This is a genomic window from Paractinoplanes tereljensis (genome assembly GCF_016862435.1).
Classification (GTDB): domain Bacteria; phylum Actinomycetota; class Actinomycetes; order Mycobacteriales; family Micromonosporaceae; genus Actinoplanes; species Actinoplanes tereljensis.
The window spans coordinates 219,421-276,959 of the sequence record NZ_BOMY01000002.1 but is presented as its reverse complement, the minus strand read 5'-3'; the positions used below and the strand labels follow the sequence as shown (position 1 = coordinate 276,959).

46 protein-coding genes (2 of these 46 only partly in view) are annotated in these 57,539 nt (G+C 70.5%); 21 read left to right on the top strand and 25 right to left on the bottom strand.

The window, feature by feature from the left end; all coding sequences use genetic code 11:
• On the top strand, window positions 1-448 hold the final stretch of the coding sequence (locus Ate02nite_RS02560) for a multicopper oxidase family protein (RefSeq protein WP_203798217.1). It extends 1,337 nt beyond the left edge of the window; the window shows 448 of its 1,785 coding nt (coding positions 1,338-1,785); the start codon falls outside the window, past its left edge; its stop codon occupies window positions 446-448.
• A 1-nt stretch (window position 449) separates the two neighbouring features.
• Here Ate02nite_RS02560 and Ate02nite_RS02555 read toward each other — a convergent pair whose 3' ends face one another.
• Window positions 450-1,334 (bottom strand): NmrA/HSCARG family protein, encoded by an 885-nt coding sequence (locus Ate02nite_RS02555; protein WP_203798215.1) that lies wholly within the window; start codon window positions 1,332-1,334, stop codon window positions 450-452.
• A gap of 150 nt (window positions 1,335-1,484) precedes the next feature.
• A complete protein-coding gene (locus Ate02nite_RS02550; RefSeq protein WP_203798213.1) occupies window positions 1,485-3,266 on the bottom strand; it encodes an MFS transporter in 1,782 nt (593 codons plus the stop codon).
• Window positions 3,267-3,759: 493 nt separating this feature from the next.
• Between Ate02nite_RS02550 and Ate02nite_RS02545 the strand changes: the two genes are divergently transcribed.
• Window positions 3,760-4,518, top strand: coding sequence for an AfsR/SARP family transcriptional regulator (locus tag Ate02nite_RS02545; RefSeq protein ID WP_203798211.1), 759 nt, complete (start codon window positions 3,760-3,762; stop codon window positions 4,516-4,518).
• 73 nt (window positions 4,519-4,591) lie between these two features.
• Here the strand turns inward: Ate02nite_RS02545 and Ate02nite_RS02540 are convergent, their stop codons facing one another.
• From Ate02nite_RS02540 to Ate02nite_RS02530, 3 genes are read right to left on the bottom strand one after another with little or no spacing between them, the layout of a single operon-like run.
• Window positions 4,592-5,530 carry an acyltransferase domain-containing protein gene (locus Ate02nite_RS02540; protein WP_203798210.1) on the bottom strand — a complete coding sequence of 313 codons (939 nt, stop codon included), beginning with the start codon at window positions 5,528-5,530 and terminating at the stop codon, window positions 4,592-4,594.
• Complete coding sequence (locus Ate02nite_RS02535; RefSeq protein ID WP_203798208.1) at window positions 5,527-6,525, bottom strand: methyltransferase; 999 nt, start codon at window positions 6,523-6,525, stop codon at window positions 5,527-5,529. The genes Ate02nite_RS02540 and Ate02nite_RS02535 overlap by 4 nt, the downstream gene beginning before the upstream one ends.
• Before the next feature lie 17 nt (window positions 6,526-6,542).
• Window positions 6,543-7,001, bottom strand: a complete 459-nt coding sequence (locus Ate02nite_RS02530) for an anthrone oxygenase family protein (protein ID WP_203798206.1) — start codon at window positions 6,999-7,001, stop codon at window positions 6,543-6,545.
• Window positions 7,002-7,139: 138 nt separating this feature from the next.
• Here Ate02nite_RS02530 and Ate02nite_RS02525 point away from each other — a divergent pair, with 138 nt between their 5' ends.
• The 8 genes from Ate02nite_RS02525 to Ate02nite_RS02490 are packed head-to-tail and all read left to right on the top strand — an operon-like array spanning window position 7,140 to window position 20,616.
• Window positions 7,140-8,762, top strand: a complete 1,623-nt coding sequence (locus Ate02nite_RS02525; RefSeq protein ID WP_203798204.1) for an FAD-dependent monooxygenase — start codon at window positions 7,140-7,142, stop codon at window positions 8,760-8,762.
• A gap of 21 nt (window positions 8,763-8,783) precedes the next feature.
• Complete coding sequence (locus tag Ate02nite_RS02520) at window positions 8,784-9,860, top strand: methyltransferase (protein WP_203798202.1); 1,077 nt, start codon at window positions 8,784-8,786, stop codon at window positions 9,858-9,860.
• Entirely contained in the window at window positions 9,857-11,041 is a 1,185-nt protein-coding gene (gene metK, locus Ate02nite_RS02515; protein ID WP_203798200.1) for a methionine adenosyltransferase, read from the top strand. The genes Ate02nite_RS02520 and metK overlap by 4 nt, the downstream gene beginning before the upstream one ends.
• A 15-nt stretch (window positions 11,042-11,056) precedes the next feature.
• On the top strand, window positions 11,057-16,480 hold the full coding sequence (locus Ate02nite_RS02510; protein ID WP_203798198.1) for an ATP-binding protein: 5,424 nt from the start codon (window positions 11,057-11,059) through the stop codon (window positions 16,478-16,480).
• Complete coding sequence (locus Ate02nite_RS02505; protein ID WP_203798196.1) at window positions 16,477-17,394, top strand: carbohydrate kinase family protein; 918 nt, start codon at window positions 16,477-16,479, stop codon at window positions 17,392-17,394. Before Ate02nite_RS02510 ends, Ate02nite_RS02505 begins: the two co-directional genes overlap by 4 nt.
• The gene (locus Ate02nite_RS02500; RefSeq protein ID WP_203798195.1) at window positions 17,387-18,349 is read left to right on the top strand and encodes a methylenetetrahydrofolate reductase; all 963 of its coding nucleotides are present in this window, start codon (window positions 17,387-17,389) and stop codon (window positions 18,347-18,349) included. Before Ate02nite_RS02505 ends, Ate02nite_RS02500 begins: the two co-directional genes overlap by 8 nt.
• A 45-nt stretch (window positions 18,350-18,394) precedes the next feature.
• Complete coding sequence (locus Ate02nite_RS02495; RefSeq protein ID WP_203798193.1) at window positions 18,395-18,946, top strand: PadR family transcriptional regulator; 552 nt, start codon at window positions 18,395-18,397, stop codon at window positions 18,944-18,946.
• Complete coding sequence (locus tag Ate02nite_RS02490) at window positions 18,943-20,616, top strand: acyl-CoA dehydrogenase family protein (protein WP_203798192.1); 1,674 nt, start codon at window positions 18,943-18,945, stop codon at window positions 20,614-20,616. The genes Ate02nite_RS02495 and Ate02nite_RS02490 overlap by 4 nt, the downstream gene beginning before the upstream one ends.
• Here Ate02nite_RS02490 and Ate02nite_RS02485 read toward each other — a convergent pair.
• From Ate02nite_RS02485 to Ate02nite_RS02475, 3 genes are read right to left on the bottom strand one after another with little or no spacing between them, the layout of a single operon-like run.
• Window positions 20,613-21,629 (bottom strand): SAM-dependent methyltransferase, encoded by a 1,017-nt coding sequence (locus tag Ate02nite_RS02485; protein WP_203798190.1) that lies wholly within the window; start codon window positions 21,627-21,629, stop codon window positions 20,613-20,615. The two genes, Ate02nite_RS02490 and Ate02nite_RS02485, sit on opposite strands and share 4 nt — an antisense overlap.
• Window positions 21,630-21,647: 18 nt before the next feature.
• A complete protein-coding gene (locus Ate02nite_RS02480) occupies window positions 21,648-21,980 on the bottom strand; it encodes a PLD nuclease N-terminal domain-containing protein (RefSeq protein ID WP_203798189.1) in 333 nt (110 codons plus the stop codon).
• A gap of 60 nt (window positions 21,981-22,040) precedes the next feature.
• The gene (locus Ate02nite_RS02475) at window positions 22,041-22,832 is read right to left on the bottom strand and encodes an SGNH/GDSL hydrolase family protein (protein ID WP_203798187.1); all 792 of its coding nucleotides are present in this window, start codon (window positions 22,830-22,832) and stop codon (window positions 22,041-22,043) included.
• A 155-nt stretch (window positions 22,833-22,987) separates the two neighbouring features.
• On the opposite strand from Ate02nite_RS02475, the gene Ate02nite_RS02470 reads away from it, so the two are divergent.
• Complete coding sequence (locus Ate02nite_RS02470; RefSeq protein ID WP_203798185.1) at window positions 22,988-23,356, top strand: hypothetical protein; 369 nt, start codon at window positions 22,988-22,990, stop codon at window positions 23,354-23,356.
• Here Ate02nite_RS02470 and Ate02nite_RS02465 read toward each other — a convergent pair.
• From Ate02nite_RS02465 to Ate02nite_RS02450, 4 genes are read right to left on the bottom strand one after another with little or no spacing between them, the layout of a single operon-like run.
• Window positions 23,353-25,062 (bottom strand): HelD family protein, encoded by a 1,710-nt coding sequence (locus tag Ate02nite_RS02465; protein ID WP_203798183.1) that lies wholly within the window; start codon window positions 25,060-25,062, stop codon window positions 23,353-23,355. The genes Ate02nite_RS02470 and Ate02nite_RS02465 overlap by 4 nt on opposite strands.
• Window positions 25,063-25,105: 43 nt before the next feature.
• Window positions 25,106-25,369 (bottom strand): DUF6510 family protein, encoded by a 264-nt coding sequence (locus Ate02nite_RS02460; RefSeq protein ID WP_203798181.1) that lies wholly within the window; start codon window positions 25,367-25,369, stop codon window positions 25,106-25,108.
• Window positions 25,366-26,097: a ferredoxin reductase gene (locus Ate02nite_RS02455; RefSeq protein WP_203798179.1), complete on the bottom strand. Its 732-nt coding sequence runs from the start codon at window positions 26,095-26,097 to the stop codon at window positions 25,366-25,368. Before Ate02nite_RS02455 ends, Ate02nite_RS02460 begins: the two co-directional genes overlap by 4 nt.
• Window positions 26,067-26,666 (bottom strand): sulfite oxidase-like oxidoreductase, encoded by a 600-nt coding sequence (locus Ate02nite_RS02450; RefSeq protein ID WP_203798177.1) that lies wholly within the window; start codon window positions 26,664-26,666, stop codon window positions 26,067-26,069. Before Ate02nite_RS02450 ends, Ate02nite_RS02455 begins: the two co-directional genes overlap by 31 nt.
• Before the next feature lie 124 nt (window positions 26,667-26,790).
• On the opposite strand from Ate02nite_RS02450, the gene Ate02nite_RS02445 reads away from it, so the two are divergent.
• Window positions 26,791-27,510: a hypothetical protein gene (locus Ate02nite_RS02445; protein WP_203798174.1), complete on the top strand. Its 720-nt coding sequence runs from the start codon at window positions 26,791-26,793 to the stop codon at window positions 27,508-27,510.
• Here the strand turns inward: Ate02nite_RS02445 and Ate02nite_RS02440 are convergent.
• The gene (locus Ate02nite_RS02440) at window positions 27,479-29,356 is read right to left on the bottom strand and encodes a S8 family peptidase (protein ID WP_203798171.1); all 1,878 of its coding nucleotides are present in this window, start codon (window positions 29,354-29,356) and stop codon (window positions 27,479-27,481) included. The two genes, Ate02nite_RS02445 and Ate02nite_RS02440, sit on opposite strands and share 32 nt — an antisense overlap.
• A 221-nt stretch (window positions 29,357-29,577) precedes the next feature.
• Here Ate02nite_RS02440 and Ate02nite_RS02435 point away from each other — a divergent pair, with 221 nt between their 5' ends.
• Window positions 29,578-30,345 (top strand): hypothetical protein, encoded by a 768-nt coding sequence (locus Ate02nite_RS02435; protein ID WP_203798169.1) that lies wholly within the window; start codon window positions 29,578-29,580, stop codon window positions 30,343-30,345.
• A gap of 80 nt (window positions 30,346-30,425) precedes the next feature.
• On the opposite strand, the gene Ate02nite_RS02430 is transcribed toward Ate02nite_RS02435, so the two are convergent.
• Window positions 30,426-32,084 (bottom strand): IPT/TIG domain-containing protein, encoded by a 1,659-nt coding sequence (locus tag Ate02nite_RS02430; RefSeq protein ID WP_203798167.1) that lies wholly within the window; start codon window positions 32,082-32,084, stop codon window positions 30,426-30,428.
• 72 nt (window positions 32,085-32,156) lie between these two features.
• Window positions 32,157-33,809 carry an IPT/TIG domain-containing protein gene (locus tag Ate02nite_RS02425; RefSeq protein ID WP_203798165.1) on the bottom strand — a complete coding sequence of 551 codons (1,653 nt, stop codon included), beginning with the start codon at window positions 33,807-33,809 and terminating at the stop codon, window positions 32,157-32,159.
• Between the two features lie 435 nt (window positions 33,810-34,244).
• Here Ate02nite_RS02425 and Ate02nite_RS02420 point away from each other — a divergent pair, with 435 nt between their 5' ends.
• Complete coding sequence (locus tag Ate02nite_RS02420) at window positions 34,245-34,961, top strand: hypothetical protein (protein WP_203798163.1); 717 nt, start codon at window positions 34,245-34,247, stop codon at window positions 34,959-34,961.
• 83 nt (window positions 34,962-35,044) lie between these two features.
• Here Ate02nite_RS02420 and Ate02nite_RS02415 read toward each other — a convergent pair whose 3' ends face one another.
• Window positions 35,045-37,330 (bottom strand): IPT/TIG domain-containing protein, encoded by a 2,286-nt coding sequence (locus Ate02nite_RS02415; RefSeq protein WP_203798160.1) that lies wholly within the window; start codon window positions 37,328-37,330, stop codon window positions 35,045-35,047.
• Window positions 37,331-37,668: 338 nt separating this feature from the next.
• Here Ate02nite_RS02415 and Ate02nite_RS02410 point away from each other — a divergent pair, with 338 nt between their 5' ends.
• The 4 genes from Ate02nite_RS02410 to Ate02nite_RS02395 all read left to right on the top strand — a co-directional run bounded on the left by Ate02nite_RS02410 (window position 37,669) and on the right by Ate02nite_RS02395 (window position 42,870).
• The gene (locus Ate02nite_RS02410) at window positions 37,669-37,959 is read left to right on the top strand and encodes a DUF1540 domain-containing protein (protein WP_203798158.1); all 291 of its coding nucleotides are present in this window, start codon (window positions 37,669-37,671) and stop codon (window positions 37,957-37,959) included.
• Between the two features lie 486 nt (window positions 37,960-38,445).
• Window positions 38,446-40,860, top strand: a complete 2,415-nt coding sequence (locus tag Ate02nite_RS02405) for an IPT/TIG domain-containing protein (protein WP_203798155.1) — start codon at window positions 38,446-38,448, stop codon at window positions 40,858-40,860.
• 156 nt (window positions 40,861-41,016) lie between these two features.
• Window positions 41,017-41,445, top strand: coding sequence for a hypothetical protein (locus Ate02nite_RS02400; protein ID WP_239147065.1), 429 nt, complete (start codon window positions 41,017-41,019; stop codon window positions 41,443-41,445).
• A gap of 3 nt (window positions 41,446-41,448) precedes the next feature.
• The gene (locus Ate02nite_RS02395; protein WP_203798153.1) at window positions 41,449-42,870 is read left to right on the top strand and encodes a multicopper oxidase family protein; all 1,422 of its coding nucleotides are present in this window, start codon (window positions 41,449-41,451) and stop codon (window positions 42,868-42,870) included.
• A gap of 3 nt (window positions 42,871-42,873) precedes the next feature.
• Here Ate02nite_RS02395 and Ate02nite_RS02390 read toward each other — a convergent pair whose 3' ends face one another.
• From Ate02nite_RS02390 to Ate02nite_RS02360, 7 genes are all read right to left on the bottom strand, one after another.
• Entirely contained in the window at window positions 42,874-44,019 is a 1,146-nt protein-coding gene (locus tag Ate02nite_RS02390) for a DUF5925 domain-containing protein (RefSeq protein WP_203798151.1), read from the bottom strand.
• A gap of 62 nt (window positions 44,020-44,081) precedes the next feature.
• A complete protein-coding gene (locus tag Ate02nite_RS02385; RefSeq protein ID WP_203798149.1) occupies window positions 44,082-44,528 on the bottom strand; it encodes a nitroreductase family deazaflavin-dependent oxidoreductase in 447 nt (148 codons plus the stop codon).
• A gap of 20 nt (window positions 44,529-44,548) precedes the next feature.
• Window positions 44,549-45,322 carry a class I SAM-dependent methyltransferase gene (locus Ate02nite_RS02380; RefSeq protein ID WP_203798146.1) on the bottom strand — a complete coding sequence of 258 codons (774 nt, stop codon included), beginning with the start codon at window positions 45,320-45,322 and terminating at the stop codon, window positions 44,549-44,551.
• A 14-nt stretch (window positions 45,323-45,336) separates the two neighbouring features.
• Window positions 45,337-46,503 carry a VWA domain-containing protein gene (locus Ate02nite_RS02375; RefSeq protein ID WP_203798144.1) on the bottom strand — a complete coding sequence of 389 codons (1,167 nt, stop codon included), beginning with the start codon at window positions 46,501-46,503 and terminating at the stop codon, window positions 45,337-45,339.
• Complete coding sequence (locus Ate02nite_RS02370) at window positions 46,500-48,923, bottom strand: DUF5682 family protein (RefSeq protein ID WP_203798142.1); 2,424 nt, start codon at window positions 48,921-48,923, stop codon at window positions 46,500-46,502. Before Ate02nite_RS02370 ends, Ate02nite_RS02375 begins: the two co-directional genes overlap by 4 nt.
• Window positions 48,916-49,977: an ATP-binding protein gene (locus Ate02nite_RS02365; protein WP_203798140.1), complete on the bottom strand. Its 1,062-nt coding sequence runs from the start codon at window positions 49,975-49,977 to the stop codon at window positions 48,916-48,918. The genes Ate02nite_RS02370 and Ate02nite_RS02365 overlap by 8 nt, the downstream gene beginning before the upstream one ends.
• Complete coding sequence (locus tag Ate02nite_RS02360; protein WP_203798138.1) at window positions 49,974-52,787, bottom strand: SWIM zinc finger family protein; 2,814 nt, start codon at window positions 52,785-52,787, stop codon at window positions 49,974-49,976. The genes Ate02nite_RS02365 and Ate02nite_RS02360 overlap by 4 nt, the downstream gene beginning before the upstream one ends.
• Before the next feature lie 60 nt (window positions 52,788-52,847).
• On the opposite strand from Ate02nite_RS02360, the gene Ate02nite_RS02355 reads away from it, so the two are divergent.
• Entirely contained in the window at window positions 52,848-53,492 is a 645-nt protein-coding gene (locus Ate02nite_RS02355) for an NAD-dependent epimerase/dehydratase family protein (RefSeq protein ID WP_203798136.1), read from the top strand.
• Here Ate02nite_RS02355 and Ate02nite_RS02350 read toward each other — a convergent pair.
• On the bottom strand, window positions 53,489-54,469 hold the full coding sequence (locus Ate02nite_RS02350) for a glutathione S-transferase family protein (protein ID WP_203798134.1): 981 nt from the start codon (window positions 54,467-54,469) through the stop codon (window positions 53,489-53,491). The genes Ate02nite_RS02355 and Ate02nite_RS02350 overlap by 4 nt on opposite strands.
• Window positions 54,470-54,514: 45 nt before the next feature.
• Between Ate02nite_RS02350 and Ate02nite_RS02345 the strand changes: the two genes are divergently transcribed.
• Complete coding sequence (locus tag Ate02nite_RS02345; RefSeq protein ID WP_203798132.1) at window positions 54,515-55,615, top strand: calcium:cation antiporter; 1,101 nt, start codon at window positions 54,515-54,517, stop codon at window positions 55,613-55,615.
• Between the two features lies 1 nt (window position 55,616).
• Here Ate02nite_RS02345 and Ate02nite_RS02340 read toward each other — a convergent pair whose 3' ends face one another.
• A complete protein-coding gene (locus Ate02nite_RS02340) occupies window positions 55,617-56,663 on the bottom strand; it encodes a LacI family DNA-binding transcriptional regulator (RefSeq protein WP_203798130.1) in 1,047 nt (348 codons plus the stop codon).
• Between the two features lie 275 nt (window positions 56,664-56,938).
• On the opposite strand from Ate02nite_RS02340, the gene Ate02nite_RS02335 reads away from it, so the two are divergent.
• On the top strand, window positions 56,939-57,539 hold the start of the coding sequence (locus Ate02nite_RS02335; RefSeq protein ID WP_438871145.1) for a DUF1996 domain-containing protein. Its footprint extends 818 nt past the window's final position; the window shows 601 of its 1,419 coding nt (coding positions 1-601); the start codon lies at window positions 56,939-56,941; the stop codon falls past the right edge of the window.

Genomic DNA, 57,539 nt, shown 5'->3' with positions numbered 1-57,539 from the left:
CGTGGTGCGGCGCGAGACCGAGACGGCTACCGTTCCGGCCCGGCTCGCGCCGCCGCTGGACCTGCCCGATCCCGCCGACGCGGTGGGGATCCGTCATTTCGACTTCACCCGCCGCGCCGACGGCATGTGGGGCATCAACGGCGCGATGTTCGACGACCGCCAGAGCCTGGCCTCGCCGGCCCTGGGTAGCACCGAGATCTGGGAGTTCACCAGCGACGTGGCGCATCCGGTGCATCTGCACCTGGTCCACTTCCGGGTGCTGTCGCGGTCACGGCCGCAGAGCCCCGAGCCGTGGGACGGCGGGTGGAAGGACACCGTCCGGGTCCGTCCCGGCGAGACCGTGCGGATCGTCAGCCGCTTCGAGGGGTGGCGCGGCAAGTACGTCTTCCACTGTCACAACCTCGAGCACGAGGACATGATGATGATGGCTAACTTCACGGTGCAGTGACTCACCAGGCCGGTTGCCGGTTCATCACCTCGGCCCAGTCCTGCCGGGCGGCCCACTGCTCGAAGGTGTGCCAGCCGACCTCGGGGAACTCGGTGTGCAGTGCGGCCGCGTCCATGTCGAAGCCACCGTCCTCGAACCAGATGAACATCTTGGCGACGTCGTCACCGCCGTACCGGCGCAACTCCTCCACCGTGTTGCGGGTGTAGGTGATCGGCCGCCCGGTGTGGCGGGTCAGCAGATCGGCCAGGGCCGGACCGGTGGTGACGTCGGAGACCAGGTCGACGCGCCGCCCGGCGAAGCGGCCGGGATCGGCCAGCACCAGCGAGACGAAGCCGGCGATGTCCTCGGGATCGACGTACTGCAGCGTGCGGTCCGGGCTCAGCGGCATGATCAGTTTTCCCTCGCGCAGCCCGGCCACGGTCTGCGCACTGCTGACCACCTCCATGAAGACGGCCGGGGCGACAATGGTCCAGGGCACGCCGAGGCCGCTCAGGTGCTTCTCCACCTCCAGCTTGCTGTCGAACCAGCTGATCCCGGTGCCCTTGTCGGCGTTCGCCGCCGAGCTGTAGACCACGTGCCGCACCCCGGCCGCCGCTGCCGCGTCGAGCAGCGTTATCGCCTGGCGGGTCTCACCGTCGGGCCCGGCCTCGAGCGGGGTGCCCATCGCGAAGGCCACGTCGACACCGGCGAAGGCGCCGGGCAGCGAGGCGGGTTCGGTGAAGTCGCCGGTCACCAGCCGGGCTCCCCGGCCGGCCAGCTCCCGCGCCGGCGCCGAGTCGGGCTTGCGGGTGAGCACGGTGACGGTGTGCCCGTCTTCGAGCAGCCGGCGGGCGACCGCGCCGCCCTGAAGTCCAGTGGCCCCGGTGACCAAGACGCTGAAAGCCATGCGTGTCTCCTCGCGTGAGTACTTGGATTTTCACTGTGGCGGCCCTCGATCGCGGCTGGCTCGACGCCTGCTCGAACCCGGGCCGTGGCACATGGGCCGGCACCCGTTCCGCGGGGGACGGAACGGGTGCCGGCGGGCGGGGCGTACGAATCAGGTCTTGTTGTCGGTCTTCGACCACTCCGTCGTGCTCTTGGCATCCGACCAGTCGCCGCCACCGTTGCTGTCGCTGTCGCCGTCGCCGCCCCACGAGCCCTCGCCCGCCGAGGAGTCGCCGCCCCAGCTCTGCGGCTGCGGTTTGGGCAGCACGAACACCAGCAGCAGGCTGAGCACCACCGCACCGAGCGAATAGGCGGCGCCGACCAGCACGGCGTGGGTGAAGTTGTCGGCCACGGCGGCGTCGGCCGCCTCGGTGAAGGCCGCGCCGACCGGTCCGGGCTCGGCCTGCGGGCAACTCGCGGGCACGGCGGTCGGGTCATCGGCGTTGCCCCGATCCACGAAGCACCGCTGGAACTGATCGACGCTCTGCTGCGCCTCGTCCGGGCTGAGGCCGGCCGCCACCAGTTGCTGCTGCAGTTGCGGCGTCACCTGCTCGGCCGATGCCGCCGCGTGGTTGCCGAGCGCACCGAAGAAGGCGACGCCAACCACGGCCAGGCCCAGCGCCATGCCGAGACGTTGCGCGGTGTTGAGCACGCCGCTGGCCGCGCCCGCGTCCTTCCACTGCACGCCGGACAGCACGATGTCGACGTTCGGCGAGATGACCAGCCCGGAACCGAGGCCGCTGACCAGGAGCGACGGCACCAAGGCCCAGCCGGACACGTCGGCGCCGACCTGGTCGATCGTGACGATCAGCCCGATGATGCCGGCCGACACCAGACCGGCGCCGAGCGCTATCACCCAGCGGCCCATTCGGCTGGAGAACCAGTCCGAGAACAGCCCGCCGGCGAACGAGCCGACCGCGAAGGGCAGCAGCACCAGGCCGGCGTAGAGCGCCGAGCGGGCCAGGCCGAGCTGCAGGTAGAGGGAGAGCACGAACCAGAGGCTGATGAAGCCGGCGAAGTAGGCGAAGCCGATGCCGATGCCGGCGCTGAAGGTGCGCCCGCGGAACAGGTTCAGGTCGATCAGGGGCTCCCGGCCACGCCGGGTCCGGCTCCGCTCGAAGATCACGAACAGGGCGAACATCGGCACCGACGCGGCCAGCATGAGCCAGGACCACAGCGGCCAGCCGGCCGCCCGGCCCTCGACCAGCGGGAAGCTGAGCAGGAAGATGGCCGAGCCGATCAGCAGGATGCCGATCGGGTCGAGCGAGCCGCCGCGGCCGCGGGCTTCCCGCAACCAGGCAGCGGCCATCACGGCCGTGATGATGCCGAGCGGCACATTGATCAGGAAGATCGGCCGCCAGCCCAGGTCCTGCACGTTCCAGTCGATCAGCAGGCCGCCCAGCAGCGGGCCGAGCGCGACCGCGACGCCGCTCACCGCGCCGTAGAGGCCGTAGGCGCGGCCTCGTTCCTTCATCGGGAAGGCGACCTGGATGACCGCGAGGATCTGCGGGTTCATCAGGCCGGCCATGGCGCCCTGCAGGACCCGCCAGACGATGAGGCTGACCGGTCCCTGGGCCAGGCCGCAGAGGGCGGACGTGATGGTGAAGCCGGCCAGCGAGAGCAGGAACAGCTTCTTGTAGCCGAAGCGGTCGCCGAGCCGGCCGCCGGGGATGAGCAACAGGCCGTAGGCCAGGGCATAGCCGGTGATCACCCACTCCGCGGAGTCGTAGCTGGCCTCGAGGTCGCGCTGCAGGGGTGGGATCGCCACGTTCACGATGGTGCTGTCGATCAGGATGATCAGCGCCCCGGCGAGCACTGCGGCCAATGCGTACCACCGGCGCGGGTCGGGTGGTGCTGTGTCGGTCTGCCAGCTGGTAGCTGTGCCGTCTGCCATGAGAACCGCCCCGCTTCTGAGCGTGAGAAATAGTCCAACGCGATTACTCGTACGAGAGTAATCGGGACGGTCGCGCCGGGCAAGCGTGTCGGCGGCCTCGTTGGTGGCCGGCCGGGCCGGGTGGCCACCCGGCAGAAATGCACTGACGTCGATGCTGCGAAGGCGATCGGACCGGATGAAAAAGAGACTCCTAAGTAGACATGTCGTAATAGTCGAATCCTGTCCTGTTTCCCGGCATCCGAATCGGGAACGCTTTATCTCGGTCACTAAATATTCGTTTAATACGGGCAATCTGAACGTGGCGAGAGTGACCTTCCTGACAGCGGTGGTTCCGCTACGCCTGCCGCCGGTGCCTACGCACCGTCTCTGCCGTTGCGCCCACGGTGATGCCCTGAGTACGGTGACTGGGTGTTTTGTTCGGCTCAGCGGCTATTCAGATAGACGTATGCGAGCAGTAATACGCGAGTCACGCGACTGTAACAAGGAGACCCCAATGTGGAAACTGAAGGTTCTCGGTCCGCTCGAAATTCGCTACGACGGGCGGCCATGTCTGCTGACCGCACCGAAGATGCGGGAGGTATTCGCTCTGCTTCTTCTGCATCCGAACGAAACCGTCAGCATGTCCGCGATAATTCGCGAGGTGTGGGATGAGAACGTGCCGTCGAGCGCCGTGACGACGATTCAGACGTACGTTTACCACCTTCGTAAGCGGCTTCGGCAGACAGCACCGCACGACGACAGCTGCCAGCTGCTCACCCAGCACCCCGGCTACACCCTGCGGATCCCGGGCGCGTCCCTCGATCTCACCGAGTTCACCCAGCTCGTGGCCCGGGGCCAGACGGAATCGGAGCAGGGCCGGTACGCCGACGCGGTGGAACACCTGCGGCAGGCCCTGCGTCTATGGCGCGGCCCGGCCCTCGACGACGTCAGCAAGGGGCATCCGCTCGAAACCGACGTTGCCCGTCTGGACGAGGACCGGATCCGGGCCACCGAGCTGCTGGTCGCGGCCGAGATGCAACTCGGCCGGCACCGCGAGATCGTGCCTCAGCTGCAGACGCTCGTGTCCAGCTACCCGTGGAACGAGTGGTTCCACGAGCAGCTGATCACCGCGCTGCACCGTTCGTCGCGCCGGGGCGACGCCCTGCGCGCCTACCAGAACGCCCGCCGCATCCTCGACGAGGAGCTCGGGCTCGACCCCTCACCGCAGCTGGAACGCCTTCAGCTCGAGGTTCTCGCCGGATCCGCCGGCTGACGCCCGAGCGCGGACCGTGGCGGCGGTCCGCTCAGCGGCCGGCCAGTGGCCGGCTCCATTGCCGCCTCATTTCTCAGCGGCCGGGGGCCAGTAGCCGGCTCAACTGCCGCGTCACATCACCCTGCGCGGTGGACAACGGCCGGCAATCGATCATCGGCACGTCGTTGTCGCGCATGAGCGTCGTCAGGGCCGCGCCGGGACCCACGTCGACGCAGCGATGCTTCCCGCTCGCGCCCAGCGCGGCCGCGGTCTCCAGGAACCGGATCGGTGCGCGGATCGCCTGCCAGAGGTCGGCCGGAGCCGGGTGGTCCCGACGCTCGGCGGCCAGCGCACAGGAGAACCAGGGGATCTGCGGGAGCCGCACGCTGCCGTCGCCCTCGGCGGCCGCCAGGAACGGCTCCCGGGCGGGATCGATCTGCCTCGAGTGGAAACCCCGCGTCACCGGCATCCGGGCCGACCCGTAGCCCCGCTCCGCGAGCCATCCGGTGGCCGTGTCCAGCGCGTCCCGGTTGCCCGCGAGAACGAAGTGGCGCCGGCTGCGCAGCGCCACCTCCGGCCGCCCCGGCAGCGCGGTGAGCTCGCCTTCCAACTCCTCCGGCGGGGCCAGAACGGCCATCATGCCGCCCGCGTCGCAGTGGACGGCCAGCGCCCGCGTCTGGATCGACAGGACCCGGGCGGCGTGCTCCAGCGACCACGCCCCGGTGAGCACCGCGGCCGCGAACTCGCCCAGGCTGATCGCCAGCACCGCGGTCGGCCGCACCCCGCGATCGATCAGCATCATGGCCGAGGCGTACTGGGTCGCGAAGATGCCGAGATGGGTGACCGTCACGTCGTCGAACGGAGGCTTGGCCAGCAGCAGGCCGGGCAGGACCGAGCGGCCGGCCACCTGGCGCAGGCACACGTCGACGTGTTGCAGGTGAGCGCGGAACCGTTCGTCCGAGCGGAACAGGTCGCGGGCCATCGACGGATACTGGCTGCCCTGACCGGAGAGGAGGAGGACCGCGTCGGTCATCGAACGCATTCGAGGATCGTCGGCCCGGAGGCGGTGGGAATCTCCCGCTCGAGCCGGAAGCCCGCTTCGGCGGCCAGGTCGCCGTACTCGTCGGCGGACCGCTCCCGGCCACCGACCAGAACCAGCATCCGCAGGTCCATCCGCGTCACCATGTCGTTGTCCAGCTGACCGGCGATGATTCGCTCGACGATGAGCAGGCGCCCGCCGGCCGGCACGGCCTCGGCGCACCGGGCAAGGATGCGCCGGGCGTCCGCGTCGCTCCAGTCGTGCAGCACGTTCGACAGCAGATAGACGTCGTCCCCGGCCGGCAGCTCGTCGAAGAAGCTCCCGGCCACCGTGGTCGACCGGTCGGCGAGGTCTCCGCCCAGGAACTCCTTGGCCGTCGCGATGGTCGCCGGCAGGTCGACCAGGGTGCCGTGCAGATGCGGCGCCTGGTTCAGGATCGCGGCCAGCAGTGCGCCGGAGCCGCCGCCGACGTCGACGACCCGTCGGGCCGCGCTCCAGTCGAGTGCGGCCGCTACCTGCGAGAACCACGGCGAGTGGGTGGTCATCAGGGCGTCGAACGAGTCGGACAGGTCCTGGTCGTCCATCAGGTCCTGCCAGAACGGCTTGCCGTAGAGCAGCGGATAGCCGGGCTGTCCGGTGGTCACCACGTCGAGAAGCGTGCTGAACGTACGGTCCAGCCGGCCGCCGATGCCGTTCATGGTCAGCCAGGCGTGCCGGCCGGCCGGATGGTCCGAGCGCAGCGGCGCCGCCAGGTCGGTGAGTGCGAAGACGTTCAGGCCGGGCTCGCTGAACACGCCACGGGCGGCGAGGTAGCGCAGCACCCGGGCCAGGGCGTCCGCGTCGACCTCGGTGGCGGCCGCGAGCTCGGACACCGGACGGGGGCCGCCGGCCAGGGCGTCCGCTATGCCCAGGGTCGCCGCCACCCGGATGGCCCACGGTGTGATGGCGTCGGCCAGGGCGGACAGGCGAGCGGCGGGGTTACCCTCCATGACTATCTCCTCCGGGTTCACAGGTTGATGACGGCCGCGACGGTGACGGCGAAAGCCGCCACCCCGGCCGCGGTGCGGACCAGATGCCACTGCCGCCAGCGCGGGCGGGGGTCGATCCAGACCGGCGGCAACCGGTCCGGATCGACCCGGCGGACCGAGGAGGCCAGCAGCGGCACGTTGCGGAGCTGCGACACCAGCGCCACGACCACCAGCAGCACGGCGCCGAGCGCGAACAGGACCCGTGCGGCCACTGGGTCGGCCACCATGGCCAGCACCAGGTCGGCCAGGGCCGCGCCGAGCACCAGGATCGGCATGGTCGGCTCGTATCGCCGGTCGAAGCTCTGATGCACCCGGACGTAATTTGACGGGGGCATGGCCGCGAAACCCGGCACGTTGGCCAGCGCCACCCCGAAGAGGACACCCGCGGCCAGACCGGCCCCGACGACGCCCAGCAGGCTCAGCACCCAGATCCACATGAGGACATCGTGGGCGCCGCGGGTGGAGCGCCGGTCGAGGCGGGCTTGGGCCGGTCCCGCCCATGCCATTCTCGAACGCCGCTCTAGCCGCCGTTGCCACGATACGGACTCCTGAGCCTCCGCCGGAGAAGGAGTCACATGGCCACCGAGGAAGTACCGGTTCTCATCGTGGGTGGCGGCCCAGTCGGGCTCTCCGCCGCACTCTTCCTGTCCCGTCTCGGCATCACCCCGACGCTCGTCGAGCGCCGGTCCACCACCTCGCCGCTGACCCGGGCCACCGGGGTGCACGCGCGCAGCATGGAGCTGTTCCGCATGGCCGGCCTGGCCGAGGAGATCCAGGCGACCGGCCTGCGGTTGGTGCCCCGGGCGGTCGCCGAGGGTCCGGACGCCGAGCCCGGCGTGATCCCGCGGGTCATCCTGCGCTCCCGCTCACTGTCCGATCTGGACTCGGCGCAGGTCATGGAGGTCGGTGAGGAGTTCTCCTTCGATCTGAGCCCGGCCAAGCCGGTGTGGTGCGGCCAGGATCTGCTGGAGCCGGTCATCCTGCGCGGCGCCCGCCGGTCCGGCGCCGACATCCGATTCGACACCCGCATGACCGCGATGACCGAGACCGCCGACGGGGTGCTCGCCGACCTCACCGACACCCGCACCGGCAAGGTCAGCACGGTACGCGCGAAGTACGTCATCGCCGCCGACGGCGTGCAGAGCGGCATCCGAGAGTCGCTGGGCATCCGGCGCACCGGCAACGGCGTGCTGCAGAAGATGCTGAGCGTGGTCTTCCGCTCCGACATGAAACCGGTGGTGGGCGACCGCAAGTTCATCCTCACCTTCATCGCCAACGAGAACGTGCAGGGGGTGGCGGTCTGTCTGGACGGCGCCGACCGGTGGATGTTCTGGACCGGCTACCCGGTGGCCTCCGGAATCGATCCGAGCCTGTTCAGCCAGGAGAAGTGCACCGAACTGGTGACCGCCGCGCTGGGCGTGGACCGGCCCATCGAGATCGAGGGCACCTTTCCGTGGGAGTCGGCGCACCTGATCGCCGAGAAGTTCCGCCAGGGCCGGGTCTTCCTGGCCGGCGACGCCGCGCACACACATCCGCCGGACGGCAGCTTCGGCGCCAACGCCGGTATCCAGGACTCGCACAACCTGGCCTGGAAACTCGCCGCGGTCCTGCACGGCACGGCGGGCGAGGGACTGCTCGACACCTACGACGCGGAGCGCCGCCCGGTCGGCCTGGCCACCGCCGATCAGGCGCTGCTGCGGGAGCGCAACCGGGCCACCGCCCACCGCGAGCCCGGGTTCCGGGACTTCCCGAACGTCATCCTGGGCTACCGCTACACCTCGGCCGCGGTGCTGCCGGACGAGGCCGACGCCGGTCGTGAGCACGAGACGGTGCCGGTCGAGCTGGACCTCACCGGCCGGCCGGGAACCCGGGTGCCGCACCGCTGGCTCAGCGGCGCCGACGGCCGGATCTCCACCCATGACCTGTGCGCCGACACCCTGGTCCTGCTCACCGACGCGGGCACCGACCGCTGGGACGAGGTGCCACCCATCGACTCGGTGCGGCACGTCCGGATCGGTGCCGGCGGCGACTACGAGGCCGAGCGGTCGCCGTGGTGGGAGGCCTTCGGCATCGGCCCGGAGGGCGCGGTGCTGCTGCGCCCGGACGGATTCGTCGGCTGGCGGGAACCGGCCGCGCCGAAGAATCCCGCGGAGCAACTGGACAGCGCGGTCCGCGCCCTGCTCGACCGTCAGCCCTGATCAACCCGGAGGAGAACGAAAATGGCAGCCACCCCTTTGCGTATCGGTCCCGAGCCGCTGCCCGTCGGCTCGGGCCAGTCCCCGTTCGAGGCGGCCGGCACGGTGCGCCGATTCGTCCAGATGATGTGGTCGAGCGGGCTCGTGCAGGCGGCCACCGATCTGCGCATCGCCGACCGGATCGACGAGCCAGTCGCCCTGGACGAGTTGGCCCGGCGCACCGGCACCGACCCCGCGGCCCTGCTGCGGCTGATGCGAGCCCTGGCCGCGCACGGCTTCTTCGCGGCCGGCGACGACGGGACCTTCCGGCACACCGAGTTCAGCCGTGCGCTGCGGGAGGACGCGCCGGGCAGCGTACGGAATCTGACCCTGCTGGCCAACTCCGAGTGGAACTGGCGTCTGTGGGGCAACGTGGCCGACGCCGTGCGTACCGGAGAAGCGGTTTTCCCCTCGGCTTACGGCAAGGACCTCTACAGCTACTTCCGGGACGACAACCCGGAGGCGGCCACCGTCTTCAACCGGGCCATGTCCGAGTCGGGTAAATGGACCACCGGCCCGATCGTCGAGGCGCTCGACCTGGACGGGGTGCGGACCGTGGCCGATGTCGGCGGCGGCCAGGGCGGCCTGCTGGCCGGGGTGCTGGCCAAGAACCAGGAGCTGCTGGGCACCCTGCTGGACAGCCCCGAGGTGCTGCGGCAGGCCGGGGAGAGCCTGCGCACCGGCGGTGAGCTGGCCGACCGCGTCACGCTGATCCCGGCCGACATCCGCGAATCGGTGCCGGTCACCGCCGACCTGTACGTGATGCGGCAGGTCATGCATATCTGGGACGACGAGACCTGCCTCAAGATCTTGCGCAACTGCGCCGCGTCGGCCAAGGCCAACGCCCGGATCGTGCTGGTCGAGCACGTGGTGACCGAGGGCGCCGAGCCCAACCCGACGTTCACCGTGCTGCTGGACCTGCTGATGATGCTGATCGGGCCGGGCCGGGAGCGCACCGAACGCGATTTCGGCAAGCTGCTCGACGCCGCCGGCTTCGACCTGGTCGGTGTCACCCGCATCCACGCCCCGCTGGCCCTCGTGACCGGCGAGCTGCGCTCGTGACCCGGCGGTTGTTCACCTCCGAGTCGGTCACCGAGGGCCACCCGGACAAGATCGCCGACCAGATCAGCGACGGTGTGCTCGACGCCCTGCTGCGTGCGGACCCGCGCAGCCGGGTCGCGGTGGAGACGCTGATCACGACCGGTCAGGTGCATGTGGCCGGGGAGGTCACGACCCAGGCCTACGCCGACATCCCGAGGATCGTGCGGGACACGATCCTCCGCATCGGGTACGACTCGTCGAAGAAGGGTTTCGACGGGGCTTCCTGCGGTGTCAGCGTTTCCCTCGGCTCGCAGTCGCCGGACATCGCCCAGGGCGTCGACAGCGCGCTGGAACTGCGGTCGGGTCACAGCGATCATGTGCTCGACGCCCAGGGCGCCGGCGATCAGGGCATGATGTTCGGCTTCGCCTGCTCGGAGACGCCGGAGCTGATGCCGCTGCCGATCGCGCTGGCCCACCGTCTCGCCCGCCGCCTGGCGCAGGTGCGCCACGACGGCACGATCCCCTACCTGCGCCCGGACGGAAAGACCCAGGTCACCATCGAGTACGACGGGCTGCGCCCGGTCCGCGTCGACACGGTCGTGGTCTCGTCGCAGCACGCGGCCGACATCTCGCTGGACTCGATGCTCACGCCCGACATCCGGGAGTTTGTCGTCGCGCCGGAGTTGGACGGTCTCGACAGCGACGGCTACCGCCTGCTGGTCAACCCGACCGGCCGGTTCGAGATCGGTGGCCCGATGGGCGATGCCGGCCTGACCGGCCGGAAGATCATCGTCGACACGTACGGCGGCTACGCCCGGCACGGCGGTGGCGCGTTCTCCGGCAAGGATCCGTCGAAAGTGGACCGGTCGGCGGCGTACGCGATGCGCTGGGTCGCGAAGAACGTGGTGGCGGCGGGTCTGGCCGAGCGCTGCGAGACCCAGGTGGCGTACGCGATCGGCAAGGCCCACCCGGTGTCGCTGTACATCGAGACGTTCGGCACCGAGAACGTTCCGTTGCAGCGGATCGAGAAGGCCATCACCGAGGTCTTCGACCTGCGCCCGGCCGCGATCATCCGCGACCTGGACCTGCTGCGGCCGATCTACCAGCAGACCGCGGCGTACGGGCACTTCGGCCGGGAGGCTCCGGAGTTGCCCTGGGAGAGCACGGACCGCGCACAGGAGCTGAAGAACGCTGCTGCCTGAGGGGGAGTGACGCAGGTGTTCGAGCGCATCGCCATCGTCAACCGTGGGGAAGCCGCCATGCGGCTGATCCACGCCGTCCGCGAACTCGCCGCCCGGACCTCGGCCGACATCCAGGTCATCGCCCTGCACACGGATGTCGACCGGGCCGCCACCTTCGTGCGGGAGGCCGACATCGCGTACGACCTCGGAGCGGCCACGGCGCGGCCGTATCTGGATCTGAAGGTGCTCGAACGCGCGCTCGTGGAGACCCGGGCCGACGCCGCGTGGGTCGGCTGGGGTTTCGTCGCCGAGGATCCGGCGTTCGCCGAGCTCTGCGAGCGCATCGGCGTCACCTTCGTCGGTCCGGACGCCGAGGCCATGCGCCGGCTCGGTGACAAGATCGGCGCCAAGCTCCTCGCCGAGGAGGTCGGCGTGCCGGTCGCGCCGTGGAGTCGCGGCCCTGTCGAGACGCTGGACGATGCGCTGACCATGGCCGCGCGGATCGGCTACCCGCTGATGCTCAAGGCGACGGCCGGTGGCGGCGGCCGGGGCATCCGGGTGGTCCGCGACTCCGCGGAGCTCGGCGAGGCCTACGAGCGCACGAGTCAGGAGGCGGTCCGCGCGTTCGGTAGCGGCGTCGTCTTCCTGGAACGGCTCGTGACGGGCGCCCGGCACGTCGAGGTTCAGGTGATCGCCGACGGCCGGGGAACGGCCTGGGCGCTGGGCGTCCGCGACTGCTCGGTACAGCGGCGCAACCAGAAGGTGATCGAGGAGTCGGCCTCGCCGGTGCTCGGCGGCGATCAGATCGCCGAGTTGAAGGCGGCGGCCGAGCGGCTGGCCGTCCGGGTCGGCTACCGGAGCGCGGCCACCGTCGAGTTCCTGTACCACCCGGGTACCCGGAGCTTCGCGTTCCTGGAGGTCAACACCCGGCTCCAGGTCGAGCACCCGATCACCGAGGCGACCACCGGCTTCGACCTCGTGCAGGCGCAGCTGCGGATAGCCGCCGGGGAACGGCTGCACGGGCGGCCGCCCGCCGAGCGGGGACATGCCATCGAGGCCCGCCTCAACGCCGAGGATCCGGACCGCGATTTCGCTCCCTCGCCCGGCCGGATCGTCCGGCTCGACCTCCCGGCCGGCCCGGGCATCCGGGTCGACACGGGCGTCAGCGAGGGCGACGTCATCCCCGGCGACTTCGACTCGATGATCGCCAAGATCATTGCGTACGGCCAGGACCGCGACGAGGCGCTCGGCCGACTCCGCCGCGCGATGGCGCAGACCACCGTGATCATCGACGGTGGCGCCACCAACAAGAGCTTCGTCCTGGACCTGCTCGACCAGAGCGAGGTGATCGACGCCAGTGCCGACACCGGCTGGATCGACCGGGTCCGGGGCGAAGGCCGGCTGGTCGCACGCCGTCACTCGGCGGTCGCGCTCATCGCGGCCGCCATCGGGGCCTACGAGGGGGAGGAGAGCGCCGGCCGGCACCGTCTGCTGTCCACCGCGTCCGGCGGTCGCCCCCAGGCTCACCACGTCGGCGGCCGGCCCGTCGATCTGAAACTGCGCGGCGTCGGCTACCAGGTACGGGTGGCCCGGGTGGGACCCCACCGCTTCCGCGTCGGTGTCGGCCGTCACCAGGCCGACGTCGAGCTCGACCGGTTCGACCGGTACACCGCGCACCTACGGGTCAACGGTGTCCGCTATCGCGTGCTGGCCGCCATCGAGGGGGTCGCGTACACCGTCGAGGTGAACGGTGTGGCCCATCGGATCAGCCGGGACGAGGGCGGCGTCGTGCGCGCTCCCGGCCCGGCCATCGTCGTGGCCACGCCCGTCGCGGTGGAGGCCGAGGTCGAGTCCGGCGCCGCCGTGCTGGTGCTGGAGAGCATGAAGATGGAAACGGTGATCCGGGCGCCGTTCGCGGCCCGGGTCAAGGAATGCGCCGTGCTGGTGGGTGACCAGGTCGAGTCCGGAGCGCCGTTGCTGCGGCTGGAACCGATCGGCGCCACCACCACCGCCCAGGCGGGCGACACCGCCCTGGCCGATCTCGAGCTGCCGGCCCCGGCCACGCCGGCCGAACCCCTCCGGCGCGGCCAGGAGGACCTGCGCGGCCGGTTGCTCGGCTTCGACGCCGACCCGCACGACGAGAACGCGGCGCTGGCCGGCTATCTGACCGCGCGGGCGGCCGCGACCGCGGACGATCGGCGTCCGCTGGTGGAGGAGGTGGACCTTCTCCTCGTTTTCGCCGACCTCGCCGAGCTGAGCCGCGACCGCCCGGCCAGCGAGTGCTTCCACACCTACCTGCAGTGCCTGGACGTCGACCGGGCCGGAGTGCCGCCGTCGTTCCAGGATCGGCTGGCCGCGGTGCTCGAGCACTACGGGGTCACCGGCCTCGAGCGAACACCGCAGCTCGAGGCGGCGGTGTTCCGCATCTTCCTGGCCCGGCAACGTGCCTCGGACGGCGCCGCCGTCGTCGCCGCGCTGCTGCGCGCCTGGCTGAGCGAGCCGCCGCCGGACACCGCGTTGCACGAGCCGATCGGCGCGGTTCTGGAACGGCTGGTGAAGGTGGCCCGGCACCGCTTTCCGGCCATCACCGACCTCGCCCGCGCCGTGGTGTTCGCCTGGTTCGCGCAGCCGTTGCTGCGCCGCAACCGGGCCCGGGTCTACGCCGAGGTGCGCGGTCACCTGCGCCACCTCGACGCGCACCCGGACGCGCCGGATCGCGCCGCCCGCGTCGCCGCCATGGTCCGCAGCACCGAACCGCTGGTCCGGCTGCTCGGCCAACGGCTGGCCCGCCGGGAGTCCGGCCACGAGGTGATGCTCGAGGTGCTCACCCGCCGCTACTACGGCAACAAGGGCCTGACCGGCGTACGCCACCGCGAGGTCGCCGGCTGCGCCTTCGTGGTGGCCGACCGCGGCGGCTCGAGCGTGGTCACCACGGCGGTACGGTTCGACCGGCTGGACCGCGCGGTGCGGGGCGTCGCCGAGCTCGCCGCCCGGGCCGGTGCGGTGCACGCCGACGTCTACGTGGCCTGGGAGGGACAACCAGCCGACTTCGACGAGACGGCGGCCGCGGTCCAGGAGGTGATCGGCCGGCACCCGCTGCCGGACTCGGTGCGCCGGATCACGACGACGATCGCCGGCCGCCGGGGAGCGGTGACGCACCAGCACGTCACCTACCGCCGTGGCGAGAACGGCATGGCCGAGGACCGCCTGATCCGCGGTCTGCACCCGTTCATCGCCCAGCGGATGCGGCTGTCCCGGCTGAGCGCGTTCGACCTGACCCGGTTGCCGTCCGCCGACGAGGAGGTCTACCTGTTCCGCGCCGTGGCCCGGGAGAACCCGGCCGACGACAGGCTGGTCGCCTTCGCCCAGGTCCGCGACCTCACCCCGCTGCGCGACGCCGACCGGCGGCTGGTCGCCCTGCCCACCGTCGAGGGCACGCTCGGCGCCTGCCTCGACTCGATCCGCCGCGCCCTGGCGCGCCGCCCGTCGAAGGCGCGTTTCCCCACCAACCACATCGTGGTCTACGTGTGGCCGGCCAGCGACCTCACCCGGGCCGATATCGACACCATCGCCGCCCGGCTCCTGCCGGAGGCCGCCGGCGCCGACCTCGAGGAGATCCTGCTGATCGGCCGCCGCCGCGACCCGGCGACGGGCGAGCTCGAGCCGATCGCGGTCCGGGTGCGGTTCGACGCGACCGGCGAACCACAGCTCGGCATCGGCACCCCGCCGGGCGAGCCGGTCCGGCCCCTCGACGACTACCGGCTCAGCGTGCTGCGCTCCCGTAGCCGCGGAACCGTCTACCCGTACGAGCTGATCGGCCTGCTCACCGGGCCGGCGGGCCGCTTCACCGAGTACGACCTCGACGAGTACGGCGTGCTCGTGCCGGTCGAGCGGCCGCGGGGACGCAACACCGCGGCGATCGTGGCCGGGGTCGCCTCCACCCCGACGGCGCGGCATCCGGACGGCCTGACCCGGGTGGTCCTGCTGGGCGATCCGACCAAGGCGCTCGGCGCGCTGTCCGAGGCGGAATGCGCCCGGGTGATCGCCGCCCTCGACCTGGCCGCCTGGATGCGCGTGCCGGTGGAGTGGTTCGCGCTCTCGGCCGGCGCCCGCATCTCGATGACCTCCGGCACCGAGAACATGGACTGGGTCGCCGCGGCACTCAAGCGCATCGTCGAGTTCACCCAGGCCGGCGGCGAGATCAACGTGGTGGTGGCCGGGATCAACGTGGGCGCCCAGCCGTACTGGAACGCCGAGGCGACCATGCTCATGCACACCCGGGGCATCCTGGTGATGACGCCCGACTCCGCGATGGTCCTCACCGGCAAGCGGTCCCTGGACTTCTCCGGCGGCGTGTCGGCCGAGGACAACTTCGGCATCGGCGGGTACGACCGGGTGATGGGCCCCAACGGGCAGGCGCAGTATTGGGCGCCCACGCTGTCCGCGGCCCGCGAGGTGGTTATGGCCCACTACGACCACACGTACGTCGTACCGGGGGAGACCGCACCACGCCGGGCCGTGACCGACGATCCGTCCGATCGCGACGTGTCCGTCTTCCCGCATTCCGCCGAAGGCAGCGACTTCACCACCGTCGGCCAGATCTTCTCAGCCGAGCACAACCCCGAACGCAAGAAGCCCTTCGACATCCGTACGGTCATGCGCGCGCTCTCCGACCAGGACCGTCCCGCGCTCGAACGCTGGGCGGGCATGGCCGACGCCGAGACGGCAGCGGTGCAGGACGTGCACCTCGGCGGTATTCCGGTCTGCCTGCTCGGCATCGAGTCACGTCCGCTGCCCCGGCGTGGATTCCCGCCCACCGACGGCCCGGACAGCTGGACCGCGGGCACGCTCTTCCCCCAGTCGTCGAAGAAGGCCGCTCGCGCGATCAACGCAGCCTCCGGCAATCGGCCGCTGGTGGTGCTGGCCAATCTGTCGGGCTTCGACGGATCGCCGGAATCCATGCGCAAACTGCAGTTGGAGTACGGGGCGGAGATCGGCCGGGCCATCGTCAACTTCCGCGGGCCGATCGTCTTCGTCGTGATCTCCCGCTACCACGGCGGCGCCTTCGTGGTCTTCTCCAAGGCCCTCAACCCGGCCATGACCGTGCTGGCGCTGGAGGGATCGTTCGCCTCGGTGCTCGGCGGAGCGCCGGCCGCGGCCGTGGTCTTCTCCGGCGAGGTCGACCACCGCACCGGGGCCGACCCCCGGGTGGCCGATCTCCAGGCCCGGGTCGCCGCGGCCCCCGGCACCGAACGCGCCGCCCTGAACGCAGAACTTGCCGGTATCCGGTCCACCGTCCGGGCGGAGAAACTCGGCGAGGTCGCCGCCGAGTTCGACCGCCGGCACGACATCCGCCGCGCGGTGCGGGTCGGCTCGGTCGACGCCGTGATCAGCCCCGCGGAACTGCGTCCCCGCGTGATCCGGGCGATCGAGTCGTCCCTGAAGGGAACCACCACATGATCCTCGTCAGCGGCTCCATCGCCACCGACCACCTGATGACGTTCCCCGGCAGTTTCGCCGAGCAGATCCTGCCCGAGAGCCTGTCCGCCATCTCGCTGTCGTTCCTGGCCGACGAACTGACAGTGCACCGCGGCGGAGTGGCCGCCAACATCGCCTACGGCATCGCCCGGCTGGGTGGCCGCACTGTCCTGGTCGGTGCGGTCGGCGCCGACTTCGACGTCGAGTATCGCGGCTGGCTGGAGGCCAGCGGCGTCGACTGCGCCGGCGTGCTGACCAGCGCGACCGCGCACACCGCCCGGTTCGTCTGCACCACCGACCGCGAGCTGTGCCAGATCGCCACCTTCTACCCCGGGGCGATGAGCGAGAGCGAAAGCATCGACCTGGCCCCGATCGGTGACCGCCATCGGCCGACACTGGTCCTGATCGGCCCGGACATGCCCGGCGCGATGCTCCGGCACGCCGCGGTGTGCCGCGACCGTGGATGGCGGTTCGCCGCGGACCCTTCGCAGCAACTGGCCACCATGACGGCAGCCGAGGTCCGTGAGTTCATCACCGGCGCCGCCTACCTGTTCACCAACGAGTATGAGTACGACCTGCTCCTGGACCGGACCGATCTCTCCGACCGGCAGCTGACCGAGCTGGTCGGCCTGGCGGTCACCACGCTGGGGGCCAAGGGCGTACGCCTCACCGACCGTCTCGGCACGTCGACGGTCCCCGCCGTGCCGGTCGACCGGGTGATCGATCCGACCGGCAGCGGGGACGCCTTCCGGGCCGGGTTCCTCATCGGCACGGCCCGGGGGCTGAGCCCGTTCGCCGCGGCCGAGCTCGGATGCCAGGTGGCCACGCTGTGCCTCGCGCAACCCGGCACGCAGACGTACGACCCGCGCGGCCTGGGCGGGCCGGACCATGTCTGACCTGGTGGCGGCCCAAACGTTGCGGACAGCGCTGCGCCGGCGGCGTTCCGGCGTGCTGCTGTTCAGCCTCACGCCGCCGAGACGCAGCGAGAGCGAGGACCGGATCCGGGAGATCGCCGCCGTGACCCTGGAACGCCTCACCGCTCTCGACCTCGACGGGCTGATCCTCTACGACCTCGACGACGAGGCCGACCGCAATGCGGCCGAGCGCCCGTTCCCCTATCTTCCGACGCTCGATCCGGGCCGCTACCACGCGGAGTTCTTCGGCGGCTGGGACCGGCAGTCGATCATCTACCGGTGCGTCGGTAAGTACGACGAACAGGAACTGCGGACGTGGCTGACGCACGCCGACCCGAACCGGGTGCTCAGCGTCTTCGTCGGCCCGTCGTCCGGCGACAAGGCGGTTCGCACCGGGCTGCGTCGCGCCCACGAGCTGCGCCGCGAGCTCAACCCGGACCTGGTGACGGGCGCGGTCGCGATCAGCGAGCGCCACGCCCGACGCCAGGACGAGCACCTGCGCATGCTCGCCAAACAGGACCTCGGCTGCGACTTCTTCGTGTCACAGGTCATCTACGACATCGCCGCTACCAAGAACCTCATCTCCGACTACGCCCACGAGTGCCGGACGCGTGGAATCGAACCCCGCACCGTGATCTTCACGCTGTCGCTGTGCGGATCGCTGAAGACGCTGGAGTTCCTCCGCTGGCTGGGCGTCGAAGTGCCCCGGTGGCTGCAGCAGTCGATCAGCCACGCCGGCGACCCGCTGGGGGAGTCCTTCCGGCACGTGCTGCACATCGCCCGGGACCTCGCCGGCTTCTGCGAGGACCTCGGCGTGCCGCACGGGTTCAACATCGAAAGCGTGTCGATCCGCAAAGCCGAGATCGAGGCCGCGGCCGAGCTGGCCACCGAGGTCGCCGCGCTGCGCCGGCTCAGTTCTCCCGTGATCCGAGCTTAGGCCGCACTCTTGCTATGCAACTCGTTGCATAGCAGACTCCAGGGTGTGGCGCTGGAGCATGCGATTCTGGTTTCGCTGCTGGAGCAGCCGGGGTCGGGGTATGAGTTGGCCCGGCGCTTCGAGCGGTCCATCGGGCGGTTCTGGACGGCCACCCACCAGCAGATCTACCGGGTCTTGAAGCGTATGGAGACCGACGGCTTGGTTACCGGGCACGAGGTCGGTCAGGACGGGCGGCCCGACAAGCGGTCCTACCAGGTGGCCGAGGCCGGCCGGGCGGTGCTGACCGAGTGGCTGCGCGAGCCGGTGCAACCGGAGGCGGTGCGGCACGATCTGGCCGTCAAGATTCGCGGGGCGGCGTTCGACGACGCGGCCGGGCGGGCGCGGCTGGTCGACGAGGTGCGCCGCTATCGCGCCGGGCACGAGGAGACCCTGGACCGCTACCTCGCCGGTGAGCAGCGGGACTTTCCGGCCGGCGAGGACCTGGACACCGGGCAGCGACTCCAGCACGTCGTGCTGCGCGGCGGGATCGCCTATGAGCGGATGCTGCTCGACTGGCTCGACGACGTACTCGAAACGCTCTTGAAAGGTTTGCCGTGATTCTCAATCCGCGTACCTATGACCCCACGCATCTCGATGACGAGTCCCGGCGGTTGCTTCGGGCGACCGTCGACTTCTTCGAGGAGCGCGGCAAGAAAGCGCTCATGGCCAGCTATCTCGACCGGGCGTGGTACTCGGACTTTCTCGACTTCGCGGCCAAGGAAGGGCTGTTCGCGACGTTCATGACGCCGGCGATTGACGGCGGTGGCGACCCGGACAAGCGCTGGGACACGGCGCGTAACGCGGCGCTCAGCGAGATCCTCGGCTTTTACGGGCTCGACTACTGGTACACGTGGCAGGTCACCGTGCTCGGCCTCGGCCCGGTGTGGCAGAGCGCCAATCAGGAGGCCCGGAAACGCGCGGCGAATCTGCTCGCCGACGGGCACGTGATGGCGTTCGCGTTGTCCGAGCGGGGTCATGGCGCCGACATCTACGCCACCGACATGGTGCTCACGCCGGTGGACGGTGGCGGCTGGAAAGCCAATGGCACCAAGTACTACATCGGCAACGGCAACGTCGCCGGGCTGGTGTCGGTGTTCGGCAAGACGCCGGACGGCTACGTGTTCTTCGCCGCCGACAGCCGGCACGACAATTACCACCTGATCGACAACGTGGTGAACAAGCAGATGTATGTGAGCACCTTCGAGCTGCGCGACTACCCGGTGCGCGAGCAGGACATCCTGCACGCCGGGACGGGCGCCTTCGACGCCGCGCTCAACACCGTCAATGTCGGCAAATTCAATTTGTGTACGGCCGCGATCGGCATCTGCGAGCACGCCATGTACGAGGCGGTCACCCACGCCCACCGCCGGATGCTGTACGGCAAGCCGGTCACCGCCTTCGCGCACGTGCGGCGGGAGCTTTCCGACGCGTACGTCCGGCTGGTTGGCATGAAGCTCTTCAGCGACCGCGCCGTGGACTATTTCCGGTCGGCCGGCCCGGACGACCGCCGTTATCTGCTGTTCAACCCGATGACGAAGATGAAGGTCACCACCGAGGGCGAGAAGGTCATCGACCTGATGTGGGACGTCATCGCGGCCAAGGGTTTCGAGAAGGACACCTATTTCGACAAGGCGGCCATGGACATCCGTGGCCTGCCCAAGCTTGAGGGCACCGTACACGTCAACCTCGCGCTGATCCTCAAGTTCATGCCCAATTACCTTTTCCATCCGGTGGAGTACGCCGAGGTGCCGACCCGGCAGGACGCGGCTGACGACGAGTTCCTGTTCCGGCAGGGGCCGGCTCGCGGGCTCGGCGCGATTCAGTTCCACGACTGGCGCATCGCCTACGACCAATTCGCGCATCTGCCGAACGTGGCCGTCTTCCGGGAGCAGGCCGACGGTTTCTGCCAGCTGTCGGTGGCCAAGGAGCAGCACAGTGACCTGGACTTCCTGCTCGCCGTCGGGCACCTGTTCGCGCTGATCGTCTACGGCCAGCTGATCCTGGAAAAGGGCGGCGTCGACGACGCCCTTCTCGACGAGATTTTCGCGGTCCTGGTCCGGGACTTCTCCGAGTACGCGACCGAGCTGCACGGCAAGACCGCCACCACCGACGAGCAGGCGGCCTGGGCTCTCGCGCACATCCGCCGCCCGGTGGCCGACGAGTCCCGTACCGAAGCGGTCTGGCAGCAGGTCCTTTCCCTGGTCGGCGCCTACGAGATGAAGCCTTAGGCCGGGAACAACCGGCGGTGGAGCGGCGTGGCCCGGAAGGGCCCGCCGTGGTGCGGGCTGCGCCAGGTCTCCAGCTCACCGACCTGTAGTTCGTAGTCGGGGTGCACGCCGTCGTCGCTGGTGCGCCGGTCGAAGCTGACCGGGAAGTGGTCGCCGCAGCTGACCGGGACCGGCTCGGGGAAGGGCGCGTAGATCGGCGCCCAGGCCCGGGTTCCGCCGCTCAGGGCGTCCACCTCGCGGCCGCCGCGCGATTCGGCGGCCACCCTGGTCCACAGGAGAATCCCGGACATGAGCGCGGTGCCCACGCCGATCCGCAGGTCGGCGGTGCCGAGCTCGTCCGGCGCGGGTGGCGGGTCGTCGGCGGCGAAGACGATCGACTCGACCGGAACCATCGTCGAGATGATCGCGTCGGCGGCCGGCCCGCCGAGGCAGAGGCGCAGGTCGAAGGGTGCGCCGGCGGCCTCGAAGACGCGATGCAGGTAGGGCCGCGTCTCGTCGGCCAAAGGCAGGTCGTGCTCGGTCAGGTCGACAGCGGCGGCCCAGGTCTGGATGCGGAACGGGATCCAGACGCAGTCCTGGGTGCAGAGCCGGGCGCGAGCGTCATTGAGGACCGCGATCGCACCCTCGGCGGACGCGATGTTGCCGACGATCTCGGAGACGCAGACCTCCGCCCGTACCGGAAGGGTGGTCTCGGTGGAAAGACCCGGCAGCACCGTGACCCGGTCGCTCAGGCCGGCCATCGCGACCGCGTCCGCCGCCCGGTCGGCGGTGGACCGGTCGGCCTCGATCGCATAGACGTGCCGGGCCCCGGCGTGGGCGGCCTCGACCGCCCACAACGCGTCCCGGCCGGTGCCGATGTCGACCACCACCCGGCCGTGCGCGGCCGCCCGGACGGCATCGCGGTAAGCGCGATGCCGGTCGTCGGCGGCGTCGAAGGCGTCGTAGACCCGGTCGTCGTAGGCGGGATATTCACCCATCGACGGAAAGAGCAGATAGGGCGAGCCGTTGGTCACCCGCTCATCGTGCCCGCTCTATTCCGGGTCTGCCCGCAGCTTGTCGGACAGGCTGCGCAGGAATTCCGGGTCGTCGTCGGGGGCGCTCGAGCGCCGGCCCGGACGCTGGTCTTCCGGGAAACCGTTGCCCGGGCGCCAGACCGTGCCGTTGCTCAGCCGCACCGGCGGGGCCGGCCGGCCGGCGACGAACCAGGCGATCGCGCCGATCGGCGAGAACAGCAGGATGACGAACACCCACGCCACTCGCGGCAGCGCCCGGATCGACGACTCCTCGGCGGAGAGGCAGTCGATCAGGGCGACCACGAGCAGCGCGAGGTCCAGGAGCACGAACAGCGAGTAGAGACGAACCATGGCGGAGATCCTCCCAAAGCTGGGAGGATCCCGTGGTCCCGAAAAAGGTGCAAAAAGGTTCTAGATTGCGCCGGTGAAGGCCGGCAGATAGCCGCTCGTGTAACCGGTCTTGGTCGGGTGGAAGGAATTCTGCGCGGGGATCACGGTCAGGCCGTTGAGCCAGGCCGAGGCCGCGCAGATCCCGTGGCCGGCGAACTCGTCGCGGACGTCGGACCAGGTCAGTCCGGCCGCCGCCACCCGATCGCGGATCAGGTCGTCGAGCACCCCGGCACCGGAGTTGAGCACCCGGCGCTTGGCCAGGCTCATCCCGGTGAGACCGCAGGACGACGACGCGGTGTCGAACAGCAGGGGATAGCCGAGGACCACGATCTTCGCGGCCGGGGCCTTCGCCTTGATCGCCGCGTAGCTGGAGTCCAGCTTCGCGGGCAGGGTCGTGGTGATGTCGTCGATCGCGTCCGCGACGGTGGCGGCGCACGTCGCGTCGCTGGCGAACTGGCAGGTCAGCACGGTCGGCGCGAAGCCCGCGTCGTTGCCGCCGATGGTGATGCTGATCAGGTCGGTCCCGCTCGGGATGGCCGGGGCCTGGGTCGACAGGACGTCGCCGGTTACGGCGCCGCCGCAGGTCAGGTCGGTGAACGACTTGGGGGCGTTGCGGCTGACCCACTGGCCGGGGTAGCCGTTCGGGCTGCGCGAGCACGTGCCGACCTGCCCGGGCGCGCCGACGCCCGAGGAGTACGAGTCGCCCAGCGCGACATAGTCGATGGTGGATGCCGCGGCGGCGGGGGCAGCGACGCCGAGAGTGAGCATCGTGGTGCTGACGAGACTGGCGAGGACGAGGTTGCGCCTGCTCATCGGGTGGCCTCCGGTCCTGGTGGGGGACAGAAAGCCGAAGCGCTCCGGTTACCGAACGGTAGGCTCGCGCGCCGATAAATAGAACGTCATGTATTTATCGGTACGGCCGAGTACGCTTTCAGGGTTCGCACAGTTGATCGCATTACCGTCTGAGCATGGAAGAAGAACGGGCACGCCGGGTCGTCGAAACACTCCGCACTCGCAACGTCTTCGCCCACGTCAAGCTGCCGCAGGCCGGCATCACGCAGTACGGCATCCGGGTGGTCCTCCCGGACGGGCGCGAGGCCATCTGGGACAACGACGGCACAGCCGGACTCGAAGCCCAGATCATGCGCAACGGGATCCTGGTGGGCTACGTCGCCTCGATCCCCGACTCGGAGAACTTCGGTGACGGTCAGATCATCGAGGCCATCGCCACCGCCGATTACGACCGCCCGGTCGGGCGCTCCCGGCCGTCCACGCCGCGCCCGGTTCCCCGTCCGTCACCCTCGCTCGGGCAGCGTATCCGCGGCCGGCTGGGCTAGAGCTCGGGGTTGATCAGCGCTTCCAGGCGGCGCATCGCCACCGGCCACAACTCCGGGGTGAGCGTCGCCAGCAGCGTCTCGGCCAGCGACTGCACCACCATGTCGATCGACTCCCGCACCGCCGGGTCCAGCTCCGGCTCGGGTTCTCTCGGCCGGGGCGCGGGGATCTCGGCCGCCGCCACCGGAGGCGGGGGCGGGAACTCGACCGGCAGGTCGTCGGCCGCGCCGATCAGGTGCAGGTAGCCGGTGGCCCGGGTCAGCGCGATGTACAGCAGCCGGTGCCCGCGCGGGTCGTCGTCCAGGATGTGTCCCGGCTCGACCACCACCGTCGCGTCGAACTCCAGGCCCTTGGCCTCGTGCGGGGCTAGCAGCGCGACCCCGGCGCCGCCGGGCTCGTCCTCGCCGGCCGGGTGCCAGGGCAGGCCCTCCTCGTCCAGCGCCGCCTCGACCTCCTCGCGGCAGCGGGCCGGGCACACCACGGCCACCGAGCGGCCCCGGTCGGCGTGCTCGGCGGCGGCCGCGGCCACCAGGGCGGCCCGGGTCGCCGGACCGGTCGGCACGATCACCGGGTCGGACGTCCCGTCGCGTACGGCGGTGGGCGCCGGCACGCTCGGCGCGGCCATCGGCAGCAGCTCCGCGGCCAGATCGAAGATCTGCCGCGGGATGCGGTAACCGAACCGCAGTTCCCGGTGCTCGTGCGGGATCTTCGACGGCAACTGCGCCACTAGGTCGTGCCAGTCGTCGCGAGCCCACAGGCCGGTCGACTGGGCGATGTCACCGACCACCGTCATCGAACCGTCGCGCGACCGCCGGGCGATCGCCCGCAACTGCATCGGCGAGAGGTCCTGCGCCTCGTCGACCACCACGTGCACGAAGCCCTTCGGCCCGTCCCCGATCAGGTGCCCGGCCTCGTCGAGCAGCGGCAGGTCGGCGTCGCTCCAGCCGTCCTCGTCGGCCGAGCGGTACAGCGACGCGACCTCCCGGTCGGTGAACTCGCCGCCGGACGCCGCGGCCAGAAGCGTGCGCGAACCGAACAGGTCGCGCAGGAACCGCTCCGGTTCCAGCGGCGGCCACAGCCGGTCGGCCAGCAGGTCGGCCGCCTCCAGGATCTGCCGGGGGTCCTGGGTCGCGGCGACCAGCACCGCGCGCAGGATGCGGCGCCGATCGCCGGGCGGTGCCTCGCTGGCCCGCGCGGTGTCGATCACCTGGCGCAGCGAGACCGGATTGAGCTTCACCGTCTCGCCGCTCACCTCGATCGAGGACGGCAGCTCGTCGGGGGTGCGGTTCCGGTATTCCTCGAAGGCCCGCTTCAACAGGCCTGCCATCCGGGACTCACCCTTGAGCCGGGAGACCTTCGGCGCGTCCTCGCGTACGCCGTCGGCCGAGTGCAGCAGCCCGCGCACCGAGCGATGCACCACCCGGTCGTAACCCCAGCCGGTCAGTACGTCGTCGGTGAACCGGGAGAACGCCTCGGACGGGCCCACCACCAGCGTCTCGGCGTCGTCGAGCAGACCCTCGTCGAGCAGCCAGGCCACCCGGCGCAGCGCCGTCATCGTCTTGCCGGTGCCCGGACCGCCCTGAACGATCAGGACGCGGTCGAGCGCGGTGCCGACCACCTCGTCCTGGGCAGCCCGGATCGTGGCCACCAGGTCGGGACCGGTCGCGGAGCTGTCCCGGCCCAGCACGGCCAGCAGATCGTCATCCACCGGAACGCCCGGGTCGGCGGGGCGGAACATCGGGCCGGCCGGCTCAGGAGCCCGTGCGGGGGAGCTCGAGGCGGACCGACCCGCGCAGGTCGAGAAAGACCCGGTCGGGAGCGGTGACCACGCGCAGGACAACGTCTTCGCAGGTGGGGCAGCGGCCCACGTGGCCCATTTCCTGCCCCCACAGGATCAGGGCCCCGACCGCGTCGGCGTGACCGCAGCCGGCACACGTGTAGTGCGCCGCGGTCACGTCGACCGTGAAGAGCTCCCGGAGGTCACCGGCCATGGCGTTGCCGTCCAGAGGGTTCATGACGTGCCTCCGAAGCGTTCCGTGCGGATGCGCTTGGGGTCATGGCCGAGAGCCACCAGAATGTCGGCGGCGGCCTCGACGAATGTGGTCGGACCGCAGACGTAGCAGTCCGGGGTGAAGTCGGCGGGCCAACCGTAGCTGTTGATCGTGGCCACGTCGATCCTCTTGCGCGGACTGACCCGGGTGTAGACGAAATGCACATCAAGACCAGGCTCATCCCGTACGCGCCGGGAAAGCTCCTGGGCGTAACAGGCATCCTCCGGCGTGCGCACCGAATAGATCAGCCGGAACGGCTGTTTGCCCTTGGCCGTGCCCCGGGCGCGGATCATCGCCATCAGCGGGACCACCCCGGAACCGCCCGCCAGCAGGAGTACCGGCGCCGTCTGTTTCTCTCGCCAGACGAACCAGCCGCCGACCGGCCCGCGTAGTTCGAGCTGGTCACCCACTTGGAGGTCGTCGATGAGATAGGGCGAGACCTCGCCGTCCTCGACGCGCTGGATGGTCAATTCGACGGTTTTGTCGTCCCAGGCGGAAGCGATCGAGTAACTTCGCTGCGCGCTGTAGCCGTCCGGCGCCGTCAGCCGGACGTCGACGTGCTGCCCGGCGAGGTGGCCCGGCCAGTCCGGCACGTCGAGCACGAGGGTCCGCGCCGACGGCGTTTCCCGCCGCTCGCCGACCAGGGTGGCCGCCCGCCAGGTCAGTCGCCCTGGTAACGCTGCTCGAGCCATGGGTCTCCGTACATGTGGTAGCCGGCCGCTTCCCAGAAGCCGGGCTCATCGTCGTTCATCAGCGTCAGGCCGTTGACCCATTTCGCCGACTTCCAGAAGTACAGGTGTGGGATCAGCATGCGGGCCGGCCCACCGTGCTCCGGCTCAAGATCCTCGCCGTCGAACTTATAGGCGATCCACGCTTTTCCGTCCAGCAGATCTTCCATCGGTACGTTCGTGGTGTAGCCGCCGAAGCTGTGCACCATCGTGTAGTCGGCAGCAGTCTCGACGTCGGCGAGCAGTGTGTCCAGAGCGACGCCGCGCCAGGTTGTGCCGAGCTTCGACCATTTCGTGACGCAGTGGATGTCGACGGTCACGTCCTCGCTCTCGAGGGCCGTGAATTCCTGCCAGTTCCACTTCTTCTTCTCGCCGGTCTCGGTGGCGACCGTGAAGCTCCACCGGTCGAGCGGGATGCGTGGCGTCGGGCCGGCGCTGAGCACCGGGAAGTCGTGAGTCAGATATTGACCGGGTGGCAGCCCGGGGACCGACTCGCGTCGCCGGCCGCCGAACCCTCGGGAGATGATGCCCATGGTTCCTGAGTAAACCGCATGATCATTTCCAGCGGCAGCCTGTTCTTAAATGATCTTGGTGAGGCTGATCGCGCCGCTTCGCCGTTTTAGCGCGATTTATCCGATCCTTTGGAACCATTGGGAGATGAGCGATTACGAGTCCTCGGCCGTCAACCGCCGCAAAGTCCAGCGCCGCAAGCAACTCGCGGTCGGCGTGGTCGGGCTGGGCGCGGTGCTCGGCGCCGGGGCGTACGTCGTCACCGCCCAGATCATCGACCACCGCAACAGCACGGTGACCACCGACGCCGCCGGACCGACCGTCACCTCGACCGGCGAGGCGGACGCGTTCGTGCCGGAGACGCCGTCGCCGTCAGCCTCGCCGGCCGCTTCGGCGGTGGTCGCCACCAAGAGCGCGGTCAAGCACTCGATCAGCCCGGCGGCGTCGGCCTCGATGCCGATGCTGCCGGCGGACGAGATCCGGGCCGCCCGGGAGGCGGCCGAGCGGGCCGGGGCCCCGGTGCAGCCCGCACTGACCGCCGCGGGCGAGGAGCCCAGCCTGGTCACCGAGCGCGAGGAGCGCCTGCCGAACGGGACGCTGCGCATCATCACCGCCCGATTCGACCTGACCGGGCACCGGGAACTGCTGTGGGCGGCCAACGGTGGCCGGCCGGTGGGCGACGCCGAATGCACGCAGGACCTGCACTTCAGCGAGAACGCCAAGCCGGCCCGTCAGCCGAACCTGCTGCTCTGCTGGCGCACCTCGGCGACCAAGAGCGTGGCGACGATCCTGGTGGACCACGGCGGGCACCCGTCCACCGCGACCAGCGTCAAGGTCATTGACCGGGAATGGGCGTCGCTGGGCTGAGCTGCACGGTCTCGCTGATGACGCCGAGCTGCACGGTCTCGCTGATCACGCCGACGAAACGCCGCGTCATCGGCAGCACCACCCGGTAGCGGGTGTCCGGGGTGAGGCCGCCGATCCGGACCTGGCTCGCGGCCGGGAAGGTCCCCACCGTCGACCAGTACGTTCCGTCCGAGCTCTGCAGCACCGCGCGTTGCCCGTCCAGCCCGTCGATCGAGACCGTGATCGCGCCGTGTCCGTCCGCGCTGAGCGTCACGTGGGCGCGCACCCGGTAGGAGACGGTCGCGGTGGTCTCGGTGCCGGGGATCGCGAGCCGCACCCGGAACGGCGCGGTGGCGGGCTGGTCCCGGGTGACGGTGCCGTCCGCGGCGGTGACCTCCCGGGTGCAGGTGAAGTCGGCGTCGTCGACCGAGAGACAGACGTCGACCTCCCGGCCGGCGACCGGGTCGGCCGCCGAGGTGACGGTGAACGACGTGGTCGTGGACTCGCCGAACTCGGCCTGGCGCTCGGTCTCCCCAGCGTCGATCACGTCCTGCTCGGGCTCTTCGGTCTGGGTGGGCGTCGGCGTCGGCTCGGTCGGCGTGGGGTCAGCCGGGGCCGGCTCCGGGGTCGTTGCCTTGTCGAGCGCGGCCACGATGTCGAGCCGGCCGTGACCGTAGTCGTCGTCGCGTCCCGGCGCGCCCAGGTCCACGGCGGACGACTCGAGGGCCGCCTCGATCTGGTCCGGGTTGAGGGTGCGGTCGACCGAGCGGAGCAGCGCCGCCGCGGCGGCGATGTGCGGTGTCGCCATCGAGGTGCCGTTCATGCCGACGTAACGGTTTCCGGGGTAGGTGCTCACGATGCCGGCACCCGGGGCGGCAATGTCCACATAGGCACCAGCCGTCGAGAACGGCGCCACGGCATCGCCCTGGCCGGTGGCCGCCACCGCGATCACACCCGGTGAGGCGCCCGGGAAGCTGACCGGGTTGCCCTTCTGGCGGTCGTTGCCGGCGGCCGCGACGACCACGACGTTCCGGCTGCGGGCGTACGCGATCGCGTACGTCATCGACTGTTCCTCGGTGGCGCCGCTGATCGACAGGTTGATCACGTCGGCGCCGTGGTCGGCGGCCCAGATGACGCCCTGGGCGGCCACCGACATGTAGCCGGCACCGGTGTCCCCGAGGACGCGGACCGGCAGGATCTTGACGTCCGGGGCGATACCGGCGACGCCGGTTCCGTTGCCGGTGGCCGCCGCGATCGTGCCGGCGACGTGCGTGCCGTGGCCGTGCACGTCGTGCGACGGACCCTCGGTGCCGTCGGTCAGGTCGGCGCCGGGCAGCACCTGGCCGGCCAGGTCGGGGTGGCCGGCGTCGACGCCGCTGTCCAGCACGGCGACGGTGACACCGGCGCCGGTCGTCCGGGCCCAGGCCGCCGGAGCCCGGACGGTGTCGAGATCCCACTGGTAGAAGCGGTAGGGATCGCTGCCGCCCGGCGCCTCGGCCGCCACCACCGGGACGTCCAGTTCGACACCGGCCGCGCCCTCGGTGCGCTGCGCGCGGCGTACGAGGGCCACGGCGTTCGCGCTGTCGGTGGCCGTGTGCACCGAGATGACCGGCCGGCCGTCCCGGCCGACCGTGGTCGTGACGATCCGGGCCGGACGTGCGGCCGACACCTTCCGAGGCACCAGCTTCTCCGGCGCGACTCGTAGATTGCGGGCCGCCGCACCGGCGGTGGGCGCCGGGCTGGGGGCTGCCGGGCGCAGCGCGCGGGCGGCTGGTTCCTGGGCGCTGCCGACCGGCAGCACCGCCGCACCCGCCAGCGTTCCGATCGCCAGTGCGCCCACGCCGTACCGCAGCATTCGCTTCGCCATGTTCTGCCTCCCCCGTCGACCACGTGCTCGAACATTCGCCCGAGGACGGGTGGGGGTGGTGAGAACGGGGTGGCGGGTCAGGTGCCGAACGGTGCGTCGCCTTCGGCAAACTCACAGGCGGCAGTCAGGTGTTTTGCCATGTTTCGTCCGATGCGTTGCGACCATGGAGGCTCGGCGGTCCGCCCCGGCGGGCCCATCACCGAGAGCAAGGGACAGTCGATATGACCATCGAAGACGACGATCGGACCGGCGACGACGGCGTCCGCGGGGCGGTGCCGGAGCGTAGTAGTTCCCGTCGGCGGAACCAGGTAGCGGCGGCCGTGGCCGGCTTCGCCATTCTCGGGGCCGGCGCCTATGCCATCACCGCGTCGATCGCCGGCAACGATCGCACCACGGCCCAGGACGTCGGTGCGGTCGTCCCAGCACCTGCGGTGACCACGGCCGCGCCCTCGGCCGATGTCGAGGGGCAGGCCGACAGCGTGACTCCGGCGAGCCCTTCGGAATCAGCCCCGGCCAGTTCAGCCGCGCCCGGTCCGGCCGCGCCCGCGCCGAGGAAGAGCACCGCCGAACCGGCGACGACCGAGGAGATCAAACAAGCGCGGGAGAAGGCCGCCAAGGACGGCCATCCGCTGCAGCGGCCGCCGGTCGAGAAGCCGCACGTCGCGGCGATGTCCGGGCCGGTCGACACCCGGAGCGTGCCGCGCAAGGACGGATCACTCCGGATCACCTCCGCGCGGTACGACCTCACCGGGCAACGCGAGCTGCTCTGGGTGGCCGACCAGGGCAAGCCGGTCGGCGATGGCATCAACTGCTCCCAGAAATTCAAATTCAGCAACAACAGCGAGGCGGCGGTACGGCCGAACATGATGGTCTGCTGGCTCACGTCACCCGCGAAAAGCGTCGTGACGGTCCTGGTGGATCAGGGCGGTAAACCGACCGCGGCGGAAAGCGTCGAGGCCATCAAGGCCGAATGGGCCAAGCTCGGCTGAGAAGCGCACGAAAAACAGCCGGCCCGCATTTCGCGGACCGGCTGTTTTTGTATCTGTTTCGTGTTAGGTGAAGCGGCCTATCAGAAGTCGGCGACCGTGAAGGACGCACCACTGTTGACGGCGGTCTGGTAATACGCCGTGTCGGCCTTCGTGCCACCCGGCTGGGCGTCGATGTTGCCGTTGTTGACCACCGTGACGAGGTATTGGCCGTTCGGCACCGGCACCGGCGTCGGCGCGTAGCTGATGGTGTAGGTGCTCGACGCGGTGTTGGTCGCGTTGGCCGACATCGTGGCGCTGGTGGCGCTGGTGACGGCGGTGATCGTGGTGCTGCCCGGGATGCTGGCACCGGAGATGGTCCGGCCGACGTCAGCGGAGGTGAAAGCAGCGTTCGCCGTGGACGTGATGACGTTCGAGCCGTTGGTGAGGGTCGCGTCAGCGAACGTCCGGGTCGGATTCACGGACAGCGCCGTCGCCGTGGTGAGCGCCGCGGTCGGGGTCTTGGCCAGGACGGCGCGGTTGCTGTCGATGACCTGGGCGATGTAGTTACCCGTGCCGAGACCGGCCGCACCGGTGACAGCCATGCCGACGTCGCCCTGGGTGAAGGATCCGACGGTGAGGGTGAGGAGCGTTCCGCTGGTCGTGCCGGTCACGCTGTGAATCGTGGCCTGCGCGATGCCGCCGCCGGCCAGGTAGAGGCTGCAGAGCAGCTCGTGGTCGGAGACCACCACGACGTTCAGGCACTCGGTGACCTGACCGTTGGTCTTCGGGCCGGCGGTCGTCTTGGTCGGGTCGTAGGTGCCCTTGACCAGGTAGACGTGCGAGTTGGTGTCATCTGGTGTCGGACCGGTACTGGTGGTGAAGGTATTGCCGTAGAACCCGGTCCCCGACACGGAGATCTCGGTCGGCGTGGTCTTCGTGTTCGGCGCAGTATTGGGCGCGACAGTGATGCCGTCGCTGAACGTGTACGAGGCCTTCTTGCTGGCGTTGCCGCCACCGGTCACCTGGACGGTGACCGCGTACGGTCCGCCCGCGCTGTGCGCCGGGACGGTGCCGGTGACGGTCGTCGTAGTGGCGACGACACCGGTGAGCGGAACGCCCCCGATGCTCGCCGTCGTGGCGCTGGCGACGAAGCCGGTGCCGGTGATGGTGACCGTGTTGCCGCCCTTGGAAGGACCGGCCACCGGCGAGATCGCCGAGACGGCCGTCGGCGCCGCACCGATGGTGTAGTTGACGCCGTTGGCGCTCGTCTTGGCGAGCAGGCTATTGGCGGTGCCGGTGTTGGTGGTGTTGTAGACGCAGACGTTGTAATCCGCCGTTGCGGCAACGTTGCCGCCGCCGAGGACCAGGGTGGCGGGCACCACCACCGCAAGCTTCGACGGCGTCACGACTCGGACAACGGCCGCCTCGATGACACCTGCGGTTTGTATGTTGGAACCGTCGAGGGCCACCGCGGCCGGGGCCACGTAGGCACTCGCGCAGTTGCCGGGAGTGCCTGTCTCCCATTGGAACTCGACGAAGACGCTGCCGTCGACGAACTGGTTGCTGCCGCCGACATTGGTGAGCGTCAGAGTGTTACCGCCGCCCGTCGGGCCGGACGCCGAACTCAGGGTCAGGCCGGTGTCGGCAGCCACGGCGTAGCTCGGCGTGGCGATGCCGACAGTGGTGAGAGTAACCGCGCCGAGTACGGCTCCGAGCCGTAGTGCTGCTTTGCGGCGCGGACTTACCTTGTGGTTTTCCATAGATGGTGCCTCCTGCGGTCTGCGGACCGCTCGAAATCGGATGTCGTCGGGCCGTCGCGGTGGAGCGGCCTATCAGTAGTCGGCCACCGTGAAGGTCGCGCCACTGGTCACGGCGGTGCGGAAATAGCTGGAGTCGGCCTTCGTGCCGCCCGGCTGAGCGTCGATGCTGCCGTTGCCGACCACCGTGATGGCGTAGGGGCCGTTCGGCACCGGAACCGGCGTCGGCGCGTAGCTGACGACGTAGGCACCCGTCGCGGCGCCGCTCGCGTTGGCCGACAGCGTGGCGCTGGTGGCGCTGTTGACGGCGGTGATCGTCGTGCTGCCCGGGATGCTGGTGCCGGAGATGGTCCGGCCGACGTCAGCCGAGGTGAACTGGCCGTTGGCGGTGGACGTGATGATGTTCGAGCCGCTGGTGAGGGTCACGTCACCGGTGAACGACCGGGTCGGAGCCACCGACAGAGCGGTCGCGGTGGTGATGGCCGCCGTCGGGGTCTTGGCCAGGACGGCACGGTTGTTGTCGAGGACCGAGGTGATGTAGTTGCCCGTGCCGAGGCCGGTCGCGCCGGTGACGGCCATGCCGACGTCGGCCTGGGTGAACGATCCGACCGTAATGGTGAGGGTCGTGCCGCTGGTGGTGCCGGTCACGCTGTGAATCGTGGCCTGCGCGACGCCGTTGCCGGCCAGGTAGAGGCTGCAGACCAGTTCCGCATCGGAGACGACGAGGACGTTCTCGCACTCGGCGACTTGACCGTTGGTCTTCGTGCCGGCGGTCGTCTTGGCCGGGTCGTAGTTGCCCCGGACCAGGTAGACGTGCGCGCCGCTGTCATCCGGCAGCAGGCCGGTGGTGGTGCCGAAGGTCAGCCCCATGAACCGGGTGCCGGTCACGGAGATGTCGGTCGGGGTGGTCCTCGTGTTCGGCGCCGTGTTCGGCGTGACCGCGATGCTGTCGGCGTAGGTGTACGCGTTCTTCTTGACAGCGCCGCCGCCCGTCAGCAGCTGGACGGAGACCGCGTACGGTCCACTCGGGGCGCGTAGCGGAACCGTGCCGGTGAGGGTCGTCGTGGTGGACGTGACGCCGGTGAGCGGGAAGCCACCGATGGCCGCGGTCATCCCGCTGGCGGCGAAATTCGTGCCGGTGATGGTGATGGTGTTGCCACCCTGGGACGGCCCGGCCGCAGGGGAGACGGCGGAGATCGTCGGTACCGCACCGATGGTGTAGTTGACGCCGTTACCGCTGGTCTGTCCGATCAAGCTGCTGGCAGTGGCCGAGTTGTTCGTGTTGTAGACACAGACGTTGTAATCCGCCGTGACCGCGGCGTTGTTCGCGCCGAGAATCAGGGTGCTGGGTACCGCCACGGCCAGCTTCGTCGGCGAGACGATCCGGACGTCGCTCGCCGCGATGACACCCGCGGTCTGTGCGGTGCTCGTGATGGCGACTGCGGTCGGGGCCACGTAGGCGGTCGCGCAGTTGCCAGGAGTGGCTGTCTCCCACTGGAACTCGACGAAGACGCTGCCGGCGGCGAACTGGTTGTTGATGCCGGTCGAGGTGAGCGTCAGGTTGTTCCCGCCACCGGTGGGACCGACCAACGTACCCAGGGTGATCACGTCCGGTGTGGCGGCATAGCTAGGCGTCGCGATGGCCAAGCTGGTGAGGGTGGCCGCGCCGAGTGCGGCTCCGAGCCGTAGGGCTGTTTTGCGGCGCGGGCGTACCTTCTGGTTTTCCATAGATGGGCCTCCTGCGGTCCGTGGACCGCTTTGGGTGTGATTTGTGGCCCGGAGCGGATCGGATGTCGTCGGGCCGTCTCGCCGGAAGCGTAACTAAACATGAAGGCTCGAATACGTGGAACGAAAAAGACCGTCGACTGGGTCGGACAGCGCCATTCTCGCCATTTTTGTGAGATTGGTGTGGCGGGTGGTTCGATAAATGTCAGGCCTTATTGGGGGTGTCCTCAGGGCGTTTTCGGCGGACCGGGAAGCGAGCCGAACCGAAGTCGCCGCGGTGCGCGTCCCGGCCGATTCGGCCCGGGAGTTCGTCGCTCCCGGCAACCCCTCCTCAGGTGCCAGTCAGTGGTTTTGCCGCGTTTTGTCCGGTGCGTTGCGACCATGAGGTTTCGGCGGTCCGTCCAGGCGGACCCACAACCGAGACCAAGGGAAGTCGACATGACCATCGAAGACGACGATCGGCCCGGCGACGACGGCGTCCAGCGACCGAGAGTCAGCCGCCGCCGCAAGCAACTCGCGGGCGTGATCGGCTTGGCTGCCGTACTGGGCGGCGGCGCCTACGCGATCACCTCAACGGCGCTCGGCGACAACTCGACCAAACCACCGAGCGTCGGCATGATCGACGCGGTGCCGGTTTCGTCTGCCGCGACGGCGAAACTGGCCGGGCCGGAGCGGCCAAAGAACGGCGCGAAGACCTCCACCGGCAGCGCAGCCATCGACGAGAGCGACATCGAGACGCCGGAGGAGCGGATCAAGGCCGCTCGGGAGGCGGCAACCAAGGACGGCGTCGGCGTGAAACATCCGCGCACCCAGGAGACCGTAACCGTGAAGGACGACGGTGGCGTCGTCGAGTCGAACAGCGGGTCGCTCAAGACCGGTGGTTCGATGCGGATCGTGTCCGCACCGTTCGACCTCACCGGTCGCCGGGAACTGGCCTGGGTGGCGGGCAAGGGACGCAAGGTCGGTAACGCCGAATGCACCGACAAGATTCAACTCAGCAACGAGGACAAGCCCGAGACCCGGCCCATGATGCTGCTGTGCTGGCGCACCTCGGCCACGAAGAGCGTGGTCACCGTCGCCGTGGTGCCGAAGGGGCGGCCGAACGCGGCGACGAGCGTCGCGGAACTCAACAAGCAGTGGGCCAAAATGCGCTGAATCTTCTTCTCGCGCACAGGCAGCGGCCCGGAGCGAAGCTCCGGGCCGCTGCTTTGGTGAAGAACTACCAGCGAATCACTCGATCAGAACGAGGAGACGGTGAACGTCGACGCGCTGGAGATGCTGCTCTGCTGGTAGGTGGCGTCCGAGCCGTTGGCTCCCACCGCGGTGTTGCTGACGTAGATCAGGTTGTAGGCACCCTCGGGCACCGGCAGGCTGGACTGGTAGATGGAGCCTGCCGCCGCGGTGACGATCGCACTCGCGTTGCTGGTGAGGGCACCGGCAGTCGAGCTGGTGTACGAGCTGATCTTGTCTGCCGTGAGACCCGTTGCCACCAAGAGCTTGTCGACGTCCGAGGCGAGGAGGCCGGCGCTGACCGTGAAGTTCGGGCTGCTGGTGGCCGTGGTGGTGACGGTGAAGCCGGTCCGGACCAGGTTCGGCGAGAAGGTCACGTCACCGGTCGCGAGCGTACCCGTAGCGTTGGCCGACATCAGAACCGTTCCGGCGCTGATGTACCGCACGACCGTCGTTCCGGCCGGAACGTTGCCGGCGGCGTCGGTGACGTTCGTGCCGACCATGTCCTGAGTGAACCCGGTGCCGGCGGTGTCGGTGAGGACCCGGCTACCGGCGGTGGTGCTGCCCGTGCCGGTGACCGTCGCGGGCGCGGAGGCGGCGAGGTAGTCGCTGCCGTCCGCCTTCAGGCGCTTCGTCAGGTCGAGCTTGCAGATGGCCTCGTTGTCGGAGAGGACCAGGACGTTGCCGCACTCGGCGATCGGCGGGTTGGCCCGGTTGGCCGACACGGTGGACGGGTCGTAGGTGCCCCGGACGAGCACAATGTGCGATCCGGTCAGCAGGCTTGTCTGCCAGTTGGCGCTCTGGAAGCCGACGCCGTTGACGACGATGTCCACGGCCTTGTTGCTCGGAGCTGTGTTCGGGGCGACCTTCAGGGCCGGGGTGAACGTGTACGCGCCCGGGAGCGTGTGTGAACCCGCGGCGGTCGTGATCACGAGCGCCACGTTGTTGGCCGGAGCGTGCTGCGGCGTGACCGCGGAGAACGCGGTGCTGCTCAGGACCACGATGTTGGTCAGTGCCACGCCGCCCAGAGTGGCGGTGAGCATGCTGCCGTCGGTCGGCAGGGCGGTACCGGTCACCACGATCTTGCTGCCGCCCAGAGCCGGGCCGGCCTTCGGGCTGACTGCGCTGGTGGACGGAACCGTGGTGAGGGTGTACGGGGCGCTCGCGATCAGCGCGCCGCTGCCCTGGTCGGCATAGACACACAGGTTCCAGGTCGAGTTGCCACCGAACGGTGCCGTGGCAAACAGCGCGGGCACGGTGACCGCGAGGCGGCTGTCCGTCACCTTGCGAGTGTTCGCCGTCGAAACGCTGACGGCGCCGATGTTGGAGGAGGCGTTTGTGGTACCGGCCGCCTGGACGGCCTGAGTGGAGTAGGTGCCCGCGCAAGCGGCGGAGTTGAAGATCACGCCGGGCGTGTCGTTGCCGGCGAGGAACTGGTTCGGCGAGGTGATGTTCAGGCCGTTGAGGCCGCCCCACGGACCCGTGGTCTGGCTCAGGGCGAGCTGGCCGACGTTGAAGGTCGCCTGCGAGATCAGCGCGCTGCTGGTTGCCGCACCGTTGTACAGACACAGCTGGTAGGCCGACATCGCGCCTGTCGTGGACGCAAGCCCGGCCGGCGTCGTCAGCGTCGCCGTGTTGTCAGTCGTGCTCTTGGTGACCGTCGCCGTCAGGTTGGCCGGGGTCGCCGTGTAGGTGCTCGGGCAATCGGCGCTCGCCGTGAAGGCCGCGCCGACCGTGGTGACGCCGGTGAAGATCGCCTGCCCGTCCTGCGGCGTGATCTTGATCGTGTCACCGCCGCCGGTGAGGCCGAACGTCGGTGTCGTGGTCGGCACATAGCCGACCAGCAGCGTCCAGTTGTTGGCGGCTGAGCCACTCGTCACGAGGTTCTGCAGCGGGCTGGTGCCGGCCACGGTGCCGCCGTAGACACAGATGTTCCACTTCTTCAGCTGCCCGTTCGTGCCGGCCGCCGCCGCGGGCACGACGAAACTCACGACGGAGGTGGTCTGCGAGCCCGGGCTGGAGATGGCGGGCGCGAGAATGGCCGTCGTCGGCGTCTGGTACTTGGCGTTACACGTCGTGGTCTGCAGCTCGATCACGCTCGTGGTGGCCGTGAACGGCGAGGCGGTGGTGTCCGTGACGGTGACGACATCGGTGGGCGCCGCGACCGACTTGTTGATGCTGACCGCAGCGAACGCCACGGTGGGGGCGACCAGGAGTGCGGCCGCGACCGCTCCGGTCGACAGCCCGGCGGCTACTGCAAGCCGTGATCGGGCGAATGACTTGGACTTGCGCATGCGAGGTCCTCCTACGGGTCCGATGGACCGCGTCTATGGATGGGTGAGCCCGGACACTCGATGAGCAGTCGCGGGCTGTCTCGCCGGAAGCGTAACGATTCGTGGTTGCCTAGTAGCAAAGAGTCACGAATTTCTCTTGATGTCGGACACGTCGGACATCTGGCTCGAGGCAGGCTGCATCCTGCCGCGATGCCCCGCCTGCCGCCGCCGGGGCCGGAATGAATGGTTGCTTAGGGGTGCCTTACCTAAACAAATTTAACAGTGGTGTAGTTCGAATTCGATCGGGGAATGGATTACTGTCGTTCGGGTAGCGGGATGCGAAAACAGGAGGCCTCGACATGACTCAGATGCTGGAAATGCCGCGGGTGCAGACGTGCTCGGCGACCCAGTGCGGTTACAACCACAACGGGTGTACCGCCTTCGCGATCACTATCGGCAGCCGTAACTCGGAGTGCGACACGTTCGTCGACAGCGCCGACAAGGGTGGCATGGGTAAGGCGTTGGCGCAGGTCGGAGCGTGCAAGCGCGCCGAGTGCAAGCACAACACCGACCTCGAGTGCCACGCGCCGGCGATCGTCGTCGGTGAGTCGGGCGACACCGCCGACTGCATGACCTACGAAGCCAAGTAAGCCTTTCCTAATTCGCGCCCGCCGCCTCCGACTGGAGGCGTCGGGCGCGTTTATATTTCGTTTACAAAGGTTAGCCTTCCTTTTGTTCGACCATTCGGGAGCGCGGCGAGTTACGAGGTTCGCGGTGGGTGCGGGGCGGGGTTCGCTGCGATTGAGGGCTGTTCCTGCGTACACCGCGCATGGTCTTTCAAGAGAAAGCAGGTCCCTCCTCGAGAGGGGGCCTGGCCGGCAGGCCGACGCGTGCTGAGCACCTGGCCGGCTCGCTCCCGACCGGCCGTCGGCCATTGCTGGGACATGTCTGACGTTTTCGGCGGGCGGCTCGGCGCCGTGGCGCGCCCGGTCGTCCCCGGCTGAGGTCACCGGTCTGTCTTTTCAGGACGCTCGACCAAAGCGATTACTCCTCGGAAATTCACGGATACTCAGCGTTACGCTCGGCCGGAGTCCGGCGGGCCTCATCCGCGGACCTCCGCTGTAGGAGAACCTCGCATGCCTTCAATCCCCACTCTGCGGGCCGGGCTGATCGCCGGCCTGACCGGCGCCGGCCTTCTCGTCGCGCCGCAGGTCGCGATGGCCGCACCCGTGCTCGGCCCGCTGGTCGTGCCGGTCGGTGGCACCGCCACCATCACCGACCCCGCGGCCAACTACCCCAGCACGGTCGCCGTGCAACTGAGCGTTGCCGCCTGCCCGGTGAAGATCGCCCTGGCCACCACGACCGGGCCCTGGATTCCCCCGGTGACCGCCAAGACCAGCACCTCGGTCAGCTTCACGGTGCCCACCGGGCCGGTTGCCGGCGCCAACGGAGCAGTCAAGGCGTACAACGCCTGCGTCTACGACACCGCGGCCGGCAACAGCGTGCTGCAGGGCAGCACCACCCTGTACGTGGGCGCGCCGGTCACGGCCGGCCCGGCGAGCGGGCCGTCCGGCGGCGGCAATCAGATCACGGTCACCGCCAAGGCCGATACGCCGGTGTTCTCGGGCTTGACCTCGGTGGCGGCCGCCTTCACCGCCGGCGCCTGCGGCGCGACGTTCGGCACCGCCAATCCGGCCAACCTGGTCCCGGCCACCGTCACCAAGCAGTCGGGTACGGCGGTCGGCCTCACCGTGCCGTCGGGCGTGGTGGCGACCGGGGGCGGGGCGCCGACGCCGTACACCATCTGCCTCTACGACGGCGCCGGGGCGACCGGGGCACTGCTCACCGCGACGCCGTACGGCGCGAACGTGGCGTCCGTGACTCCGCCCGCCGGGTCGTACCTGACCAGCAACGCCGTCTCGGTGTCGTCCCCGATGCCGTTCCTGACCGGGGTCCCGTCGCCGGGCGCGCTGCTCGTCGCCGGTGGGTCCTGCCCGGCGACCTACGGCACCAGCGGCGGCAATCCGGCGCCGATCGCGATCACCGGGTCGGCACTGCGCCGGATCGGCGCCAACAAGCTGTTGCTCAACATCCCGCCGCTGACCCTGACCAACAACCAGCCGACGCCCTACCAGGTGTGTATCTACGCCAATGCCGGCACCGGTGCCCTGATCGCGTCGAGCACGTACACGGCGGCCCTGACCGCGACCCCGACGGCGGTGACACCGTCGGCCGGGCCGATGTCCGGTGGTAACACCATCACGGTGCTCGGCACCGACTTCCCCACCGAACCGGGGCGGATCACCGCCACGCTCGGCGGCGTGCCGCTGACCAACATCCAGCCGATCAACGATCGTGCGTTCACCGCGCAGGCACCGGCGCATCCGGTGGAGGACGACGTCACGCTCATCGTCACCACGCCGATGGGCACTCGCACCCTGGTCGGCGCGTACTCGTACCTGAACATGATCCGGGTATCCCCGAACACCGCGCCGAGCACCGCCGGGAACGTGGACGTCATGCTCCAGGGCAGCCGGTTCCTGTCGCTGCCGTTCGGCACCGGCGGTACGGCGGCCCGGATCTACCTGGTCAACGGGGTCTACAACGGTGCCGACGTCGGGGACGGCAGTGGCGCACGGGCCAATGGCCCGGTCGCGGAGTGCGTCGACGTCCTGCCGCTCAACGACGAGGAACTGGTCTGCACCCTGCAACTGGGCCGGCGGCTCAACGCGGCCGGCACCGGGTACTTCGACCCGTCGACATACACCAACAACCTGGACAACGACATCGTCGCCACCGCCGGAAGCCGCCTGGTGACCTCCAATACGGGCCGGTTCAGCCGGAACGACACCGGACTGCCGGCGTGGTCGCCGACGAGCATGATCCCGCCCGGCGTCACCGTCACGGCCGTGCTCAGCCCGACGCGGGCGCTGCTGTCCAAGGCGGCCACGATGAGCGGCGCCGGCCTGACCCTCAACATCGGCGGCCAGCCGCTGCGCCAGCTCGGCAACGTCGTGGTGACCACCACCGGCAGCACCACCGTGAGCCTCAACTCCGGCTCGTTCACCAAGGCCGACATCGGACGGGTCTTCGGCAACACGACCGGGATCCCGAACGGCACCTCGATCCTGTCGATCGGGGCCGGCGGCAACACCGCCACCATCTCGGTGCCGGCCACGGCCAGCAGCACGTTCACGGTCAACGGCGTCACCGCGACCGACGGGTCCAGCATGATCACCAGCAGCGCGTTCGTCGGTAACGATCCGCCGGCCACGGCCGGCGTCAACACCCTGGGCATTCCGGTGGGCACGATGGTCATCCCGTCGACCGGCACCGCGACGCTGTCGGCGAACGCGGTCGGCGGCGGGCAGGGCAGTCTCACGCTCACCCGGATGGTCAACGGCATGCTCTACGCCGGAGCGCCGGTGCCGGACGGCTCCTATCACCTCACCGTCGTGAGCAACGGAGCGAACGACGCCGCACTCAGCGATCCGAACTACTTCCAGACCGACGTGACCAGCAACTCCACCTTTACGGTCGCGCCCTTCTGAGAGACCGCGGAAATAGAGGGCCCGGCGCGCAGGCGCCGGGCCTTCTTTCGGTACGCCTACCGATACTGAGCGTTTCCTGAGGGGCGTTGCGCGCCCTGTCGTACCCAGGGGGCAGGATGTAGCCACTGATACGTAGGGCGGCCTAGGGGGAACGTCGTGCGCGCTGTTTATCGGATTCTCGCCATGTCGATCGCGACCGGCGTGGTGGTGCAGGCCTGCGCCATCGCCTACGCGCTCTTCGACATCCTGCACAAGACCGACGACGGCCAGGTCTTCACCAAGGACTCCGACAACGCCGGCATCGCCGTGCACATGGTGGTCGGCGAGATGATCGTGCCGGTGCTGGTGCTGGCCCTGCTGATCGTGTCGTTCTTCGCCGGCATCCCGGGCGGGGTGAAGTGGGCGGCGATCACGTTCGGCGTGCTGGTGCTGCAGATCGTCCTGGCCTACGCGAGCTACCCGGTGCCGGTTCTCGGCGTGCTGCACGCGATCAACGCGTTCGCGCTGGCCGCGGTCGCCTCGCTGGCCATGCGCCAGGCCCGCCTCGCCGGTTCGACCCAGGCGAGCACACCCGTCACGGCCTGAGCCGTGCGCAAGTCTTTCAAGATCGCCATCGCACTCGGGGCGACGGTGGCGATCCTCGGCCCGCTGGGCTACTTCTGGCAGCGGAGCCTGGTCCCGGGCACCTACGACATGGCCACCATGGGCTACGCCGACTTCGGCGGCGGCCCGGCGGCAGGGCATTCGCACGGTACGGGTGGGCTCAGTGTCGACACGCTGACCGGTCCGGCATCCGCGAAGCCCGACGTCACCGTCACGTTGGCGGCTCATCAGGAGAGCAACGGGCGCTACACGCTCAACGGCACCTCGCCGGGACCCGAGATCCGCGCGGTCAAGGGTCAGCTCGTCCAGGTCACGCTGGTCAACGACAACGTGACCGAGGGCGTGACCCTGCACTGGCACGGCGTCGACGTGCCCAACGGGGAGGACGGAGTCGCCGGGGTCACCCAGGACGCGGTGCGGCCCGGCGCGAGCTTCGTCTACCGGTTTACCGTCCAGGACGCCGGCACCTACTGGTACCACTCCCACCAGGTCGGCCACGAGCAGGTGCGGCAGGGTCTGTTCGGGGCCCTGATCGTCACCGAGCCGGTCTTCGCCGAGGGCATCGACCAGGTCGTCCAGGTGCACACCTTCGACGGCCGCCGCACCATCAACGGGGCGGCGGGTGAGGCGGCGCTCGCCGCCCGGCCCAGCCAGGTCGTCCGGGCTCGCGTGATCAACACGGACGCCGGGCCGCTGCGGGCCTGGGTGTCGGGTGCGCCCTATCGAGTCGCCGCGATCGACGGCCGCAGCGTGAACGGGCCGACCGACATTACCGGCAAATCAGTAATCGTCACGGCGGGTGGCCGGGTCGATCTGACCTTCGAGATGCCGGCCTCCGGCGCCGCAAGGGTCGACGTGGGTGCGGGCGCCGCGCTGGTCGCCGGCGGGGCGGCGGCCGGGACGGAACCGGCCGACGACGTCGACCTGCTGTCCTACGGCACCCCGGCCGCGCTGGGCTTCGATCCGGCCCGGGCGACCCGGAACTTCGACTACCGGATCGGGCGGCGGGCCGGCTTCCTGGACGGCAAGCCCGGCCTGTGGTGGTCGATCAACGGCCACCTGTTCCCGGACGTACCGATGTTCATGGTCGCGACCGGCGACATCGTCCGGATGACGATCAGCAACACCAGCGGTGAGGTCCACCCGATGCACCTGCACGGCCACCACGCGGTCGTGCTCAGCCGTAACGGGGTGGCCGCGACCGGCAGCCCGTGGTGGTTCGACTCGCTGGACGTCGGCGACGGCGAGACCTATGAGATCGCCTTCGTCGCCGACAACCCGGGCATCTGGGTCGACCACTGCCACAACCTGCAGCACGCGGTCGACGGCCTGCTGGCCCACCTGGCCTACACCGACGTCACCACGCCCTTCCGGGTGGGTGGCGACGCCGGCAACAGCCCGGAGTAACCGCTACAGATACATGCCCGTGGTCGGCACGGTCTTCGGGATGGTGACCGGCTCGGCGCCGGTCTTCAACGCGTACAGCTCGGCCAGGGTGGCACCCTCCGGGCCGATGCCGCGCGCCGAGCCCAGCCACGCGGCGGCCTCGGCGTAAGGGAGCCGGCCCACCTCGATGCTGGCCAGGCAGCGGCCCGGCCGGATCACCGCCGGGTGCAGGGTCGCCAGGTCTTCGTTGGTGGTGATCGCGATCAGCGCGTTGCGGCCCTGCCCGAGCAGCCCGTCGGTGAGGTTGAGCAGCCGGGACAGCGACTGCCCGGCGCTCGCCTTGGCCTCGCCGCTGATCAGCTCGTCGCAGTCCTCCAGCATCAGCAGCCGCCAGCGCGGTTCGTCCTCGTCGCCGCTGCCCAGCGCTACGCTCATCAGGTAGGCCGGGTCGCTGAACAGCCGTTCCGGGTCGAGCACGCAGTCGACCTGGCACCAGTCCCGCCACTGCTGGGCCAGGGCCCGCAGCGCGGTGGTCTTGCCGGTGCCCGGTTCCCCGTGCAGCAGCAGGAGCCGCCCGTTGACCACCGAGCCGTCCAGCGTCATCAGCCGCTCGAGCGTCTGCCCGACCGGCCCGGCGTAGTTGGCCCGGATCTTCTCCCACGGCGCCGCGTCGATCTCGCGCTGCACCCGGCGCGGTCCGTGCGGACCGAAATGCCAGAACCCGATGGGTACGCTGTCGCCGGCCGGCTCCGGTTCCTCGACCGCGCCGGACGTCGTCGCGTCCAGCACCGACTCGGCCAGCTCGGCCGAGATCGCGGTGACCGTGACCCGGGCCCGCCGGCTCTGCTTCCAGCGGGTCACGTGCAGCGTCCAGCCCTCGCCGACGGAGAGGCGGGCCTGCCCGTCGTCCTCCACCGCGTCGCGCACCACTCGCGCGTCGTCGGTGGTCAGCGGGGCCTCGGCCCGCACGTTTTCCAGGTAGCAGCTGCGGCCGAACGGCTCCCGGCCGGTGACGAAAGCATCCAGGGCCAGCAGGTCGACGACATCCACCAGGCGGTCGCCGTCATCGACGGAACCGGACAGCGGCAGAGCGCCGAGAGCCGGCGGCGAGGCCGCCGGCTCCACCGGGCGCCCGGCATGCCGGTCGACAGGCTGATGGGGAGTACGCATGGTGCAATGATCGACGTTCGATGCCCTTGCGGCATCCGGTTTTCCCGAGGTTCCCTCTCTTACTACTCTTGCTCCGGCAGCCGGGTAAGTACGAATACCGGGATCAGGCGGTCGGTCTTCTTCTGGTAACCGGCGTAGTTGGGGAACGCGGCGACCGACCGCTCCCACCACACCGCCCGCTCCTCGTCGGTGACCTCACGGGCCAGGTAGTCGTGCTTCTCGGCGCCGTCCTGCAGCTCGACGTGCGGCTGTTTGCGCAGGTTGTAGACCCACACCGGGTTCTTCGGCGCACCGCCGAGCGAACCGACCACCGCGTACTCACCGTCGTGCTCGACCCGCATCAGTGCCGTCTTGCGCAGCAGGCCGGTCTTGGCACCCACCGAGGTCAGCACGATGACCCGCATGCCGTGCAGCTCGTAGCCCTCGGCGCCGTTCGTCGCCTCGATCTTCTCGGCCTGGTCGCGGGCCCACTGGGACGTGCTCGGCGCATATTCTCCGGTCAATGGCATTTGCCCAGTCTATGTACGGATCACCGCAGGCCGACCACCGCTGCGTCGGTGCCGCCGCGCCACAGCACGCCCGCCTCGGCGAAGCCCGCGGCCCGCAGGGCATCGAGGTGCCAGGCGACCGGCGGGGTCCACTCCTGGTGGTGGGCCGTCCCCGGATAGATGCGTTCGCGCTCGGCCAGCCTGGGCGCGAGCACCTCGTCGCCGGCCACCCGCTGCCACCAGTCGGACCACGAGGTGACGGCACCCGTCGCGTAGCGGGCCTCGCGCAGCTTCCGGCCGTGCCCCCGCAGTTTCGCGGACAGGGTCGGCAGTGACTCCTCCGGCATGTGGTCGGCGTTTGCGAAGATGCCGCCGGGCCGCAGCACCTCGCGGATCTCGCCGTAGAGGGCGGCCACCCGCTCGGCCGGCAGCCAGTGCAGGGCGGTCGCGGTCAGCACCGCGTCGAAGCCCCCAGCCGGCAGCTCACCCGGCAGCTTGGCCCGCCAGGACGGATCGCCCAGGTCGGCTTCGACGATCGTGCCCCGGCCGCGCAGCGAGGCTTCCGCGATCGTCAGCAGCACCGGGTCCTGGTCGAGGACCGTGACCTCGGCGCCGGGGAACCGGGCCAGCGCGCGCAGCGCGATCGTGCCGGTGCCGCCGGCCAGATCGAGCAGCCGGGGCGCCGTGTCGTCGGTGACCGCGGCGACGGCCGTGAGCATGGCCGCGAACCGTTCCTCGCGGTCCGGGAGGAAGCCCTCCTGCTGCCGGTCCCAGCTCTCCTGCCAGATGCTCGCGGTCTCCAAGTAAGCACTCATACGCCCTACGGTAGTTACCGAGCGGCCTCCGTTTCAAGGCGCTCGGCGAACGCCTTCAAGTCACGCCGCTCGATCGCCGCGGCCATCAGATCCGGGAAGGCGTCCGGTGTGCAGGCGAAGGCCGGCACCCCGAGCGCCGCGAGCGCGGCCGCGTTCTCGTGGTCGTAGGCCGGTGCCCCCTCGTCGGACAGCGCGAGCAACACCACCACCTGCACGCCCGCCGAGGTCATCTCGGCCACCCGGCGCAGCATCTGCTCCCGCACGCCACCCTCGTAGAGGTCGCTGATCAGGATGAAGATGCTGTCCCGGGGCCGGCTGATCAGCTGCTGGCTGTAGGCGATGGCCCGGTTGATGTCGGTCCCGCCGCCCAGCTGCGTGCCGAACAGCACCTCGACCGGGTCGCTGAGCTGGTCGGTCAGGTCGACCACGGCGGTGTCGAAGACGACAAGCGAGGTGCGCAGCGACCGCATCGAGGCCAGCACCGCCGCGAACACCCCGGAGAACACCACCGACGCGGCCATCGACCCGGACTGGTCCACGCACAGCACCACGTCGCGCTGCACGGCCGTGGTCCGCCGCCCGTAGCCCACCAGCCGTTCCGGGATGATCGTGCGGTGCTCGGCCTGGTAGTGCTTGAGGTTGGCGCGGATCGTCCGGTCCCAGTCGATGTCGGCGTGCCGGGGCCGGTTGATCCGGGCGGCCCGGTTCAGCGCCCCGCTCACCGCGGCCAGGGTCTTCTGGGTGATCCGCTTCTCCAGCTCCTCGACCACCTGCCGGACCACCTGCCGGGCCGCGTCCTTGGTCTTGGCCGGCATCACGCCGTTGAGCGAGAGCAGCGTGCCCACCAGGTGCACGTCCGGTTCGACGGCGGCCAGCATCTCCGGTTCGAGCAGCAGCCGGGTCAGGTCGAGACGCTCGATCGCGTCGGACTGCATGACCTGCACGACGGTCGACGGAAAGTACTCCCGGATGTCGCCCAGCCAGCGGGCCACCTTCGGCGCCGAACCGCCCAGCCCGGCCGAGCGCTTGCTGCCGCTCTGCGGGTCGCCGGCCCCACCGGCGTCATAGAGCGCGGCGAGCGCGGAGTCCATCGCCCCGTCCCGCCCCTCGGCCGCCCCCAGCGACTCCTCGGCCGCTCCGCCCAGCACGAGCCGCCATCGCCGGCTGCGTTCCTCGCTCATCGCGCCTCCCCGGCGGTGATCCCCCGGCCCAGCAGCGCGCTGAGCGTGGGCAGTACGAGATCGGCGCGCTCGGTGTCGAAACCGAGAGCACCGGCCTCCTGAGTCGCCCGGACCTTCCCGGACACCCGCTCGCCGATCGCCCGGCGCTCGCCGGACTCGAACGCGCCGAACGTCCGCCGCAGCAGCGGCAGCACGCTGTCGAACGCGTCCGCCGGGATGTCCGCCAGCCACTCGTCGAGCAGCGCCAGCAGCGCGTCGTCGTGCACCAGCAGCAACCCGCCGCCGGACAGGAAGCCCTCCACCCAGGCGGCCCCGTGCGCGGGCGGGGTGCCCACGGTCAGCGGCAGCCGCAGCCGGCGGCGCACCTCGACCGCGTCCAGCCGGCCGGCGTCCATCAGCAGCCGGGTGAGCCGGCCGGCGAGCAGCCCGTGCAGGTCGCCCCGCCCGGCCAGCGAGGCGAGCGTGCCGAGCCAGCGTTGCCGCAGGTCGTCGTCGGCGAGCAGACCGACCGCCGAGTGCACCCCGTCGATCCGGTCGCGCAGCAGCCGGGCGGCCTCATCGGAGACCGAGCCGACCGCGGACGGCAGCCCCGCACACACCCGGACCAGCAGGCTCGCGGTCACCGTGGCCAGCCCCGCCACGTCGGTCTGCCGCACGTCGCCGTACCGCAGGGTGCGGGCCAGCGCCGGGATCGCCGCCATCAGGTGGTTGACGTCGGCGTCCAGCGCCGCGCGGACGTCGAGCGCCGCCAGCACCGGCGGATAGGCGCCGGTCAGGTCGGCGAGCAGGCACGTCTCCACCAGCGCGGTCACGTCGGCGAGCGTCTCCGCGTCGGCGGCAGCCCGGGTGACCTTGGCGGTGGCGGCGGACGCCACGGTCGTGCCGAACATGCTGCCCTCGACCAGCCGCACCGCGAACTCGGGCTGCCAGCGCAGCCGCCACTCCTCCCGGAACGTGCCGGTGGTGCCGCGGCGGGCCTGCGGCGGCTCACCCCACGGCACGCCGAGGATGCGCAACCGGTGCAGCAGCCGGCTGCGCTGCAACCCGATCTCCTTACGGAGATCCAATTCAAGATCCCGGTCGAGAGCCTCGGGCTTCAGCCGCAGCGCACGCTGCTGGTTGGCCAGGTCCTTGGCGAGCGGTACGCCGGGCATGTCCTCCGGAACGCCACCCAACCGCTCGCCGACCACGAGCCGGTTGCTGATCAGGCTGACCCGCAGCGGCTCGCCGTCACACATCACCGCCTCGGCCGCCTCGGTCACCTCGGCCAGCCCGGCGAGCGGCCGTCCGCGCAACGTGGCGAGCGCCTCGGCGAGCCGGGTCGCCTCGATGATGTGCGCCGACGAGGTCGGCACCCCCTCGGCCCGCAGCACCCCCGCCGCGTCGACCAGCCAGCGGGTGACCACCTCGTCGGCGGTGCTGAACAGGTGGTGGTACCATCCCGGCGAGCGGACCCCGGCGCCGTAACCGGACCAGGAGGCCAGCCGCCCGTAGGTCCACGGCACCCAGGTGAACGACACCTTCTCCTTACGCCGCCCCTTGAGCAGGGCGACGTCGTCCTTGACCGCGACCTTGCGGGTGAGTGCCGGCACGTGCCAGGCCCCGCAGACCACCGCGATGTCGTCGTACTTCTTCCGGGTCTCCCGCAGAACGGTCCGCATGTACGCCTCGCGAACCAGGTCGTCCGGGTCCTCCGGCGAGTCGTCGCGGATAGCGGTCATGGCCTCGGCGATCGCCTCGAACGCAGGCATCCCGCGATGCTCGACCACGTCCTCCCACCAGCGTTCCGGATCGTCATACCCGGCCGCCGCGGCCAGCTCCCCGATCGGGTCCACCGGCCGCTGCGGCACCCGCTCAACCGCGGTGCCCGGCCCCGGGCCGTCCGCCCCACCGGGCTCACCGGCAGCCTCCGGCGACCGCCCCGCGGAGTCCACGTCGGACTCCGCGGCGTCTGATGGCGACCCAGCATCCGTCCCCGAAGGCCCTGGCGGCGAGACCTCCGCCTGCGCCGGGTCGGACTGTTCAGGGCTGGCCTGCGCGAGGTCCGGCTGCGTGAGGTCTGGCTGCGCGGGGCCCGGCTGGGTCAGTCGGCCGGCGGCGTTGCCGCCCATACGGTATGCGAACGGCAGGTCGAAGAAGCGGACCGGCACGCCGTGCGACACCGCCCAGCGGATCGCCTGCCACTCCGGGGAGAAGACCGCGAACGGCCAGAACGCGGCCCGCCGCGGGTCGTCCGTCGCATACCCCAGCAGCGCCACCGGCGGCTCCAGTCCGGCGTCGGCCACCCACCGCACCAGGTCGTCCGCCTCCGGTGGGCCCTCGACCAGGAGCACCTGCGGTGGCTGCCGCTCGAGCTCCTGCACCACGGCCCGGGCCGACCCGGGACCGTGGTGGCGGATGCCGTAGAGCCGCTCAGGCATCGCGGGCGGCCCGGTAGAAGTCGAGCCAGTCGGGGCGCTCCCGCACCACGGTCTCCAGGTATTCGCGCCAGACCACCCCGTCCGACAGCGGGTCCTTGACCACGGCGCCGAGGATGCCCGCGGCCACGTCGGCCGGGCGCATGGTGCCGTCGCCGAAGTGCGCGGCCAGCGCCATCCCGTTGGTGATCACCGAGATCGCCTCGGCGGTGGAGAGCGTGCCGGTCGGCGACTTCAGCTTGGTGCGGCCGTCCTCGGTGAGCCCGGTGCGCAGCTCGCGGAAGACCGTGACCACCCGCCGGATCTCCTCCAGCGCGGTCGGCACCGCGGGCAGGTCGAGCGACGCGCCGAGCTGGGCCACCCGCCGCGCGACGATCTCGACCTCCTCCTCGGCCGAGGCCGGCATCGGCAGCACCACCGTGTTGAAGCGGCGGCGCAGCGCGCTGGACAGCTCGTTGACGCCGCGGTCGCGGTCGTTCGCGGTGGCGATCAGGTTGAAGCCGCGCTGCGCCTGGATCTCGGTGTTGAGCTCGGGCACCGGCAGCGTCTTCTCGGACAGGATGGTGATCAGCGCGTCCTGCACGTCGGACGGCACCCGGGTGAGCTCCTCGAGCCGGGCGATCGTGCCACCCCGCATGGCCCGCATGATCGGGCTGGCCACCAGGGCGTCCTCGGTCGGGCCCTCGGCGAGCAGGCGGGCGTAGTTCCAGCCGTACCGGATGGCCTCCTCGGCGGTGCCGGCGGTGCCCTGCACGAGCAGCTTCGAGTCGCCGGAGATGGCCGCGGCGAGGTGCTCGGACACCCAGGTCTTGGCGGTGCCCGGCACGCCGAGCAGCAGCAGCGCGCGGTCGGTGGCCAGGGTCGCCACCGCGACCTCGATGAGCCGGCGGGGTCCCACGTACTTCGGAGTGATCTTGGCGCCGTCCCCGAGCAGGTAGGTCACCACGGCCTGCGGGGAGAGCCGCCAGCCCGGCGGCCGGATGCGGTCGTCGGTGGCGGCGAGCAGGGCCAGCTCGTCGGAATACTGATCTTCGGCGTGCGGGCGCAGCGCAGTCACGCGAACTCCTGAAACATCTCGTGGCGGAAGGTGAGCGTGCGGGCCAGGTCGGCGACCGGTCGCACCCGCGACTGGTCGGCCGGTTCCTGGTCGAGCTGGAGGGCGAGGCGGCCGACCAGCTCGGCGTAGGACGGGGGCATGGACACCGCGGCCGAGCGGCACAGCTCGCCGAGCTGCCAGGTGTGCCGGTCGGTGCGGGCGCGGTGGGCGATCGTCTCGAGCACCGTGACGGACAGTTCCTCGGGCCAGCGCCCGGGGTGGATGGCGAGCAGCCGGTGGGCCATGCCGTCCTCCCGGCGCAGCGCGTCGGCGGCGAGCCGGCCCAGTTCGTCGGCCGGCAGCACGAGGTGAAGGTCCCAGCGCACCGACTCGCGCAGCGCCCCGGACGCCTCGTCGAGCAGCGCGATCGCCCAGGCGGGGTCGTTCTGCGCGATGGCGGCCTTGGCCCAGCCGTGCAGCAGGGCGGCCTCCCAGTCGGTGCCGCGGGCCAGCCCCAGCATGGTGGCCGGCACGGCCCAGGTCGACAGCGGCGCCCCGGCCAGGATCTCCTCGAGCAACCACGCGCTGACGCCCAGCCCGCGGGCCGGGGTCGCGGCCACTCCGTCGCGGCGCATCCCGGTGTCGAGGTCGTCGGGCGGGGTGACCACGAGCCGCCGGTTCTCGTAACGCAGGGCGGCCCGCGCCCGCTGGGTCATCCGGGCCGCGAGCGACGAGCCGGGCAGGATGCGCAGCAGGTCGAGGGCCGCCTCGCGCACTTCCTTGCGGCGATCGTCGAGCGCCTGCTCAAGGAACGCGTCGTCGTCCACCGACAGCCCGGTCCCCAGCGCGGTAACGAAGCGCGCGCGATCCTCCGACGACTCCGCGGCCCAGGTCTCCGCCAGCAGCGACCGCGCACCAGCCGGGTCGACCCGCCGCAGCTCAGTGAGAAACCCGAGCCGCTCCCCAACAGTCCCGATCTCCCAAACCGACCCCGCGCCGGCCGAGGGCACGCCGGGCGATGCAAAGCCGGCCGACCCCGCGCCCGGCGGCGGTGCCGCGACGGATTCGTCGCGTAGCCAGCGCCAGTCGGCGCGCATGCCGGCCAGCCAGGTGCCGCGCCGCCCGGCGACCTGCGCCAGCGCCGGCCGGATGATCGAGTTGCGGCGGCCGGCGTCGAGCAGCGCCGGCAGCACCACGGGCGGCACGTGCCCGCCCTTGGCGGCGGCCGCCTCCAGCCATTGCGCCAGCAGCTCCTGCGCCAGCTGGGCGCCGCCCGGCACCCCCTCACCCAGGATGCGGATGAGCCGCAGACCGGTGGCGGGCGGCAGCGGCGTCGTGATCTCGGCCGGGGCGGCCGGCGCCGGCGCGTGGCCATCGAGAGCCGGGGCGAGACCGGCCCGGCGCCGGGTCAGCGCGACGGCAGCGGTCTCCAGCAGCGTGGACGAGCCCGGCCACGGCCGCCGGTTGGTGCCGACCAGGGCGGCGGCCAGCAGGTCGGGCGGCAGCTCAGGCGTGCGCGGGGCGGCCGGGTCGAGCACCGGCGCACCGGCCGGCACGAACCCGGCGCCGGTCCAGGCGGCGAGGGGCCGCAGCCCGGACGGCGACCACTCGGCCGCGACCGTGGCGGGCGAAGCACCGGCCGCCGCGAGCAGCCACCACGGCTCGCGATGCCCGGGCGCCAGCGGCAGCGCCGACCCGGCGGAATCCAGCAGCCAGCCGTCGGCGCTCGGCGTCACGTCCGCGACCAGGACCGGCGCGTCGTAGCGCCACGGCTCACCGGCCACGGTCGCGGCCCACCCACCGAGCGCATCGCCCAGCGGCAACGCCCCGGAGGGGGAGGCGAACGGTTCGGCGGCGCTGTCGCGCGACGCCACCAGGGCGCGCAGCGGCACCGAGCCGGGGTAGAAGGTCAGGTCGCCGCGGAACTCGGTGCCCGCCACCAGGTCGGACACCAGTGGCTGGCCGGCCGCGGCGAAAGCCAGCACGAGCGCGAACCGGCCGGTCGACGAGCCGCGCAGCCAGGTGCGCCGGGTGGTCAGGTTGCCGTCGTCGGCGTCGACCTGGCCGATCACCTGCCAGCGGTCGGTGACCCGGGGGCCGGCCAGCACCTCCTCGGTGCCGACCGGGAACCCGATCCGGCTGCGGACGGTGGCGGCCAACTCGGGTGGCAGGTCGGCCAGGCGCTCGTAGCCGGCGACCAGCAGCCGTAGCAGGGCCAGCTCGCCGAGCAGCCGGTCGGCCCAGTGCGGGCCGATGCCGGCGATCGTGCCGAGCCGGCGGACCGCGCCGGCGGCCGCCGGGGCCTGGGCGTCGACCAGTCGCGCCGCCATCGCGTCGAACGGGGCCGGACCGCCGCGCTGCGCCCCGGCCAGGCCCTGCCGCACCTGGTCGTCGAGCCAGCGGCTCAGCTCGATCATGCCGCCGGCGACCCGCTCGGCGCGCTGCTCCACCCGTTTCGCGGCGGCGGCCGGATCGGGCGCCGTGGCCGCCTTCGGTTGGGCGGCGGCGGTCGCCTTGGCCGCGCGGGCCGCCTGCCACTCGCGGGCGAAGTCGGGCGCGTCTGCGGCCGGCACGTCGGACTCGGCCCAGCGCAGCAGCAGGGCCAGCGTGTGCTTGCACGGGATCTTGCGGCTCGGGCAGGAGCACTTGAAGGCGGGCCCGGCGAGGTCGACGCACACCTGGTAGTTGCGGCACTGTCCCCACAGGACATCGTCGAGCCGCCCAGCCGCCGACCAGGAACCGGGGGAGGAGAGACCACGTGCGGCCTTCACCGAGGCGGTGTCGGGCGCTAGCGTCTCGACCTGGGCGGCGGACCATCTTTCAACGGGCACGGGGAAACCCTAGACGCGCCGTACGACATTTCTGCGGGCCGAACGAATAGGGTGAAAGCCATGCGGGTGATGATCTTCGGGGCGACCGGGATGGTCGGGCAGGGCGTGCTCCGGGAGGCCCTGCTGGCGCCCGACGTCGAGCAGGTGCTGGCCGTGATCCGCAGCCCGACCGGCGTGCATCACCCGAAGCTGCGCGAGGTGAAGGTCGCGGATTTCGCCGATCTCACCCCGGTCCGCGACGAGCTCGCCGGTTACGACGCCTGCTTCTACTGCCTCGGTGTCTCCTCGGTCGGGATGAGCGAGGCCGACTACACCCGGGTCTCCTACGACTACCCGATGGCCGCCGCCCGCCTGCTCGCCGAGCTCAATCCGCAGACCTGTTTCGTCTACGTCAGCGGCGCCGGCACCAACCCGCAGAGCCGGCAGATGTGGGCCCGGGTCAAGGGCCGCACCGAGCGTGAGGTCATCGAGCTGCTCCCGCGGGGTTACGCGGTCCGCCCCGGCTTCATCCAGCCGACCCACGGCGTGCGCTCGAAGACCCGGTGGTACAACGCCATCTACACGGCCACGGCGCCGCTGACTCCGCTGCTGGAGCGCACCGCCCCGAAGTACGTCACCACGACCGACCGCCTCGGCCGGGCCATGCTCCAGCTCGCCCGGGTCGGCTTCCCCCGGCACATCCTGGAGAACGTCGACCTCCGCTAAGCAAACCGCGGAAAGCCGGAAATCGGCGCCGGCGGCGTCCCGTCCCCGAACGGCCGCCCGCCGAGCTTCTCCCGCCCGTGCTCGTCGAGCCAGTTCGTCAACGAGGGCCCGGCCGGCACGATCTGAGTCGGGTTGATGTCCTTGTGCACCACGTAGTAGTGCTGCTTGATGTGCACGAAGTCGATCGTGTCGCCGAAACCCGGAGTCTGGAACAGGTCCCGCGCGTACGCCCAAAGCACCGGCATCTCGCTCAGCTTGCTCCGATTGCATTTGAAATGGCCGTGGTAAACGGCGTCGAAGCGCACCAGCGTGGTGAACAGCCGCACGTCCGCCTCGGTGATCGTGTCCCCGACCAGGTAGCGCTGCGTCGAAAGGTGCGAAGAGAGCTTGTCGAGCCGGTCGAAGAGCCGGTGGTAGGCGGCCTCGTAGGCCTCCTGCGTCCCGGCGAACCCGGCCCGGTAGACCCCGTTGTTGACATCCGTGAAGACGAACCGGTTCACCTTGTCGATCTCCTCGCGGAGAGAAACCGGATAAAGCGAGGGCGCCCCGGCCCGGTGAAAAGCCGTCCACTCCAGCGACAGATCAATGGTGATCTGGGCGAAGTCGTTGGTGACCACCTGCCCGGTCGGCACGTCGACGATGGCCGGCACGGTGATGCCCTTGTCGTAGTCCGGATAGCGGGCCAGGAACGCCTCCTGCAGCCGCTCGATGCCGAGCACCGGATCCCGGCCGCCCGGGTCCAGGTCGAAGGTCCAGCTCCGCTCGTCGTGGGTCGGCCCGGCGACGCCCATCGACAGCGCGTCCTCCAGCCCGAGCAGCCGGCGCACGATGATCGCCCGGTTGGCCCACGGGCAGGCCCGGCTCACCACCAAGCGATAGCGGCCCGCCTCCACCGGATAAGGCCCGTCCGCGGCAATCCGGGTGGAGATGTAGCGCTGGTCCCGGGTGAACTCGCCGGACGGATTCACGTAAGCCATGTCTCACATCCTGCCTCGCGCGCCGCCTTCTGGCAGAGTTGCCGGATGGGAGCCAAAATTCGCGATTATCTCGCGCACTGGACCGTGGTCGTCCCGGTCCTCGCCGTCGCCGCGCTGATCCTGACCTGGGGCCGCGACCTGCCACCGCCCGTCGTGGTGCTCGCCGCCCTGCTGCTGGGCGGGGCCGTGCTGGCCGCCGTGCACCACGCCGAGGTCGTCGCCCACCGGGTGGGCGAGCCGTTCGGCTCGCTGGTCCTGGCCGTGGCCGTCACCATCATCGAGGTGGCCCTGATCGTCACGCTGATGATCAGCGGTGGCGAGAAGGCGCAGTCGCTGGCCCGGGACACCGTCTTCGCCGCCGTCATGATCACCTGTAACGGCCTGCTCGGCCTGTCTCTGCTGGTCGGGGCCGCGCGCCGGCACGTGGCCGTCTTCAACTCCGAGGGCACCGGCGGCGCCTTCGCCACCGTCACGATGATCGCGACGCTGAGCCTGGTGCTGCCGAGCTTCACCACCAGCCGCCCCGGCCCGCAGTTCTCGCCGGCCCAGCTCGGCTTCGCCGCGGTCGCCTCGCTCGCTCTCTACCTGCTCTTCGTGGCCGTGCAGACCCGCCGGCATCGCGACTACTTCCTGCCGATCACCACGTCCGGCAAGGTCATCAACGCCGAGGAGCACCTCGACCCGCCGTCCGGCAAGGCCGCGCTGACCAGCGTGGGCCTGCTGCTGGTGGCGCTGGTCGGCGTGGTCGGCCTGGCCAAGGGGGTCTCCCCGTCGATCGAGTCAGCGGTGGACAGCGCAGGCCTGCCGCAGGCCGTGGTCGGGGTGGTGATCGCCCTGTTGGTGCTGCTGCCGGAGACCATCGCGGCGACCCGCGCGGCCGTCCGCGACCGCGTGCAGACCAGCCTCAACCTGGCGCTCGGCTCAGCCATGGCAAGCATCGGCCTGACCATTCCGGCGATCGCCATCGCGATGATCTGGCTGCCCGGCCCGCTGCTGCTGGGCCTGGGCGGCACCCAGATGGTGCTGCTGGCCCTGACCGTCGTGGTGGGCACCCTGACGATCGTCCCCGGCCGCGCCAACGTCCTGCAGGGCGGCGTCCACCTGTCCCTGCTGGCCGCGTTCCTGTTCCTGGCAGCCAGCCCGTAGGTCAGGCCGATCGGCGCAGCACCAGCGTCGGTTCGTAGATCACCGACGACGGCCGCATCTGCGGATCTTCGATCCGGGCCAGCAGCAGCCGGGCCGCCTCGGCGGCCATGTCCTCCAGGGGATGACGCACGGTGGTCAGCGGCGGCGCCGCCGAGAGAGCGGCGCTGCTGTCGTCGAAACCCACGATCGCGACGTCGTCCGGCACCCGCCGGCCGGCGTCGCGCAGGGCGACCAGCGCACCCACCGCCATCAGGTCGTTGGCCACGAAAACGCCGTCCAGGTCGGGGCTCTCGGCCAGCAGCGAACGCATCGCCGCCTCGCCGCTCTCCTGGGTGAAATTTCCGGCCACGATCGGCACCCAGCCGTGCCCGTGCTTGGCGGTCGCCCGCCGGAATCCGGAGATGCGGTCATGGCTGGCCGGCACGTCGGCCGGTCCGGAGATCATTCCGATCCGTTTGCAGCCGCGCCCCAGCAGGTGTTCGGCGGCGAGCGTGGCCCCGGTTTCGTTGGCCAGATCGACGTAGTTGATCGGCACCGGTTCGGCCGGCCGCCCGATCAGCACGGCCGGCACGCCACCCTCGGTGAGCATGCGCGGAAGGGCATCGACGGCCGGTAACGACAGCACGATCACTCCGTCGGCCTGCCCGTTGCGCAGGTCGCCGACCAGTCGCTGGCGTCCGTCGTCGCTGCCGACGATCTGCAGGGCCAGCTGCACGCCGGCCTGCCGCAACACGCTCATCAGCCCGCCCACGACGCGCCCGAAGTAGGGATCGGCGAAGAACCGGCTCATGAACGGATCGTCATCATGCGCTTCGGAGTCGGACACCACGAGTGCGACCGTGCCGGTGCGCCGGGTAACCAGCGACCGAGCCATCCGATTCGGCACATAACCGGTCCGGCCCACCGCATCCCACACCATCTCGTGCAGCTGCGGATCAACGTTGCGAATCCCATTGATCACCCGGGACACGGTCGCCCGCGAAACACCGGCCACCCGCGCGACATCCTCGAGCGTCGGGAGCCTCTCTCCGACCGGAACCCGTTGCATAAAAAAGGTTATAGCACACAAGGAGAGCGCTCTCCGAAAACCCTTTTGACGGTACGAGGCGACGGCCACCCGCCAAATCCACCCCGTCCCCGCCTACCCGGCGCGAGCTACCTGCGGCGCAGGGCCGCAGCGCGACTCTCGCGTGCGGCGACGGTTCCGGAACCGGGACGCATTGACGGACGTGACATCTGGGCGTAACACTTCGGAAAGCGCTCTCCAAAGGCCATCCGGCGTTCCCCGCGCCGGGCGTACTCGTCTATCCCCTGGAGATCCGAGTGAAGACTCCATCCGAACAACGCCATCGCCGCCGGCTGCGGCGGGTGGTCGCACCCCTGGCGGCCACCCTGCTGGCCGGCGCCCTCACCATCGTGGGCATGAACTCGGCGCACGCCGCCGACACCCTGCTCTCGCAGGGCCGGCCGGCGCTCGCCTCGTCCACCGAGAACGGCGGGGCCCCGGCCGCCGCGGCCGTCGACGGCAACGCCACCACCCGCTGGGGCAGTGCCTGGAGCGATCCCCAGTGGCTGCGCGTCGACCTCGGCGGCACGGCCACCATCAGTTCCGTACAACTGCAGTGGGAAACCGCGTACGCCTCGGCGTACCAGATCCAGACCTCGGCCGACGGCAATGCCTGGACCACCATCTTCTCGAAGAGCAATGGTGCCGGAGGCACCGAGACGCTCACCGTGAGTGGCTCCGGGCGCTACGTGCGCGTCTACGGAACGCAACGCGGCACCGGGTACGGCTACTCGCTGTTCGAGTTCAAGGTCTACGGCACGCTGGCCAACCCACCGGCCTCGGACGGTCCCGGTTACGTGATGGCCAACCCGCCGGTCACCGGTGTGATCCCGTCGACCGCCACCCCGCCGAACACCA

Excerpts from the sequence above, each read along its gene's own strand:
- Ate02nite_RS02430 (WP_203798167.1), bottom strand. The coding sequence starts at position 32,084 with ATGGAAAACCACAAGGTAAGTCCGCGCCGCAAAGCAGCACTACGGCTC.
- Ate02nite_RS02480 (WP_203798189.1), bottom strand. The coding sequence starts at position 21,980 with ATGGTTCGTCTCTACTCGCTGTTCGTGCTCCTGGACCTCGCGCTGCTC.
- Ate02nite_RS02555 (WP_203798215.1), bottom strand. The coding sequence starts at position 1,334 with ATGGCTTTCAGCGTCTTGGTCACCGGGGCCACTGGACTTCAGGGCGGC.
- Ate02nite_RS02350 (WP_203798134.1), bottom strand. The coding sequence starts at position 54,469 with ATGGCTTACGTGAATCCGTCCGGCGAGTTCACCCGGGACCAGCGCTAC.
- Ate02nite_RS02410 (WP_203798158.1), top strand. The coding sequence starts at position 37,669 with ATGACTCAGATGCTGGAAATGCCGCGGGTGCAGACGTGCTCGGCGACC.
- Ate02nite_RS02505 (WP_203798196.1), top strand. The coding sequence starts at position 16,477 with ATGATCCTCGTCAGCGGCTCCATCGCCACCGACCACCTGATGACGTTC.
- Ate02nite_RS02380 (WP_203798146.1), bottom strand. The coding sequence starts at position 45,322 with ATGAGTGCTTACTTGGAGACCGCGAGCATCTGGCAGGAGAGCTGGGAC.
- Ate02nite_RS02550 (WP_203798213.1), bottom strand. The coding sequence starts at position 3,266 with ATGGCAGACGGCACAGCTACCAGCTGGCAGACCGACACAGCACCACCC.
- Ate02nite_RS02385 (WP_203798149.1), bottom strand. The coding sequence starts at position 44,528 with ATGCCATTGACCGGAGAATATGCGCCGAGCACGTCCCAGTGGGCCCGC.
- Ate02nite_RS02525 (WP_203798204.1), top strand. The coding sequence starts at position 7,140 with ATGGCCACCGAGGAAGTACCGGTTCTCATCGTGGGTGGCGGCCCAGTC.
- Ate02nite_RS02355 (WP_203798136.1), top strand. The coding sequence starts at position 52,848 with ATGCGGGTGATGATCTTCGGGGCGACCGGGATGGTCGGGCAGGGCGTG.
- Ate02nite_RS02470 (WP_203798185.1), top strand. The coding sequence starts at position 22,988 with ATGGAAGAAGAACGGGCACGCCGGGTCGTCGAAACACTCCGCACTCGC.
- Ate02nite_RS02460 (WP_203798181.1), bottom strand. The coding sequence starts at position 25,369 with ATGAACCCTCTGGACGGCAACGCCATGGCCGGTGACCTCCGGGAGCTC.
- Ate02nite_RS02545 (WP_203798211.1), top strand. The coding sequence starts at position 3,760 with ATGTGGAAACTGAAGGTTCTCGGTCCGCTCGAAATTCGCTACGACGGG.
- Ate02nite_RS02390 (WP_203798151.1), bottom strand. The coding sequence starts at position 44,019 with ATGCGTACTCCCCATCAGCCTGTCGACCGGCATGCCGGGCGCCCGGTG.
- Ate02nite_RS02540 (WP_203798210.1), bottom strand. The coding sequence starts at position 5,530 with ATGACCGACGCGGTCCTCCTCCTCTCCGGTCAGGGCAGCCAGTATCCG.
- Ate02nite_RS02450 (WP_203798177.1), bottom strand. The coding sequence starts at position 26,666 with ATGGGCATCATCTCCCGAGGGTTCGGCGGCCGGCGACGCGAGTCGGTC.
- Ate02nite_RS02445 (WP_203798174.1), top strand. The coding sequence starts at position 26,791 with ATGAGCGATTACGAGTCCTCGGCCGTCAACCGCCGCAAAGTCCAGCGC.
- Ate02nite_RS02405 (WP_203798155.1), top strand. The coding sequence starts at position 38,446 with ATGCCTTCAATCCCCACTCTGCGGGCCGGGCTGATCGCCGGCCTGACC.
- Ate02nite_RS02340 (WP_203798130.1), bottom strand. The coding sequence starts at position 56,663 with ATGCAACGGGTTCCGGTCGGAGAGAGGCTCCCGACGCTCGAGGATGTC.
- Ate02nite_RS02375 (WP_203798144.1), bottom strand. The coding sequence starts at position 46,503 with ATGAGCGAGGAACGCAGCCGGCGATGGCGGCTCGTGCTGGGCGGAGCG.
- Ate02nite_RS02455 (WP_203798179.1), bottom strand. The coding sequence starts at position 26,097 with ATGGCTCGAGCAGCGTTACCAGGGCGACTGACCTGGCGGGCGGCCACC.
- Ate02nite_RS02440 (WP_203798171.1), bottom strand. The coding sequence starts at position 29,356 with ATGGCGAAGCGAATGCTGCGGTACGGCGTGGGCGCACTGGCGATCGGA.
- Ate02nite_RS02370 (WP_203798142.1), bottom strand. The coding sequence starts at position 48,923 with ATGCCTGAGCGGCTCTACGGCATCCGCCACCACGGTCCCGGGTCGGCC.
- Ate02nite_RS02415 (WP_203798160.1), bottom strand. The coding sequence starts at position 37,330 with ATGCGCAAGTCCAAGTCATTCGCCCGATCACGGCTTGCAGTAGCCGCC.
- Ate02nite_RS02500 (WP_203798195.1), top strand. The coding sequence starts at position 17,387 with ATGTCTGACCTGGTGGCGGCCCAAACGTTGCGGACAGCGCTGCGCCGG.
- Ate02nite_RS02475 (WP_203798187.1), bottom strand. The coding sequence starts at position 22,832 with ATGAGCAGGCGCAACCTCGTCCTCGCCAGTCTCGTCAGCACCACGATG.
- Ate02nite_RS02535 (WP_203798208.1), bottom strand. The coding sequence starts at position 6,525 with ATGGAGGGTAACCCCGCCGCTCGCCTGTCCGCCCTGGCCGACGCCATC.
- Ate02nite_RS02420 (WP_203798163.1), top strand. The coding sequence starts at position 34,245 with ATGACCATCGAAGACGACGATCGGCCCGGCGACGACGGCGTCCAGCGA.
- Ate02nite_RS02345 (WP_203798132.1), top strand. The coding sequence starts at position 54,515 with ATGGGAGCCAAAATTCGCGATTATCTCGCGCACTGGACCGTGGTCGTC.
- Ate02nite_RS02530 (WP_203798206.1), bottom strand. The coding sequence starts at position 7,001 with ATGTGGATCTGGGTGCTGAGCCTGCTGGGCGTCGTCGGGGCCGGTCTG.
- Ate02nite_RS02425 (WP_203798165.1), bottom strand. The coding sequence starts at position 33,809 with ATGGAAAACCAGAAGGTACGCCCGCGCCGCAAAACAGCCCTACGGCTC.
- Ate02nite_RS02435 (WP_203798169.1), top strand. The coding sequence starts at position 29,578 with ATGACCATCGAAGACGACGATCGGACCGGCGACGACGGCGTCCGCGGG.
- Ate02nite_RS02520 (WP_203798202.1), top strand. The coding sequence starts at position 8,784 with ATGGCAGCCACCCCTTTGCGTATCGGTCCCGAGCCGCTGCCCGTCGGC.